56 protein-coding genes (2 of these 56 only partly in view) are annotated in these 57,671 nt (G+C 45.2%); 50 read left to right on the top strand and 6 right to left on the bottom strand.

The window, feature by feature from the left end; translation table 11 throughout:
- Both ligA and CL55_RS07140 read left to right on the top strand, forming a co-directional pair.
- Window positions 1–1,689, top strand: partial view of an NAD-dependent DNA ligase LigA gene (gene ligA / locus CL55_RS07145; RefSeq protein WP_046330466.1) — the 3' portion only. It extends 327 nt beyond the left edge of the window; only the last 1,689 of its 2,016 coding nucleotides appear in the window; its start codon lies beyond the left edge, outside the window; it ends in the stop codon at window positions 1,687–1,689.
- Window positions 1,690–1,886: 197 nt separating this feature from the next.
- The gene (locus CL55_RS07140; RefSeq protein ID WP_237150481.1) at window positions 1,887–2,318 is read left to right on the top strand and encodes an NUDIX hydrolase; all 432 of its coding nucleotides are present in this window, start codon (window positions 1,887–1,889) and stop codon (window positions 2,316–2,318) included.
- Here CL55_RS07140 and CL55_RS07135 read toward each other — a convergent pair.
- Window positions 2,315–4,918, bottom strand: a complete 2,604-nt coding sequence (locus CL55_RS07135) for a [protein-PII] uridylyltransferase (RefSeq protein ID WP_046330464.1) — start codon at window positions 4,916–4,918, stop codon at window positions 2,315–2,317. The two genes, CL55_RS07140 and CL55_RS07135, sit on opposite strands and share 4 nt — an antisense overlap.
- 22 nt (window positions 4,919–4,940) lie before the next feature.
- Window positions 4,941–5,777 (bottom strand): type I methionyl aminopeptidase, encoded by an 837-nt coding sequence (map, locus tag CL55_RS07130; RefSeq protein ID WP_046330463.1) that lies wholly within the window; start codon window positions 5,775–5,777, stop codon window positions 4,941–4,943.
- Between the two features lie 256 nt (window positions 5,778–6,033).
- Between map and rpsB the strand changes: the two genes are divergently transcribed.
- The 16 genes from rpsB (at window position 6,034) to CL55_RS07050 (ending at window position 21,000) form a co-directional block, all read left to right on the top strand.
- Window positions 6,034–6,783 (top strand): 30S ribosomal protein S2, encoded by a 750-nt coding sequence (gene rpsB / locus CL55_RS07125; RefSeq protein ID WP_015421433.1) that lies wholly within the window; start codon window positions 6,034–6,036, stop codon window positions 6,781–6,783.
- The gene (gene tsf / locus CL55_RS07120) at window positions 6,783–7,661 is read left to right on the top strand and encodes a translation elongation factor Ts (protein WP_046330462.1); all 879 of its coding nucleotides are present in this window, start codon (window positions 6,783–6,785) and stop codon (window positions 7,659–7,661) included. Before rpsB ends, tsf begins: the two co-directional genes overlap by 1 nt.
- Window positions 7,662–7,850: 189 nt before the next feature.
- Window positions 7,851–8,561 carry a UMP kinase gene (pyrH, locus tag CL55_RS07115; RefSeq protein WP_046330461.1) on the top strand — a complete coding sequence of 237 codons (711 nt, stop codon included), beginning with the start codon at window positions 7,851–7,853 and terminating at the stop codon, window positions 8,559–8,561.
- 11 nt (window positions 8,562–8,572) lie between these two features.
- Window positions 8,573–9,133: a ribosome recycling factor gene (gene frr / locus CL55_RS07110; RefSeq protein ID WP_046330460.1), complete on the top strand. Its 561-nt coding sequence runs from the start codon at window positions 8,573–8,575 to the stop codon at window positions 9,131–9,133.
- Between the two features lie 29 nt (window positions 9,134–9,162).
- Entirely contained in the window at window positions 9,163–9,936 is a 774-nt protein-coding gene (locus CL55_RS07105) for an isoprenyl transferase (RefSeq protein ID WP_046330459.1), read from the top strand.
- Window positions 9,937–9,952: 16 nt separating this feature from the next.
- A complete protein-coding gene (locus CL55_RS07100; protein ID WP_046330458.1) occupies window positions 9,953–10,780 on the top strand; it encodes a phosphatidate cytidylyltransferase in 828 nt (275 codons plus the stop codon).
- Window positions 10,780–11,970 carry a 1-deoxy-D-xylulose-5-phosphate reductoisomerase gene (gene ispC, locus CL55_RS07095; RefSeq protein WP_046330457.1) on the top strand — a complete coding sequence of 397 codons (1,191 nt, stop codon included), beginning with the start codon at window positions 10,780–10,782 and terminating at the stop codon, window positions 11,968–11,970. The genes CL55_RS07100 and ispC overlap by 1 nt, the downstream gene beginning before the upstream one ends.
- A 12-nt stretch (window positions 11,971–11,982) precedes the next feature.
- A complete protein-coding gene (locus CL55_RS07090; RefSeq protein ID WP_046330456.1) occupies window positions 11,983–13,116 on the top strand; it encodes a M50 family metallopeptidase in 1,134 nt (377 codons plus the stop codon).
- Between the two features lie 26 nt (window positions 13,117–13,142).
- Window positions 13,143–15,461, top strand: coding sequence for an outer membrane protein assembly factor BamA (bamA, locus tag CL55_RS07085; protein ID WP_418054925.1), 2,319 nt, complete (start codon window positions 13,143–13,145; stop codon window positions 15,459–15,461).
- Between the two features lie 18 nt (window positions 15,462–15,479).
- Window positions 15,480–16,007, top strand: a complete 528-nt coding sequence (locus tag CL55_RS07080; RefSeq protein WP_046330455.1) for an OmpH/Skp family outer membrane protein — start codon at window positions 15,480–15,482, stop codon at window positions 16,005–16,007.
- Window positions 16,008–16,012: 5 nt separating this feature from the next.
- Complete coding sequence (lpxD, locus tag CL55_RS07075) at window positions 16,013–17,068, top strand: UDP-3-O-(3-hydroxymyristoyl)glucosamine N-acyltransferase (RefSeq protein ID WP_046330454.1); 1,056 nt, start codon at window positions 16,013–16,015, stop codon at window positions 17,066–17,068.
- Between the two features lie 49 nt (window positions 17,069–17,117).
- Window positions 17,118–17,567, top strand: coding sequence for a 3-hydroxyacyl-ACP dehydratase FabZ (gene fabZ, locus CL55_RS07070; RefSeq protein ID WP_046330453.1), 450 nt, complete (start codon window positions 17,118–17,120; stop codon window positions 17,565–17,567).
- Window positions 17,567–18,364 (top strand): acyl-ACP--UDP-N-acetylglucosamine O-acyltransferase, encoded by a 798-nt coding sequence (gene lpxA / locus CL55_RS07065; protein ID WP_046330452.1) that lies wholly within the window; start codon window positions 17,567–17,569, stop codon window positions 18,362–18,364. The genes fabZ and lpxA overlap by 1 nt, the downstream gene beginning before the upstream one ends.
- Window positions 18,324–19,577, top strand: coding sequence for a lipid-A-disaccharide synthase (gene lpxB / locus CL55_RS07060; protein ID WP_046330451.1), 1,254 nt, complete (start codon window positions 18,324–18,326; stop codon window positions 19,575–19,577). The genes lpxA and lpxB overlap by 41 nt, the downstream gene beginning before the upstream one ends.
- Complete coding sequence (gene rnhB, locus CL55_RS07055; protein WP_046330450.1) at window positions 19,574–20,167, top strand: ribonuclease HII; 594 nt, start codon at window positions 19,574–19,576, stop codon at window positions 20,165–20,167. The genes lpxB and rnhB overlap by 4 nt, the downstream gene beginning before the upstream one ends.
- Before the next feature lie 8 nt (window positions 20,168–20,175).
- Window positions 20,176–21,000: a TrmH family RNA methyltransferase gene (locus CL55_RS07050; RefSeq protein ID WP_052728799.1), complete on the top strand. Its 825-nt coding sequence runs from the start codon at window positions 20,176–20,178 to the stop codon at window positions 20,998–21,000.
- A gap of 14 nt (window positions 21,001–21,014) precedes the next feature.
- On the opposite strand, the gene ppsR is transcribed toward CL55_RS07050, so the two are convergent.
- Window positions 21,015–21,842: a posphoenolpyruvate synthetase regulatory kinase/phosphorylase PpsR gene (gene ppsR / locus CL55_RS07045; RefSeq protein WP_046330449.1), complete on the bottom strand. Its 828-nt coding sequence runs from the start codon at window positions 21,840–21,842 to the stop codon at window positions 21,015–21,017.
- 106 nt (window positions 21,843–21,948) lie between these two features.
- Between ppsR and ppsA the strand changes: the two genes are divergently transcribed.
- Entirely contained in the window at window positions 21,949–24,351 is a 2,403-nt protein-coding gene (ppsA, locus tag CL55_RS07040; RefSeq protein WP_046330448.1) for a phosphoenolpyruvate synthase, read from the top strand.
- Between the two features lie 140 nt (window positions 24,352–24,491).
- Here the strand turns inward: ppsA and smpB are convergent, their stop codons facing one another.
- Window positions 24,492–24,944 (bottom strand): SsrA-binding protein SmpB, encoded by a 453-nt coding sequence (gene smpB, locus CL55_RS07035; RefSeq protein WP_046330447.1) that lies wholly within the window; start codon window positions 24,942–24,944, stop codon window positions 24,492–24,494.
- Between the two features lie 26 nt (window positions 24,945–24,970).
- On the opposite strand from smpB, the gene CL55_RS07030 reads away from it, so the two are divergent.
- From CL55_RS07030 to CL55_RS10660, 23 genes are all read left to right on the top strand, one after another.
- The gene (locus tag CL55_RS07030) at window positions 24,971–25,402 is read left to right on the top strand and encodes a type II toxin-antitoxin system RatA family toxin (protein WP_046330446.1); all 432 of its coding nucleotides are present in this window, start codon (window positions 24,971–24,973) and stop codon (window positions 25,400–25,402) included.
- Complete coding sequence (locus CL55_RS07025; protein ID WP_052728798.1) at window positions 25,395–25,745, top strand: RnfH family protein; 351 nt, start codon at window positions 25,395–25,397, stop codon at window positions 25,743–25,745. Before CL55_RS07030 ends, CL55_RS07025 begins: the two co-directional genes overlap by 8 nt.
- Window positions 25,746–25,771: 26 nt before the next feature.
- A complete protein-coding gene (gene guaB / locus CL55_RS07020) occupies window positions 25,772–27,238 on the top strand; it encodes an IMP dehydrogenase (RefSeq protein ID WP_046330445.1) in 1,467 nt (488 codons plus the stop codon).
- A gap of 36 nt (window positions 27,239–27,274) precedes the next feature.
- Window positions 27,275–28,882 (top strand): glutamine-hydrolyzing GMP synthase, encoded by a 1,608-nt coding sequence (guaA, locus tag CL55_RS07015; RefSeq protein ID WP_046330444.1) that lies wholly within the window; start codon window positions 27,275–27,277, stop codon window positions 28,880–28,882.
- A gap of 225 nt (window positions 28,883–29,107) precedes the next feature.
- Window positions 29,108–30,355: an FkbM family methyltransferase gene (locus CL55_RS07010; RefSeq protein WP_046330443.1), complete on the top strand. Its 1,248-nt coding sequence runs from the start codon at window positions 29,108–29,110 to the stop codon at window positions 30,353–30,355.
- A gap of 436 nt (window positions 30,356–30,791) precedes the next feature.
- Window positions 30,792–31,457, top strand: coding sequence for an AzlC family ABC transporter permease (locus CL55_RS07005; protein ID WP_052728797.1), 666 nt, complete (start codon window positions 30,792–30,794; stop codon window positions 31,455–31,457).
- On the top strand, window positions 31,454–31,789 hold the full coding sequence (locus CL55_RS07000; protein WP_046330441.1) for an AzlD domain-containing protein: 336 nt from the start codon (window positions 31,454–31,456) through the stop codon (window positions 31,787–31,789). The genes CL55_RS07005 and CL55_RS07000 overlap by 4 nt, the downstream gene beginning before the upstream one ends.
- A 138-nt stretch (window positions 31,790–31,927) precedes the next feature.
- Window positions 31,928–32,782: a putative selenate ABC transporter substrate-binding protein gene (locus tag CL55_RS06995; RefSeq protein ID WP_418054924.1), complete on the top strand. Its 855-nt coding sequence runs from the start codon at window positions 31,928–31,930 to the stop codon at window positions 32,780–32,782.
- A gap of 2 nt (window positions 32,783–32,784) precedes the next feature.
- Complete coding sequence (locus tag CL55_RS06990; RefSeq protein WP_046330439.1) at window positions 32,785–33,582, top strand: phosphonate ABC transporter ATP-binding protein; 798 nt, start codon at window positions 32,785–32,787, stop codon at window positions 33,580–33,582.
- 31 nt (window positions 33,583–33,613) lie between these two features.
- Window positions 33,614–34,447: a PhnE/PtxC family ABC transporter permease gene (locus CL55_RS06985; RefSeq protein WP_046330438.1), complete on the top strand. Its 834-nt coding sequence runs from the start codon at window positions 33,614–33,616 to the stop codon at window positions 34,445–34,447.
- A 1-nt stretch (window position 34,448) separates the two neighbouring features.
- Window positions 34,449–35,240 (top strand): phosphonate ABC transporter, permease protein PhnE, encoded by a 792-nt coding sequence (gene phnE, locus CL55_RS06980; RefSeq protein WP_046330437.1) that lies wholly within the window; start codon window positions 34,449–34,451, stop codon window positions 35,238–35,240.
- Between the two features lie 270 nt (window positions 35,241–35,510).
- Entirely contained in the window at window positions 35,511–37,121 is a 1,611-nt protein-coding gene (locus CL55_RS06975; RefSeq protein WP_046330436.1) for an FMN-binding glutamate synthase family protein, read from the top strand.
- 18 nt (window positions 37,122–37,139) lie between these two features.
- Window positions 37,140–37,964, top strand: coding sequence for a ferritin-like domain-containing protein (locus CL55_RS06970; RefSeq protein WP_046330435.1), 825 nt, complete (start codon window positions 37,140–37,142; stop codon window positions 37,962–37,964).
- Window positions 37,961–39,856 carry a B12-binding domain-containing radical SAM protein gene (locus tag CL55_RS06965; RefSeq protein WP_046330434.1) on the top strand — a complete coding sequence of 632 codons (1,896 nt, stop codon included), beginning with the start codon at window positions 37,961–37,963 and terminating at the stop codon, window positions 39,854–39,856. The genes CL55_RS06970 and CL55_RS06965 overlap by 4 nt, the downstream gene beginning before the upstream one ends.
- A 45-nt stretch (window positions 39,857–39,901) precedes the next feature.
- Window positions 39,902–40,600: a hypothetical protein gene (locus CL55_RS06960; RefSeq protein WP_046330433.1), complete on the top strand. Its 699-nt coding sequence runs from the start codon at window positions 39,902–39,904 to the stop codon at window positions 40,598–40,600.
- Entirely contained in the window at window positions 40,576–41,304 is a 729-nt protein-coding gene (locus CL55_RS06955) for a hypothetical protein (RefSeq protein WP_205621266.1), read from the top strand. Before CL55_RS06960 ends, CL55_RS06955 begins: the two co-directional genes overlap by 25 nt.
- 28 nt (window positions 41,305–41,332) lie before the next feature.
- Window positions 41,333–41,986, top strand: coding sequence for a 7-carboxy-7-deazaguanine synthase (gene queE, locus CL55_RS06950; RefSeq protein ID WP_046330432.1), 654 nt, complete (start codon window positions 41,333–41,335; stop codon window positions 41,984–41,986).
- A gap of 41 nt (window positions 41,987–42,027) precedes the next feature.
- Entirely contained in the window at window positions 42,028–42,492 is a 465-nt protein-coding gene (gene queD, locus CL55_RS06945) for a 6-carboxytetrahydropterin synthase QueD (RefSeq protein WP_046330431.1), read from the top strand.
- Between the two features lie 7 nt (window positions 42,493–42,499).
- Window positions 42,500–42,955 (top strand): tRNA adenosine(34) deaminase TadA, encoded by a 456-nt coding sequence (tadA, locus tag CL55_RS06940; protein ID WP_046330430.1) that lies wholly within the window; start codon window positions 42,500–42,502, stop codon window positions 42,953–42,955.
- A complete protein-coding gene (locus CL55_RS06935; protein ID WP_052728796.1) occupies window positions 42,952–43,896 on the top strand; it encodes an LD-carboxypeptidase in 945 nt (314 codons plus the stop codon). The genes tadA and CL55_RS06935 overlap by 4 nt, the downstream gene beginning before the upstream one ends.
- A 10-nt stretch (window positions 43,897–43,906) precedes the next feature.
- Entirely contained in the window at window positions 43,907–44,548 is a 642-nt protein-coding gene (locus tag CL55_RS06930) for an SOUL family heme-binding protein (protein ID WP_237150480.1), read from the top strand.
- Window positions 44,549–44,642: 94 nt separating this feature from the next.
- Complete coding sequence (locus CL55_RS06925; protein ID WP_046330428.1) at window positions 44,643–45,047, top strand: BLUF domain-containing protein; 405 nt, start codon at window positions 44,643–44,645, stop codon at window positions 45,045–45,047.
- A 65-nt stretch (window positions 45,048–45,112) separates the two neighbouring features.
- Window positions 45,113–45,277: a hypothetical protein gene (locus tag CL55_RS10660; RefSeq protein ID WP_156156281.1), complete on the top strand. Its 165-nt coding sequence runs from the start codon at window positions 45,113–45,115 to the stop codon at window positions 45,275–45,277.
- Window positions 45,278–45,308: 31 nt separating this feature from the next.
- Here CL55_RS10660 and CL55_RS06920 read toward each other — a convergent pair whose 3' ends face one another.
- Window positions 45,309–47,078 (bottom strand): ABC transporter transmembrane domain-containing protein, encoded by a 1,770-nt coding sequence (locus tag CL55_RS06920; RefSeq protein ID WP_052728795.1) that lies wholly within the window; start codon window positions 47,076–47,078, stop codon window positions 45,309–45,311.
- 230 nt (window positions 47,079–47,308) lie between these two features.
- On the opposite strand from CL55_RS06920, the gene bchI reads away from it, so the two are divergent.
- Both bchI and CL55_RS06910 read left to right on the top strand, forming a co-directional pair.
- Window positions 47,309–48,343, top strand: a complete 1,035-nt coding sequence (gene bchI / locus CL55_RS06915; RefSeq protein WP_046330426.1) for a magnesium chelatase ATPase subunit I — start codon at window positions 47,309–47,311, stop codon at window positions 48,341–48,343.
- Window positions 48,340–50,175, top strand: a complete 1,836-nt coding sequence (locus CL55_RS06910; RefSeq protein WP_046330425.1) for a magnesium chelatase subunit D — start codon at window positions 48,340–48,342, stop codon at window positions 50,173–50,175. The genes bchI and CL55_RS06910 overlap by 4 nt, the downstream gene beginning before the upstream one ends.
- A gap of 99 nt (window positions 50,176–50,274) precedes the next feature.
- Here CL55_RS06910 and CL55_RS06905 read toward each other — a convergent pair whose 3' ends face one another.
- The gene (locus CL55_RS06905; RefSeq protein ID WP_082091910.1) at window positions 50,275–51,159 is read right to left on the bottom strand and encodes an alpha/beta fold hydrolase; all 885 of its coding nucleotides are present in this window, start codon (window positions 51,157–51,159) and stop codon (window positions 50,275–50,277) included.
- A 141-nt stretch (window positions 51,160–51,300) separates the two neighbouring features.
- Between CL55_RS06905 and CL55_RS06900 the strand changes: the two genes are divergently transcribed.
- The 6 genes from CL55_RS06900 to bchZ form a co-directional block, all read left to right on the top strand.
- Entirely contained in the window at window positions 51,301–52,206 is a 906-nt protein-coding gene (locus tag CL55_RS06900; protein WP_046330423.1) for a polyprenyl synthetase family protein, read from the top strand.
- A gap of 194 nt (window positions 52,207–52,400) precedes the next feature.
- On the top strand, window positions 52,401–53,387 hold the full coding sequence (locus CL55_RS06895; protein ID WP_052728794.1) for a methyltransferase: 987 nt from the start codon (window positions 52,401–52,403) through the stop codon (window positions 53,385–53,387).
- Window positions 53,388–53,468: 81 nt separating this feature from the next.
- Entirely contained in the window at window positions 53,469–54,419 is a 951-nt protein-coding gene (bchC, locus tag CL55_RS06890) for a chlorophyll synthesis pathway protein BchC (protein ID WP_046330422.1), read from the top strand.
- A complete protein-coding gene (locus tag CL55_RS06885) occupies window positions 54,416–55,423 on the top strand; it encodes a chlorophyllide a reductase iron protein subunit X (RefSeq protein ID WP_046330421.1) in 1,008 nt (335 codons plus the stop codon). The genes bchC and CL55_RS06885 overlap by 4 nt, the downstream gene beginning before the upstream one ends.
- 14 nt (window positions 55,424–55,437) lie before the next feature.
- Entirely contained in the window at window positions 55,438–56,961 is a 1,524-nt protein-coding gene (gene bchY / locus CL55_RS06880; RefSeq protein ID WP_046330420.1) for a chlorophyllide a reductase subunit Y, read from the top strand.
- Window positions 56,961–57,671 carry the start of a chlorophyllide a reductase subunit Z gene (gene bchZ, locus CL55_RS06875; RefSeq protein WP_046330419.1) on the top strand. It continues 747 nt past the right edge of the window, so 711 of the gene's 1,458 nt are visible here — the first part of the coding sequence; the start codon lies at window positions 56,961–56,963; its stop codon lies beyond the right edge, outside the window. Before bchY ends, bchZ begins: the two co-directional genes overlap by 1 nt.

Genomic DNA, 57,671 nt, shown 5'->3' with positions numbered 1-57,671 from the left:
GATCAAGTAGATTACGCAGGCGAACTTAAATTTGATGGTCTAGCAATCTCCTTGCGCTACGAGCATGGCTCTTTGGTAAGAGCTGCTACCCGAGGCGATGGCGCCAGTGGTGAAGATGTCACTGCCAACATCAAAACTATTCGGGCTATTCCACTTAAGCTGATAGGTGACAATATCCCAGCAATATTGGAAGTGCGCGGTGAAGTCTTTATGTACCTGAAAGATTTCCAGAAAATGAATACACAAGCCGCTGCCCAGGGTGAGAAAGAGTTTGCTAACCCCCGTAATGCTGCAGCAGGAAGTTTGCGCCAACTAGATTCTAAGATTACTGCCAAAAGACCACTCTCGTTCTTTGCATACGGACTAGGAGCCCTAGAGCCACAGTCTTGGCTGCCAAAAACCCATGAAGAGCTTCTCAATGCTTACGTGAAATTGGGTTTGCCAGTCTGCGCTGAGCGTCGTGTGCTCAAGTCCGTTGAAGATATTTTGGTCTTTTATGGGGAGGTGGGAGCAAAGCGTGATTCTTTACCTTATGACATTGATGGCGTGGTCTATAAGGTCAACTCCTTTGCAGAGCAAGCTAAGCTGGGATTTGTATCTAGAGCTCCACGCTTTGCCTTAGCCCATAAATTCCCAGCGCAAGAAGCCTTAACTACCGTACTTGGAATTGATGTGCAAGTTGGGCGCACTGGTGCAATCACCCCTGTGGCAAGACTTGCTCCAGTTGAAGTGGGTGGCGTCACCGTTACGAATGCTACTTTGCACAATGAAGACGAGGTCAAGCGTAAAGATGTCCGCATTGGTGACACTGTTTCCGTCAGAAGGGCTGGGGATGTCATTCCGGAAGTGGTTTCGGTCCTTAAAGAACGTCGACCAAAAGGCGCAACAGAATTTGTAATGCCAAAAAATTGTCCGGTCTGTGATTCACATATTGAGCGCTTGGCTGACGAAGCCATTGCCCGTTGCAGTGGCGGCTTATTCTGCGGCGCACAGCGTAAGCAGGCATTAATTCATTTTGCACATAGAAGAGCCCTTGATATTGAAGGTCTGGGTGAGAAGATTGTTGATCAGTTAGTTGATCATAATTTAGTGAGAACACCCGCTGATCTTTATCGCCTTGGCTTTACAGCAATCGCTAATCTAGAGCGCATGGGTGAGAAGTCAGCTGACAATCTCATTGCCGCAATCAATCAATCTAGAAACACTACGCTAGCCAGATTCATCTTTGCGTTAGGCATTCGTCACGTGGGTGAGACTACCGCCAAAGACTTGGCCAATCACTACCAATCCATGCGCGCTTTGATGGATGCCAACCACGAAGACTTGCTGACAGTAAAAGATGTTGGCCCTGTAGTGGCAGACTCCATTACCAGCTTTATGGTAGAAGCTCATAATCGTGAAGTGATTGAGCAACTCTTAGCATCAGGAATGCAGCTTTCTGTAGAAGAAAAAGTTATCAGTGCAGCAGTCGCAGGAAAAACCTTTGTACTCACGGGTACATTCCCGACTATGACAAGAGACGAAGCTAAAGATTTGCTTGAAAAAGCAGGCGCCAAAGTAGCAGGCTCAGTCTCCAAAAAAACTGACTATGTAGTTGCAGGTACGGATGCTGGAAGCAAGCTCACAAAGGCAGAGGAGCTAGGCGTTCCAGTAATTGATGAAGCGGCTATGATGGATCTACTTAAGTAGGTCACTTCCTACACAAACATCAGGTAGGCATTTTTGTTTCCCCTCTATAAGCTTAAGGCTTTGAGAGGGAAGCATGCATCAAAATACGGTAAGCAAGCTCTAGATATGTTCTCAATCTTCAATTTTATTGGTCGCAGCACAAAGAGACTTTTGTAATGAATTCCCCTTTATCCTTCATTTCACTCTCTCGGAGAATATTGGATTCAGAAAATCCATTTTCAAGATCCAACCAGTTGGGCCACATTACTGGAAGTGGTCTGGTTATTAAGGATGGTAAAGCTCTCCTCATCTTTCATCCCTATATCAAGCAATGGTTCCAGCCTGGCGGCCACATTGAAGATGGTGAGTTTCCCATTGAGGCGGCAATAAGAGAAGTTTACGAGGAGACGGGGATTCTTTGCGAGTCTATCGAGGGTCAATTAGATCCAGTTGATATTGATCTGCATGAAATCCCTGCAAATCCAAAGAAAGGCGAGGGCGCACATTTGCATATTGATCTTTTATTTGTATTGCAGGTGATTGAGGAGCGAGATTCTCCTGAGGATATTCAAAAAGCATGGGTGCCTTTTGATCAAATTACTAGCCCGCGCATTAAACGAGCCTTGCAAAAGCTGCAAGATCACGCTTAAGCCCCTAAAGCCTCGAGTAAATCTGTCTCTAGCAAGATCTGTAGCTTAGGGTTCTTGCTCAAGTTTGCCGCATCCAATAGAAATACGTCTTCCACTCGCTCACCTAATGTATTGATGCGTGCAGTATGTAATGAGACTTGATGCTTGGCTAATATTCTGGAGATGACATAGAGTAAGCCAGTGCGATCACTCGCTGAGAGGGATAGAGCATAGTAATGACCGCGCTCATCTGGAGTCATATGTACGCGTGGCTGAATTGGGAATGTGCGTGATTGCCTCGATAGGCGACCCATACTGGGTGATGGTAATGGGTCATTATGTTGTAGTGCAGCTGTCAATTCGTATTCAACTAGTTGAATCAGATCACGGTAGCTACCACCTTCATCTACTAAGTTACTTCCTGAAATTTGGAAGGTATCGAGTGCATAGCCATGCTTTGTTGTATGAATACGGGCATCCCAAATTGAGAAACCATGCCGCTCAAAGTAGGCACAAATTCTGGCAAAGAGGTCTTCTTGGTCTTTGACATAGACGGCAATCTGTAATCCTTCGCCAACTGGGGAGAGGCGAGCACGTACAACGGGGATTTCGCTATTCACCTTATCCAGTAGATGGCGAGTTAACCAAGCAATATCAGCGGCATCTTGGCGCAAGAAGAAGGCAACATCCAATTGCTTCCAGAGATTTTCATAAGCAGAGTCTTCAATTGCGTAAAGGCGCAACTTGGCGCGGGATTCTTCTTGATGTTGTGCTAGCTCTGAGGAGGCATCTGGCTTTGCTCCGCCTAATACGCGTAGAGTGACACGATAAAGATCCTCTAATAGTTTGCCTTTCCAGGCATTCCATACTTTGGGGCTCGTTCCACGGACATCAGCAACAGTGAGCAGGTAAAGTGCAGTGAGATGGCGCTCATCACCCACCTTTTTAGCAAACGCTTGAACTACATCGGGATCGGTAATATCTTTTTTCTGAGCCACTTGACTCATGTTTAAGTGTTCTGCAACTAGCCAAATTAAGAGCTCAGTATCTGCTTTATCTAAACTATGATCTTTGGCAAACTTGCGCATGTCTGTCTTACCAAGTTCGGAGTGATCACCCCCACGCCCCTTGGCAATGTCATGAAAGAGTGCAGCAATGACTAATAGCCAAGGCTTTTCAAAATGGGCAATCAGGCTGCTACAAAAAGGAAACTCATGTGTATGCTCAACCACCATAAAGCGGCGCACATTCCGCAGCACCATCAGGATATGTTGATCCACTGTGTAGACATGAAACAAGTCATGCTGCATTTGGCCAACGATTCTTCTAAAGGCTGGCAGATAGCGACCAAGTACGCTGGTCCGATTCATGAGTTGGAAGGCGCGACTGACTCCCTCGGGCTCCTTAAGAATTTCAATAAATAGTGCGCGGTTGACCGGATCTTTGCGCCATTGGCTATCCATTTTTTGGCGAGCGTTAAACAAAGCTCTAAAGATCGTTGCCGATAAGCTCTTGACGTTGGATGTTTGCGCAAAAACTAAAAAGGTCCGCAGAATTTGTTCTGGATGCTTTTGAAATAACTGAGGGTCAGTAATGTCTAGGACTCCTTGACGCTCAATAAAGCATTCATTACCCTCGCCAGCAATAGCATGTGTTGTTTTAGATTCTTGAGGGAAAAGGAGCGCTTCAATATTTTGCAGTAATACATCGTTTAATTGACTGACTGCTTTTGCCGCCCAGTAGTAGCGACGCATGATGGCCTCACTAGCCAGTCTAGAGGACTCTTCTGTAATGCCCACGGCCGCTGCTAATGGTGTCTGTAAGTCAAATACCAAAACATCCTGCCTACGCTTCGCTAGTAAATGCAAGTTTGCGCGCAGAGTTTCTAAAAAACGCTGGTTGCGATTCAGCTCAGTTAGTTCACGTTGAGTTACCAAGCCTGCAAGACTGAGATCCTTGAAGGTATTACCAAAATGTGCAGCTTTGCTGACCCAAGAAATCACCTGTAAGTCACGCAAGCCACCAGGGCTCTCCTTGCAATTGGGCTCCAATGAGTAGGGCGTGTCTTGATATTTGTAATGACGCTGGATTTGCTCAGCCAGCTTTGCCTGGAAAAATGACTTTGGATCCAAAGTCTTTTCATAAACAGATTCAAACTCTTTGAAGAGAGCTTTCTTGCCGCAGATGAGTCGTGATTCAAGAAGGGAGGTGCGAACAGTAATGTCTTGTTCTGCCTCGGATATGCACTCGGCAACAGTTCTCACTGAGGAGCCAATTTCTAATCCGGTATCCCAGCATTGCGCTACAAACTTTTCAATCTTGCTGGCAAGAACATCTTCAAAGTATTGCTTATCTGCAGGCAGCAAAATCAGAATATCAATATCGGAATAGGGAAAGAGGGCGCCCCTGCCAAATCCACCCACTGCCACAAGTGCAGCATCCGAATTTAAATCACAGGAGTTCCATATACTAATGAGGAGTTGATCGCTGAGCTTGCTCAGTTGCTTGGTTAATCGCCCAACAACTTGATGCTCGCGAAAGTCATCATAGGCTAATTCTCGTGCAGCCCTTAAGCTGGAAATATCAACAATAGGTTTCATTGCTGCGAGAGTTTGACCCATTGCGCTTGAGCTAGTTTAGTAATTACGCGTTGGCTAGATTTGGTCTAAATGACAGACCTTTAACGCAATCAGGAATTGGATTACTGCCCTCTGACCAAGTTAACACTTCAACGCCAGTGGCTGTCACTAAAAGTGTGTGTTCCCATTGCGCTGAGAGGCTACGGTCTTTAGTCTTCACCGTCCATTGATCAGGCATTGTCCGAATATCGCGCTTACCAGCATTGATCATCGGCTCAATAGTGAAGGTCATGCCTTCTTTTAACTTTTCACCGGTGCCTGGACGGCCGTAGTGAAGAATCTGTGGATCTTGATGAAACACTTTGCCAATGCCATGACCGCAGTATTCACGAACAACTGAATAACCGGCTTTTTCAGCATGGGTCTGAATAACATGGCCAATGTCACCGAGCGATGCGCCAGGCTTCACTTGCGCAATACCAAGCCACATACATTCAAAAGTAATTTGGGTGAGGCGTTTAGCTAATACTGAAACTTCACCAACCATAAACATGCGGCTGGTATCGCCGTAGTAGCCATCAGGCGTAATCACAGTGATGTCGAGGTTGACAACATCCCCAGCTTTTAAAATCTTCTCACCAGGGATGCCATGGCAGATCACATCGTTAACCGAAGTACAGATCGATGCCGGGAAGGGTGGGTAGCCGGGTGGCTGGTAGTTCAGTGGGGCTGGAATCGTCTTTTGGACATCGCGCATATATTCATGGCAGATGCGATCTAGTTCAGCCGTACTGACACCAGCATTCACGTGCGGGGCAACGTGGTCAAGAACTTCACTGGCTAAGCGGCCAGCTTCGCGCATCCCTTGGATGTCTTTTTCGGCGGTAAATACACTGTTCATCCCTTGATTATCAACGACTTGAAGCTTTTTACTAGTGGGAAGATGCCTAAATAATAGGCAGATGCACCATTTAACGGTATTTCTGGGCAGGTTCTCTAGTAAGGCGCCAGGGGTGGGGCGTCTAGACCATTGATATTTAAGCTATAATTTCGTTCTCAGGTCAATTTTGATCTGAAATAGCGGGTTGAGCCTTCCAGGGTGGCGCTTTTTAGCGCAGCTAGGACTCAATCTCAGAAACCAACCCTTAGGAGAAGTTATGTCAGTAACTATGCGTCAAATGCTGGAAGCCGGTTGCCATTTTGGTCACCAAACCCGTTTCTGGTCCCCAAGAATGGCCCCTTACATTTTCGGCCATCGCAACAAAATTCACATCATCAACTTAGAAAAAACATTGCCAATGTTTCAGGACGCCCTGAAATTTGCAAAACAAGTTGCTGCTAACCGTGGAACTATCTTATTCGTTGGTACTAAGCGTCAATCACGCGAGATCATTGCTGAAGAAGCTGCTCGTGCTGGTATGCCATATATCGACAGCCGTTGGTTGGGCGGTACGCTCACGAACTTCAAAACTGTTAAAGGCTCCCTAAAGCGTTTGAAGGACATGGCTGTTGCTAAAGAAGCTGGTGATTGGGAAAAGCTTTCCAAGAAAGAAGCGTTGACTAATGATCGCGATCTCGACAAGTTGCAAAAAGCACTTGGTGGTATTCAAGACTTGAACGGCGTTCCTGATGCGATTTTCGTAGTGGACGTTGGCTATCACAAGATTGCTATTACTGAAGCTAACAAGCTTGGTATTCCTGTTATCGCTGTAGTGGATACCAACCACTCACCAGAAGGTGTTGATTACATCATTCCTGGTAACGATGACTCCAGCAAAGCTGTTCTGCTCTACGCTCGTGGGATTGCTGATGCAATCCTCGAAGGTAAATCAAATTCGGTTCAAGAAATCTTGACTGCTGTTAAAGAAGGCGAAGAAGAGTTTGTTGAAGAAGGGAAAGCTGAATAATGGCTGCTATTACCGCTGCAATGGTTGGCGAGTTACGCGCCAAGACTGATGCTCCGATGATGGAGTGCAAAAAAGCATTGACTGAGGCTGATGGTGATATGGCTCGTGCAGAAGAAATTCTGCGTGTAAAGCTCGGTAGCAAAGCTGGTAAAGCCGCATCCCGTGTTACTGCTGAAGGTATCGTTGCTTCAGCGATCAATGGCACTACAGGTACTTTGCTTGAAGTGAACTGCGAAACTGACTTCGTTTCAAAAAATGATGATTTCTTGGCATTTACACAAGCCTGCGCAAATTTGATTTCTGAAAAGAATCCAGCCGACGTTGCTGCCTTACTTGCATTACCCATGAATGGCCAAACTGTGGATGAAGTTCGTAGCGCCTTGATCGGTAAGATCGGCGAGAACATCATGCCGCGTCGCTTCAAGCGTTTTGCTGGCAGCAACAAGTTGGTTTCTTATCTCCACGGTACTCGTATTGGCGTTATGGTTGAGTTCGAGGGTGATGAGACTGCAGCTAAAGACGTAGCAATGCATATTGCTGCAATGAAGCCAGTGGCTTTGTCGATGGCTGATGTTCCTGCTGAAGCGATTGCTGTTGAGCGTAGTGTTGCGGTTCAAAAGGCTGCTGAATCTGGCAAACCACCAGAAATCGTTGAGAAGATGGTTGAAGGTTCTATTCAGAAGTACCTCAAAGAGGTTTCTTTGTTGAACCAAACTTTCGTTAAAAACGACAAGCAATCTGTTGAGCAAATGCTCAAAGCTGCTAACACCACGATCAAGGGTTTCACTATGTTTGTTGTGGGCGAGGGCATTGAGAAGCGTCAAGATGACTTTGCAGCTGAAGTTGCTGCTCAGGTTGCCGCTGCTAAAGGCGCTTAATTAGCTCCAAGCTTGCCGGGCTCTTCCGGTACGGCTGTAATACCCAAAAGGGCATATAAACCTCGGTTTCCATGCCCTTTTCTTTGATCTGTGCCAAGCCCTTTATAATTTGGGCAAGATATTAAAAAGTACTTAAAGATCAATAAGCTAAGCAGATAAATTGCCCAGCAAATTACGGAAAATAAAACGATGCCAGCCTACAAACGTGTTCTCTTAAAACTCTCTGGTGAAGCCCTCATGGGGGATGATGCTTTTGGAATTAATCCAATCACAATTGATTCCATGGTGAAAGAAATAGCTGACGTAGTAAACAGTGGCGTTCAATTGGCTATCGTGATTGGTGGCGGAAATATTTTCCGAGGTGTAGCGGGCGGTGCGGCCGGTATGGATCGTGCAACCGCTGACTACATGGGAATGCTGGCCACAATGATGAATTCTCTTGCGCTGCAAGATGCTTTGCGCCAAAAAGGTGTTGAAGCTCGTGTGCAGTCTGCTTTAAGAATGGATCAAGTGGTCGAGCCTTACATCCGTCCTCGTGCGATTCGTGCTCTGAGTGAGGGTAAGGTAGTGATCTTTGCTGCTGGCACGGGCAATCCATTCTTTACTACCGACACAGCAGCTGCTTTGCGCGGCGCAGAGATGGGCGTTGAAATCGTGCTTAAGGCTACTAAGGTAGATGGTATTTACAGCGCTGATCCAATGAAAGACCCAACAGCGACTTTGTATAAAACAATGACTTTTGACGAGGCAATCATCAAAAACTTGCAAGTAATGGATGCAACTGCTTTTGCATTGTGCCGTGATCGCAAATTACCAATCAAAGTATTTTCGATTCTCAAGCCAGGCGCATTGATGCGTGTGGTTCAGGGTGAGTCTGAAGGTACTTTAGTACACGTTTAATAGGAGGCTTGATGTCCGCAGCAGAAATTAAAACCACTACCGATCAAAAGATGCAGAAGTCTCTTGAGGCTCTGAAAACCAATTTGGCGAAGATTCGCTCTGGTCGTGCAAACCCTGGAATCTTGGAGCACATCCAGGTGGATTACTACGGCAATCCAACACCACTAAGCCAAGTGGCTAGCCTAGGTTTGGCTGATGCTAGAACGATTAACGTGCAACCATTTGAAAAAACGATGGTTGCCGTAATTGAAAAGGCGATTCGTGATTCGGATTTGGGTCTCAATCCAGCATCGCAAGGCACTGTGATTCGAGTGCCTATGCCTGCATTAACTGAAGAACGCCGCCGTGATTTGACTAAGGTTGTCAAAAACGAGGGTGAAGATACGAAGATTGCCGTACGTAATCTACGTCGCGATGCGAATGAGCATTTAAAGCGCCTTACCAAAGATAAAGAAATTTCCGAGGATGATGAGCGTCGTGCGACTGATGATATTCAGAAGATGACTGATCGCGCAGTGGTCGAGATCGACAAGATCGTTTCTGAAAAAGAAAAAGAGATCATGACGGTTTAATCGTCAGATTCATTCTCATTATTCGCCTTATGACACAGCACACTAGCTCAACCTTAGTTATTCCAGAGGTTAGTGCTATTCCACGTCATGTCGCCATCATCATGGACGGTAACGGACGTTGGGCAAGTAAGCGTTTCATGCCACGGGTAGCGGGTCACTCAGAGGGTTTAGGTGCGGTTCGTAAGATTGTTCAAGAGTGTCGCCAACTAGGCGTGGAATATCTCACTCTGTTTGCCTTCAGCTCTGAAAATTGGCGCCGCCCTCCAGAGGAAGTTAGCTTTTTAATGAAGCTATTCCTGAAATCCTTAAAGGGTGAAGTCTCTCGTTTGGCTGAAAACGACATCCGTCTTCGTCTCATTGGGGATTTAAGCCGCTTTGATTCTGGGATTCAGGAGATGGTGCAGTTCTCAGAAGAAAAAACAGCAGGCTGCAAAGGGCTTACGCTCACGATTGCCGCTAACTATGGTGGACGCTGGGATATCTTGCAGGCGATGCGCCAATCTTTGGTCGCCAACCCGAGTTTGGAACCAGAGCAAGTCTCTGAAGAATTAATACAACCCTATTTATCTATGGCCTATGCGCCAGAGCCAGATTTATTTATTCGAACTGGTGGCGAGCAGCGCGTCAGCAACTTTCTGCTTTGGCAACTGGCCTATACCGAGTTATATTTCACGGATACTCTTTGGCCTGATTTTGATGAAGCTCAATTACATATAGCTTTTGACTGGTTTAGTCAGCGCGAGCGTCGCTTTGGACGCACTAGCGCTCAGTTAGCGTCTGAGTCATTGAGCGACGCAGTCTAACCCTCCTTATTTCTCCATGCTAATCACTCGAATCATTACTGCCACCATCTTGATGGCAGTGCTATTACCTATTTTATTTTTCTTACCACCGATTTACTTGGGTATATTTTTCCTGATTGCCTTGGTTGCCGCTGCTTGGGAATGGAGTCGCATGATTGCCCCGGAAGCTAAAAAGGCTGCCTGGCTCTATGCTGTTTTTTGTTTAGTCATCATCTTATTGTTGCTGGGTATGCAAGCAATCACATGGCAATTTTCTTTGCTCATGATGGCGGTCTTGTTTTGGTTCTTTTTAGCGCCATTCATTTTAGCCAAAGGAATGAATCTCTCGCTTCAAAAATTCAAACCTTTCTACAGCATTACGGGCTTGATTATTCTGCCAGCAACCTGGTTTGCTTTGGTCTTCTTGCGTGAGTTGGGATTAGTCTTTTTATTAACAACAATGGCTTTAGTTTGGGTTGCTGATATCGGCGCTTATTTTGTCGGTAAAGCGTTTGGCAAACATAAGCTAGCTGTAAGTATTAGCCCGGGGAAATCGATTGAGGGCGCGCTAGGTGGTTTACTACTTTGCTATCTCTATGCATTCTTGTGCGTCACGTTTTTACCACTAGGTGATACTTTATTTGGCGCTTGGGCTATTCAATTCGGTTGGGTGCCGATGTTCCTGATGGTCACGGTATTGACAGCGTTCAGTGTCTTTGGGGATTTATTTGAATCTCAGTTAAAGCGTTTGGCTGGCGTCAAAGATAGTAGTCATCTATTACCAGGTCATGGTGGTGTACTAGACCGCGTTGATGCACTCATTCCGACAATGCCGATTGCTGCATTACTAGCAGGGTGGATTTAATGCCTCTTAAACAGCTTGCTATCTTAGGGTCAACTGGATCGATTGGTGTTAATACCTTAGACGTGATCCGCGCGCATCCTGATCGTTTTAAAGTGGTAGCCCTGACTGCCGCAAAACAAATTGAGCGTTTAGCCGAGCAATGTATTGAGTTCAAGCCTGCTATCGCAGTGGTGGCTGATGCTGATGGTGCCGCTCAACTGAGTCAACTGTTACAAGAGAAAAAGATTTCTACTCAAGTTCTCTATGGACCCGAGGCTTTAGTCAGCGCAGTAATAGAGTCGGGTTGCGATACCGTAATGGCAGCGATTGTAGGGGCCGCCGGCCTAGTCCCAACCTTGGCAGCAGCAAAAGCGGGTAAGCGAGTACTGCTCGCTAACAAAGAAGCGCTCGTGATGTCGGGTAATTTATTTATGCAGGCAATGAAAGCGGGCGGTGGCGAATTGCTCCCGATTGATAGCGAGCACAATGCAATCTTTCAATGTTTACCTGATCGCTTTACAAAAACTCCATCTGTTCATTTGGGCGTTGAAGAGCTTTGGTTAACTGCCTCTGGTGGACCATTTAGGGATAGACCCCTCACAGATTTAGCGGGCATTACGCCCGACCAAGCTTGCGCACATCCGAATTGGGTGATGGGTCGAAAGATTTCGGTTGATTCTGCGACGATGATGAATAAAGGTCTTGAGGTCATTGAGGCTTTTTGGTTGTTTGGCCTGCCATTAGAAAAAATTAAGGTTTTGATTCACCCGCAGAGCGTAGTGCACTCGATGGTGCGTTATCGCGATGGCTCGGTTTTAGCGCAAATGGGTCAACCTGATATGCGCACTCCGATTGCCTATGGACTGGCTTGGCCTGAACGTATTGATGCTGGTGTTGCTCCTTTGAATCTGACACAGTTGAGCAGCCTCAGTTTTACAGAGCCTAATTTTGATCAATTTCCTTGTTTAAGCTTGGCGTTTGCTGCTGCAAAGGCAGGGGGAACTGCGCCTGCCGTATTAAATGCCGCTAATGAAGTTGCCGTTGCCGCTTTCTTGGGCGATGGACTACCTTACTTAAGCATTCCGAAGGTAGTGGAGCACTGTTTAAATGCTTTGCCATCGGCCCCTGCGGATTCTTTAGAAGTAATCCTTGGGGTTGATGCTCAGGCTCGTCAAGCAGCCAATCAATTTATTCGCAACATTCAGAAATAGATTGATCTTTTAATGCAAGCCTTAATCACACTTGCTGCATTTTTAGTCACACTTGGTGTGCTGGTCAGTTTTCATGAGTATGGCCATTTCCTAGCAGCTCGTTTATGTGGAGTTAGAGTTCTTCGCTTTGCCTTAGGATTTGGTAAGCCGCTATTTACTTATCGCGCGAGTAACAGCACTGAGTGGGTTCTTGCTTCCATTCCTTTAGGTGGCTATGTCAAATTGTTGGACGGCCGCGATCGTGAACAAATAATTTCAGTAGAGGAGCGTCCTCAATCCTTTGATGTAAAGCCCCTATGGCAACGCTCCATGATTGTGGCTGCAGGGCCTTTCGCTAACTTCCTATTGGCAGTTATTTTGTTCTCAGTGATTTATGTTTCGGGTGTACCCCAGCTTCCTGCTCGACTTCAAGCTCCTCCTGAGCAATCGATTGCCGCAAAACTAGGGGTGGCGGCAGGTGATCAGGTACGAGGTTGGCAATCCCTTTCATCTGACTACAGTGGTGCCCCTATTCTTGATGAGTTTGACCCGGTCCCAAGTTGGAATGCATTGCGTTGGCTTCTCTTAAATGCACTTACTGGTGAGCAAGGCTTTGCCTTAGAAATTCAGGATACCGCTGGTGGCCGTCACGTTAAATTCTTCAAGCAGGACGATTTACCACTAATTGCACCTAATTCTGATCCATTTCAGGCTCTCGGCTTGTTTCCCCAGGTGACCCCACCCTCGGAGTGGATAGAGCTCAAGTTAGGGCCGATAGGTGCCTTAGGTTTTGCATACCAGCGCGTTTCTCTGATAACCAAGGTCTCTTTCCGGCTAATGCTGGGTTTATTTACGGGTAAAACGACCCTAAAGCAGCTCGGTGGGCCCTTAAGTATTGCTGATATGGCAGGTAAGTCGGCCCAGGTCGGCTGGCAGCCATTTGTAGCCTTTTTAGCTCTCATGAGTATCAGTATTGGACTCTTGAATTTAGTGCCTTTACCAATGCTCGATGGGGGTCAGCTCCTGTATGATGCATGGGAGTTGGTTGCTGGTAAGCGAATATCTTTATCACTGCAGGAAAAGCTCCAAAAAGTGGGTTTTTTGCTTCTGATATCCCTTTCCTTGCTAGCCTTGTTTAACGATTTGCAACGCTACCTTTCATTTTGAATTTTCTGATTCCCTCTATTCGCTCTGTGACTCGCTTTCTTGTTCAGTTAGTCCTGATTGTTGCTGCCAGTTTTTGTGTAAATGCACATGCTGCCGACTCCTTTGTGATCAAAGATATTCGAATTGAGGGCTTGCAAAGAGTCGAGCCAGGAACGGTATTTAGTTATTTGCCTGTTCAAGTGGGCGACACCTTGACTGATGAAAAGAGTGCTGAGGCAATTAAGGCTTTGTATAGCACTGGTTTTTTCCGAGATGTACAGATTCAGGCTCAAGGCAATGTTTTGATTGTGATCGTTGAGGAGCGTCCCACCATCTCCCGCATTGAATTTACCGGGATGAAAGAGTTTGACCAGGAAGTGGTGCGCAAATCTTTAAAAGCAGTTGGTGTTGCTGAAGCCCGCTTCTATGATAAAGCACTAATTGATAAAGCTGAGCAAGAGCTCAAGCGTCAATATATTGGAAAGGGGATGTACGCCGCTGAGGTAGTGGCAACTGTTACTCCAGTAGAGCGCAATCAAGTGGCGATTTACTTCAACGTTGATGAAGGTCCTGTAGCCAAGATTCAGGAGATTAATTTCATTGGCAACAAAGTCTTTAGCGAAAGCGCTCTCAAAAGCGAAATGCAGTTAAAGACGGGTGGATGGCTCTCGTGGTACAGCAAAGACAATTTGTATTCAAAGCAAAAGCTCACCGCCGACTTAGAGAATATTCGATCCTACTACCTTAATCGTGGTTATCTAGAGTTTGTGATTGAGTCGACTCAGGTTTCCATTACTCCGGACAAAAAAGGTATCTTTCTCACAGTTAGCATTCGCGAAGGTAATAAGTTCACGGTCAAGAATGTGCGTCTAGCTGGAGACTTATTAGGTAAAGAGGCTGAGTTAATCCAGCTGATCACTCTGAAGCCTGGCGATACTTTCTCATCTGCTAAGTTGACCGAGAGCACTAAGGCGATCGCAGAAATTCTGGGTTCATATGGCTACGCGTTTGCAACCATCAACCCACAGCCGGATATTCGTCGTGACTTAAGCGAAGTAGATCTGACATTGGTAGTTGATCCTGGTCGACGCGTTTATGTGCGCCAGGTCAACATTACTGGTAACGCCAAGACCCGCGACATGGTGGTTCGTCGTGAGATGCGCCAGTTTGAAAGCTCTTGGTTCGATAGCGAAAAGATTGATCTCTCAAAAAAACGTTTAGGTCGTTTGGGCTATTTCTCAGAGGCCGATATTTCTACTCAGGACGTTCCTGGTTCACCAGACCAAGTGGACGTCAATGTAAAAGTGGCTGAGAAGCCAACCGGTGCCGTCACGATTGGTGCGGGCTTCTCCTCAACTGAAAAATTAATACTCTCTGCCGGTATTAACCAAGAGAATGCATTTGGTACAGGTACTTCAGTAGGTTTGAATATGTCTCTGGGTAAGATTAATCAAAGCTTGGCTTTATCAAACTATGATCCTTATTTCACTGAGGATGGCATTAGCCGCTACACCGATTTGTACTATCGCTCATCCAAGCCCTTGTATTATGTTGGTGACCCTAATTATCAAATTAAGTCAGTTGGTAGCAATATCAAGTTCGGTGTTCCATACACAGAAGTTGATCGGATATTTTTTGGAACAGGCATTGAAGCTTTCAGGATCTCATCCACCTCGAATACGCCGGTACCTTTTTTAAATTACATGCAAGACTATGGTGTATCCGCACCAGGATATCCTAGTACGCTGACCACTTATAATGTGCCGGTTACGGTAGGTTGGTCACGTGATGGTCGCGATAGTGCGTTGATTCCCTCAACTGGATCACTGCAGCAGATGAGTGCCGAGGTGGGTACGCCAGCCGGCAACATGATGTTCTATCGTTTGTTTGGTCAATATCAGAAGTATCACTCCTTCTCAAAGGGTAATATCCTTTCCTATAATGGTGAAGTTGGTTATGGTGAGGCCTACGGTAAATATCCATTCCCGATTACTAAAAACTACTATGTTGGTGGCATTGGATCGGTTCGAGGCTACGCACCAGGATCCCTTGGTCCCACTTATTACAATGTAAATACAGGCCTTAACCAGCCAACTGGTGGCCAGTCCAAAATTGTTAATAATGTGGAGTACACCGTACCAGTCCCTGGTTCTGGTGTAGACAAAACCCTACGTGTATTTGGTTTCGTAGACGGCGGTAATGTCTATAACGAAAATATCAATCTCGTCTTGCGATATTCTTACGGCTTGGGTTTATCATGGATATCACCATTGGGCCCGCTCAAGTTCAGTTACGGTATTCCGGTCAAATCATTGCCAACGGATAACGTTCAACGTTTGCAGTTCCAAGTGGGTACAGCGTTTTAATTGTTTAAGGAAAGTTTTATGAAGCTTCATCAATCTTCCAAGTGGATACAGTTCGGACTAATTGCTGTTTCGTCATTCATTGCTTTGCCATCGGCATTAGCTCAAGATGCCGGAACCCGGGTTGCGGCTGTGAATGTTGAAAAAGTATTCAACGAATCGAACATGGCTAAAGCTAGTCAGACTAAATTGCAGAGTGAATTTACAAAACGCCAAAACGAAATTCGTGACAGCGCCCAAAAAATCAAATCTGCTGCAGAAAAGTTAGATCGTGATTCAGCAGTAATGTCTGAGGCTGAGCGTGCACGTCGTCAGCGTGAGTTGGCCGACCAGGATCGTGAATTGCAGCGCAAACAGCGTGAGTACACCGAGGATCTCAATCAGCGTAACTTCGAAGAGCGTGCCAAGATTGCTGAAAAAGCCAATCAAGCCCTGAAGCTAATTGCTGAACAAAGAAAAATTGATGTCATTATTCAAGATCCAGCCTATGCCAATCCCAAGGTTGATATTACTGATGATGTCATCAAGGCTTTGAATAGTCTTAAGTAAGTTTTATGCCCACCGCCATCGAGCTGGCCGAACAGTTTCAAGTAAGCTTGGTTGGGGATGGCCTCCTCTCGCTTCAAGGTCTTGCTCCTCTCGAGAGAGCTCAAGCAAGTCAAATCTCCTTTCTTTCAAATCCGCTGTATCGCCAACAAGCTGGTGATAGCGCTGCAGGTGGTTTGATTGTCAGTCAGGCGGATTTAGATTTTCTCCAGGCGAGCCCTGGAAGCAATACGGTAGGACGAGTATTTTTTGTCTCTAAAAATCCCTACGCCACTTTTGCCAGAATGGCGCAGCACTTTGCTAAAGCTTCTGCACCCATTTATACACCTGGAGTGCATCCCAGTGCCGCCATTGATCCTAGCGTGAGTATTCCAGCAACATGTCATATCGGACCATTTGTACAAATCGGCCCTGGCGTTAAATTAGGTGAGCGAGTTGTCTTGCTGGGAATTACTTCTGTTGCTAGAAATTCCAATATTGGCAGTGATACCTTGATTTATCCCAATGTTTCCATTTATTCAGAAACCAAGCTTGGTGAGCGCTGCATTATTCATAGTGGGGCGGTTATTGGCGCAGATGGTTTTGGTTTTGCCCCTGATTTTTCCGCTACGGGCGCTGAGTGGGTCAAGATCCCACAAACGGGTGCTGTTGTCATCGGCAATGATGTGGAGGTGGGCGCGTCAAGCACAATCGATCGTGGCGCTATGAGTGACACCATCATCGGTGATGGCACCAAGATTGATAACCAAGTTCAAATTGCGCATAACGTAGTAATAGGTAATTGCTGTGTGATTGCTGGTTGCGCTGCCATTTCTGGGAGTACCAAGATTGGTAACTTTTGCATTATTGGTGGCGCGGCGAATTTTGCCGGCCACCTCACGATTGCAGATAGAACAACCGTGTCGGGTAATACCTCAATTATTCGTTCAATTACTGAGCCAGGGCAGCATTACACGGGCGTGTATCCCTCAATGCTTCATAGTGCCTGGGAGAAAAATGCAGCTATTCTGCGAGGCCTCGATAAAATCCGTCAACGCTTACGTTTATTAGATAAATCCAAATAAATCATCACCATCTTACAAAATCTAAAAATTTTATTCAGCAGGTAAATACATGAGCAAACCTATCGCTATCGATATCAATCAAATTTTGAAGTTACTGCCACACCGTTATCCATTTCTATTGGTTGATCGGGTATTAGAGATTGAGCCTCGTCAAAGCATTACCGCGCTAAAAAATGTCACTATGAATGAGCCCTTCTTTCAGGGTCACTTCCCAGATTTTCCGGTAATGCCGGGGGTCTTAATTATTGAAGCGCTTGCCCAAACAGCAGCACTCTTAACCTTCTCCGAAGTGCGTGAAGAGAACGCGGTTTATTACTTCGCTGGTATTGATGGTGCGCGCTTTAAGAAGCCTGTATTGCCTGGCGATCAATTGATCATGACGGCTAAGTTAGAGCGCGAGCGTGCTGGTATCTATAAGTTCCAAGTGCAAGCTACGGTGGATGGTGAGTTAGCCGCTGAAGCGAATATCACTTGTGCCGTTCGTACGAAAGGTGCGTAATGACTCGGATTCATGCATCTGCTGTAGTTGATAGTAAAGCGGAGATCGCCAGCGACGTAGAGATTGGTCCGTATTCCGTCATTGGACCTAACGTCAAAATTGGTGCTGCTTGCAAGATTGGTTCCCACACTGTGATCGAGGGTTACACCACGATCGGCAAAGAAAACAACTTTGCTCACTTTGCCGCTATTGGTGGTGCTCCCCAGGATATGAAATACCGTGGCGAACCTACCCAGTTGATTATTGGAGATCGCAACACCATTCGTGAGTTCACGACCATTCATACTGGTACATCGCAGGATGAGGGTATCACTAGAATTGGTGATAATAACTGGATCATGGCTTATGTACACATTGCACATGACTGCCAAATTGGTGACCACACGATTTTTTCGAGTAATGCACAAATTGCTGGTCACGTAAAAGTGAGTGATTGGGCGATCATGGGTGGTATGTCTGGCGTGCATCAATTTGTTCGTATCGGCCAACATGCTATGTTGGGTGGTGCTTCTGCATTAGTTCAAGATATTCCACCGTTTGTCATTGCAGCTGGAGATAAAGCCTCTCCTCATGGCATTAATGTGGAGGGTCTGAAACGTCGTGGCTTCTCTAGCGAAACGATATCTGCACTACGTCAGGCATATAAGGTTCTCTATAAAGATGGTCTCAGCTTTGAAGAAGCTAAGGTGGAGATTCAGAAGATGGTTCTCGCTAGTGCATCCGATGCCCAAACTGCAGAAAAGCTGACCGAGTTCCATGACTTTATTGCCGCCTCTACGCGCGGCATTATTCGATAGAGAAGGTCTAGTGTCTAAACTTGCTTGTGTTGCCGGAGAGCCTTCGGGTGACTTGCTGGCAGCGCCAGTATTGAGTGCACTAAAGCAGATTCCCGACACCTCTAATCTGGAGGTCTATGGTATTGGTGGTCCTCGCATGCAGGCCGAGGGCCTGCGCTCAGATTGGCCAATGGAGACATTGAGTGTCCGTGGTTACGTTGAGGCAATTAAACAGTTACCTGCCATTCTGAAGTTGCGCAAAGAATTGATTGCCAATCTCTCGGGCGAAGGCCGCCCGGATGTGTATCTTGGTATTGATGCACCAGATTTCAATTTAGGTGTTGAGTTGGCTTTGCGCAAGGTAGGTATTCCGACTCTGCATTTTGTTTCCCCATCGATTTGGGCCTGGAGAGCAGGGCGCATTACCAAAATTAAGCAGGCAGTTGAACGCATGCTCTGCATCTTCCCGTTTGAGACGGAGATTTATGAGCGTGCAGGTATTAGCGCAACTTATGTCGGACACCCCCTTGCTAGTGAAATACCTCTAGAGCCAAATCCAGCAAGTGCTAAGCAAAGAATAGAAGAAATCTTAAATCTACCAAGTAATACATTAAGCGGAGTGCTTATCTCTGTACTGCCAGGCAGTCGCGGTTCCGAGATTGAACTGATTGCGCCAGTCTTTTTTGAGGCGATAGTAGAGCTTGCAAAGCGCATGTCAGCACAGCCTCTCCATTTTGTAATCCCAGTGGCAACACCACGCCTGCGTGAACCGCTAGAAGCATTGCTTAAAAATATGCTTGATAATAATCCTGACCTTCATATTCATCTGATTGATGGTGAGGCCGATGTAGTACTTGAGGCTGCCGATGTTGTACTGATTGCTAGTGGTACAGCGACATTACAGGCAGCGCTCTGGAAAAAGCCGATGGTGATTTCTTATAAAGTACCTTGGTTGACTGCGCAGATTATGAAGCGACAGGGCTATCTACCGTATGTTGGTTTGCCCAACATTCTGTGCGGTGAGTTTGTTGTTCCTGAACTTCTACAAGATGACGCTACTCCGAATAAATTGGCCGATGCCTTGTTAGCCTGGTTAAACAACCCAAGTAAGGTTGCTCAACTGAAAACCCGTTTTGCAGCAATGCATGAGACCTTACGTAGACCAACTGGTTTATTGGTTGCACAGGCCGTCGCGCAAACCATTGCCGCCACAAAACATCGGACTACTGTGTGAGCCTGATTTGGGTATGTGGCGTTGATGAGGCGGGTCGTGGTCCACTGGCGGGATCGGTGGTTGCTGGTGCTGTCGTGCTCGATCCTGAGAATCCTATTGCTGGTTTAAAAGATTCCAAAAAGTTATCTGCAGCAAGGCGTGAGTTTTTATTTGAGCAAATTTTGCTGAAGGCCAAAGCCTGGGGCATTGGCGAGGCGAGCCCAGCCGAGATTGATGAGATCAATATTTTGCAAGCGACGATGTTGGCCATGCGCCGTGCCATTGAAGATCTCAGCACACGTTTAGGCGGCTGGCCAGATAAAGCTTTGATTGATGGCAACCGCTGTCCCGAGCTTCCCATCTCAGCCGAGGCTATCATCAAGGGCGATACTAAAGAGCCAGCAATCTCAGCCGCCTCTATCTTGGCAAAGGTCACACGTGATCGTCAAATGATGGCCTTGCATGAACTGCATCCCCAATATGGCTTTGCTCAGCATATGGGATATCCAACTGAAGTCCATTTCGCTGCACTAAAGGAATACGGCGCATGCGATCAACACCGCCGTAGCTTTTCTCCCGTGCGCAATGTATTGGCGCTGCATAGTCGATAATCCCAACTATGAAAATTGAATTTATCAGCTCAAAAGACAATTCCTTGTTTAAGGAGATTCGTCAATTGCAGGCTACTGGGCCAAAAGGACAAAAGGCGAGATTTGCTTGCGGCCAAGCTTTGTTGGAAGGTATTCATTTAGTACAAACTTGGGTAGGTGATCCAGCACTCAAGATATTGATTACCTCCGAGTTGGGTTTGCAAAACCCAGAAATTGCTCAGGCTGTATATGACCATGTAGAGATCTGTCCAGAGACACGAGTCTATCAATTGGATAAAGGCTTATGGGATTTGCTTAGTGATCTGGTCAATGCGCCACAGCTTGCTGGCTTGCTGGACCTTCCGCCATCTGCATTGAACCCCCAAAAGTCAGTTGCTACGCTTGAGGGAGATGTCATTATTTTGGATCGTATTCAGGATGCTGGGAATGTGGGTTCTATTTTGCGCACTGCCGCGGCAGCAGGCTTTACTCAGGTAATTGCAATATCCGGTTGTGCCCACCTATGGTCAAGTAAAGTATTGCGGGCTGGCATGGGCGCCCATCGCTTGCTCGATCTTTATGAAGGCTGGTCATCTCAGCAAGTGCTCAGTGCAGTCACTGCGCCTTTGTTAGCCGCTACTGCCGATGGCGAGCTCGATCTATTTAATATGCCCAAGGTATTGATTCATCCGGTTGCTTGGGTAATGGGAAGTGAGGGCCAGGGTGTCTCTGAGGATTTGATGGCTCAAGCCAAAGGCGTCTCCATTCTGATTGATCCAAGAGTCGAATCGCTCAATGTTTCTACAGCAGCGGCAATCTGTCTATTTGAAACGGTACGAATTCGCCGCAATTAACACGCGTTAATGTGCTAACCTAAAATTGTTTTATCTGACTTCATGGATTGTAAGACGGTAGTTGCAATCTCCTCAATTGATTTACTAGTCGTAGTCACCCAAGGAATGGATTCCTTTTTCATCATGGCGGTGGCTTCATTGATTTCGTAGCGGCAGTTTTCTAGCTTAGCGTAATTGCTGCCTGGACGTCGCTCATTACGAATCTCTGACAAGCGTTCAGCATCAATCATCAAGCCAAAAATCTTACTGCGATACGGAATTAAATCTTTGGGTAACTGCCCACGCTCAAAATCTTCTGGAATCAGAGGGTAGTTTGCTGCCTTCATACCATATTGCATTGCTAAGTAGAGACTAGTTGGTGTTTTGCCCACCCGCGATATACCCACCAGAATGACATCAGCCTCAGCTAGATTTTTATTAGATTGGCCGTCATCGTGGGCCAAGGAATAGTTGATGGCCTCAATCCGGTTTTTGTAGGCCTCAGTATCCGCATTGTGATGCAGGCGGTTCATAGCATGGGTTGATTTAACCCCGAGAGCCTGCTCCAAGGGAGCCACAAAGGTCTGGAACATATCCAAAATCAGGCCATTGGCTTTACCAACAATGGTATTCAATTCGGGATTCACCAAAGTAGTGAAAACAATCGGCTGGACTTCATATTTGGAGGCTGCCTGATTGATGCTAGAGACTGCATCGTGGGCTTTTTCAGGGCTATCCACAAAAGGTACCCGAATATGCTTAAAAGTGGCCTCAAATTGGGCCAAAATCGATTGGCTGAAGTTCTCGGCGGTAATGCCGGTGCCATCAGAAACAATAAAAACAATACGCGCTTGGGTAGACATGAGATTGGCCTGGAGGTCTTGGTCAGCACTACAATATGCAGTTGATGAAGTATGCCGTATTTTATCCGGCCGCTCGACCAGTTTCCTTATCCTTAGAGAGTACTTTATGTCCAACCAACAGCAACAAAGTAACGATGTAGCAAATGCCTATGTTTTGCCTTTTGAGCAACTCCGGATGACCGATGTTGAGTCAGTCGGCGGTAAAAATGCCTCGCTTGGTGAAATGATTTCTCAGTTGTCCTCCACGGGTGTACGTGTGCCTACTGGTTTTGCAACTACCTCCCTGGCGTTCCGTGATTTCTTGGAACACAACAACTTGACCGAGCGCATTCAACAGCGTTTGGAAAATCTGAACATTGATGATGTTCGTGCTCTGGCTGAAGCTGGAAAAGAAATTCGCGGTTGGATTGAGACTGCCCCATTTCAGGCGCGTCTTGATGAAGAGATTCGTATCGCATTTAAAACATTGGATGACTCTGGCAAGGGCTCATTCGCCGTTCGCTCTTCGGCAACTGCAGAAGACTTGCCTGATGCTTCATTTGCAGGGCAGCAAGAAACTTTCTTGAACATTGAAGGTATTGATGATGTTCTGAAGAAGATTCGCGAAGTATTTGCCTCTTTATATAACGACCGTGCGATTTCTTATCGCGTTCACAAGGGTTTTGCCCACGCTGAAGTAGCGCTATCAGCTGGTATCCAGCGTATGGTGCGCTCTGACTTAGGTGCTGCTGGTGTGATGTTTACCTTGGACACAGAGTCTGGCTTTGAAGATGTGGTGTTCATCACCTCCAGCTATGGCTTAGGCGAGACAGTAGTTCAGGGCGCAGTGAACCCAGATGAGTTCTATGTATTCAAAACTACCTTGGCAAAAGATAAGAAGGCGATTATTCGTCGCTCTTTAGGCTCCAAGTTGATTCAAATGCAATTTGCCCCAGCGGGCTCTGCTGAGAAGGTAATGACTGTGGATGTTGCTCCTGAAAAGCGTAATCGTTTTTCATTAGAAGATGCTGACATCACCGAATTAGCAAAATACGCAGTCATCATTGAAAAGCATTACGGCCGTCCAATGGATATCGAGTGGGGTAAAGATGGTCAGGATGGCCGTATCTACATTCTGCAAGCTCGCCCAGAGACAGTGAAGAGCCAAGTTGCCGGTCAGGTAGAGATGCGCTACAAGTTAAAAGGTAGTTCAAAGGTGCTGGCCAAGGGTCGTGCAATTGGTCAAAAGATTGGCGCAGGCCCGGTTCGTATTATTCGTGACCCAAGTGAGATGGATCGTGTGCAGCCTGGTGATGTATTAGTTGCCGACATGACTGATCCCAACTGGGAGCCAGTGATGAAGCGCGCTTCTGCGATCGTCACTAACCGTGGAGGTCGTACTTGTCACGCTGCGATTATTGCTCGTGAATTAGGTGTTCCTGCGGTAGTAGGCTGCGGTGATGCGACTGAGCATTTGCAAGACGGCATGATGGTGACTGTCTCTTGTGCGGAAGGTGATGAAGGTCATATTTATGATGGCTTGATTGAAACTGAAGTGACTGAAGTTTCTCGTGGCGTATTGCCAGAGATCCCAGTCAAGATCACCATGAATATCGGTAATCCTCAGTTGGCCTTTGATTTCTGCCAAATCCCCAATGCCGGCGTTGGTCTGGCTCGCCTCGAGTTCATCATCAACAACTACATTGGTGTTCATCCCCGCGCTGTGTTGGAGTACCCAAACATTGACCCTGATCTCAAGCGCGCAGTAGAGAGTGTTGCTCGTGGCTATGCAAGTCCACGCCAGTTCTATGAAGATAAATTGGTTGAGGGTGTAGCAACGATTGCTGCTGCTTTTTATCCAAAGCCCGTGATCGTGCGTTTGTCTGACTTTAAGTCAAACGAGTACAAGAAGCTCATTGGCGGTTCACGCTATGAGCCGGACGAAGAGAATCCAATGCTTGGTTTCCGTGGTGCATCCCGCTACGTATCAGCCGATTTCGGTGAAGCCTTTGCTTTGGAGTGTGCTGCAATGAAGCGCGTTCGTGAAGATATGGGCCTAGATAACGTCGAGATCATGGTGCCCTTTGTCCGCACCATCAAACAAGCTGAGCGTGTCATCGACATGATGGCGAAGTTAGGTCTTAAGCGTGGTGAGAATGGCCTGCGCTTGATCATGATGTGCGAGATTCCTTCTAATGCGATCTTGGCTGACCAATTCCTTGAGCATTTCGATGGTTTCTCAATCGGCTCAAACGATATGACTCAGTTAACCTTGGGTCTAGATCGTGACTCCGGTATGGAGTTGTTGGCAATTGACTTTGATGAGCGCGACCCTGCTGTAGAGTTCATGATTGCTCGCTCTATTGAGGCCTGCCTCAAGCAAAACAAGTATGTCGGTATTTGCGGTCAAGGTCCTTCAGACCACCCAGACTTTGCACGTTGGTTGGTTGCTAAGGGCATTACTTCGATCTCACTCAATCCGGATAGCGTAGTGGCTACCTGGGAGATGTTGGGCAAGAAGGAAGCTTAACTCCCAACCGGCTAATCACTAGCGAGATGAAAAAAATGCCTAGATACAAATCTAGGCATTTTATTTTTCGCTGAACCTTTCACATTACTTGTATGATGCACTTTATTGGTGCATATATAGATCCTTATTGCCGTAGAAAATTAAGCGTTGAGATCGCCCCGAGCAATACGACCCTTTTGAACTTCCCATTCACGCTCTTTGGTAGCAGCTCGTTTGTCATGCTGTTTCTTGCCGCGGGCAAGCCCAATCTCACACTTCACATTCCCTTTTGAGAAATGCAGGTTCAATGGGACCAAAGTGTAGCCTTTTTGCTCCACTTTGCCGATGAGTTTTTTGATCTCAATGGCATTGAGAAGGAGTTTACGGGTGCGGGTACTGTCTGGGACTATATGAGTGGAAGCTGATAGCAGGGGGGTAATGTGGCAGCCGATCAGGAACAGCTCCGCCTGACGGATGACAACATACGCTTCTTTGACGTGCACGCGACCGGCGCGAATGGCTTTTACTTCCCAGCCTTCCAGAACCAGCCCTGCCTCGAACCGTTCCTCGATAAAATAATCGAAGAAGGCTTTTTTGTTATCGACGATACTCATATTTATTTAGCTTCTCAAGATCGATTATGGCAGACGTCAACAAGACCGTTTTAATTGGCCAATCCGCGGACCGTATGTATGGTTTGGTAACTGATGTTGCGCGCTACCCAGAGTTCTTGCCTTGGTGCGGTGGAGTGGAAATTTTTGAGCAATCCGAGACTGTTTTGGATGCCAAAATCAATATCCACTTTAAGGGCATTAATCAGTATTTTCATACCCGAAACACCAATCGTCGCCCCGAAAGCATTGATATGGTCTTTGTGGATGGCCCATTCAAGCACTTTTCTGGGAAGTGGAACTTTATCCCCCTTAAGGATGATGCCTGTAAGGTGGAGTTTAAGCTCCACTGGGAGTTTAAGAGCGTCATCCTGGATAAGATCATTGGCCCAGTATTCGGGCATATTGCGGGTACCTTTGTGGACTGCTTTGTCAAGCGAGCTGAAGACCTCTATGGCTAGTCAGTCTATGGAGATTCTGATTTGTGATGCCCGCTTGGGTGAGCCTGAGTTAAGCCCTTTCACGCTGCACTTATCGCCCTCCGAGACTCCCACCGTAGGACTTGCCCTCATTAAGGCTGGAATTGCCCAAGGCCCTAATGATTCCGCCTTGGCCAGAAAAGGCTGTTTTGGCGTCTTTGGTAAGCGCAAGGATTGGGGTAGCCCTATTTACGAGGGCGATCGTTTGGAGCTGTATTCGCCACTCCTAGTTGACCCCAAGGCTGTCCGTCGTAAGAAGGCTAATCAGAATCAAGATGCCAAATTCCAGGCTGCCGCAGCTAAAAGAAAGGCTAGGAGGCTATAATCGGTTTTTGCGACTAGGGGTTTTGCATGCGACTCATTCAAAAAGCACTCACTTTTGACGATGTGCTCCTCGTACCGGCTTATTCTTCGGTACTCCCTCGAGATGCCAGCTTGGCAAGTAAGTTAACTCGAGAAATTTCACTCAATACACCGTTGGTGTCGGCAGCGATGGATACCGTCACGGAAGGCCGCTTGGCGATTGCCATGGCTAGCGAAGGTGGCATTGGTATTGTTCATAAAAATCTCAAGCCTGCTGAACAGGCTAGGGAAGTAGCCAAGGTTAAACGTTACGAGTCTGGCATTTTGCGTGACCCTATTACGGTAGATCCAAATGCAACACTCCGCCAAGTGATGCAACTTTCTCGTGAGCATGGTTTCTCGGGATTCCCGGTGCTGACTGGCAAAGAGGTGGTGGGCATTATTACTAACCGCGACTTACGCTTTGAAGAAGACCTAGATGCGCCAGTGAAATCCAAAATGACTCCACGTGAGCGCTTGATTACAGTGAAAGAAGGCTGCTCTCTAGAAGAGGCAAAGCGCTTGATGAGTCAGCATCGTTTAGAGCGTGTACTGGTGGTCAATGACAAGTTTGAATTACGTGGCCTGATCACCGTTAAAGATATCTTGAAAGCAACTGAACATCCAAATGCTTGTAAAGATAGCGAAGGTAAATTGCGCGTTGGAGCCGCCGTTGGTGTAGGTCCTGATAACGATGAGCGCATTGAACTTCTAGTTCGTGCAGGCGTCGATGTGATTGTGGTGGATACCGCACACGGTCATAGCCAAGGTGTTTTGGATCGTGTGAAGTGGGTTAAGAAAAATTACCCACACGTACAAGTGATTGGTGGAAACATTGCCACTGGCGAGGCTGCTAAAGCTTTGGCTGATCATGGTGCTGATGGCGTGAAGGTGGGTATTGGCCCCGGCTCTATTTGCACCACCCGGATTGTTGCGGGTGTTGGTGTTCCTCAGATTAGCGCCATTGTGAATGTCGCTGCTGCACTTAAGGGTACAGGCATTCCTCTCATTGCTGATGGTGGTGTCCGTTACTCCGGTGACGTTGCAAAAGCCTTGGCTGCTGGAGCAAGCTCAGTCATGATGGGTGGTATGTTTGCTGGTACTGAAGAAGCTCCAGGTGAAGTGTTCCTGTATCAAGGTCGTTCATATAAGAGTTATCGCGGCATGGGCTCTTTGGGCGCGATGGCAGATGGCTCTGCAGATCGTTACTTCCAAAGTGATATCAGTGCTGCAAATGCTGAGAAGCTAGTGCCTGAAGGTATTGAAGGACAAGTGCCTTACAAAGGCAGTGTCCTGGCCATCTTGCATCAACTGACTGGTGGTATTCGTTCTTCAATGGGCTATCTTGGATGCAAAACGATTGACGAGCTTCATGAGAAAGCGAATTTTGTGGAAATCACTTCAGCGGGTGTGCGCGAGTCACACGTTCATGATGTGAAGATCACCAAGGAAGCGCCAAATTACCATATTGATTAAGAAGTAACAGCAGGCTGAATTTAAGGTAATCCTTTCGTGCACGACAAAATACTGATTCTTGACTTTGGTTCACAAGTCACCCAATTGATTGCTCGGCGTGTGCGTGATGCGCGCGTCTATTCTGAAATCCACCCCTATGATTGCGATCCAGAATTCATTCGTAAGTTTATTCAAGAGCAGGGCGGTAAAGGCATCATTCTTTCTGGTGGACCAAGCTCGGTAACAGAAGAGGGTAGCCCTCGTGCACCGCAAATCGTTTTTGAACTGGGCGTTCCTGTTTTAGGTATTTGCTACGGCATGCAAACCATGGCAACCCAATTGGGTGGAGCGGTTGCTTCCGCTGAATCTCTTGGTAAAGCCCGTGAGTTTGGTTATTCAGAAGTACGTGCCCATGGCCATACCAATTTGTTAAAAGGTATCCAGGACTTTTCTACTAGTGAAGGCCACGGCATTCTGAAGGTATGGATGAGTCATGGTGACTCCGTAACTACAATGCCTCCAGCTTTCAAGCTCATGGCTTCAACAGAGTCCTGCCCGATTGCAGGTATGGCTGATGAAGAGCGTCGTTTCTATGCATTCCAATTCCATCCCGAAGTAACGCACACCTTGCAAGGCGAAGCTATCTTGGCTCGCTTTGTGCATGAGATCTGCCAGTGCAAGGCTGACTGGGTCATGGGCGACTACATTAGCGAAGCGGTTGAGCATATTCGCAAGCAAGTTGGCGATGAGGAAGTAATTCTTGGTTTATCTGGTGGCGTTGACTCTAGTGTTGCAGCAGCATTAATTCATCGTGCGATTGGAGAGCAGCTCACTTGCGTATTTGTCGATCATGGCTTGCTTCGCTTAAACGAGGGCGACATGGTGATGGAAATGTTTGCCCGCAATCTTGGTGTCAAAGTGATTCGCGTCGATGCCAAAGAGAAATTTATGTCCGAGCTTGCTGGTGTTGCAGATCCTGAAGCCAAGCGCAAGATCATCGGTAAAGAATTCGTAGAGATTTTCCAGGCTGAGTCTGGCAAGATCGAAAATGCCAAGTGGCTTGCTCAAGGAACGATTTACCCGGACGTCATTGAGTCTGCCGGTAAAGGTAAGAAGGGCGCGCATACGATTAAGAGTCATCACAATGTAGGCGGCTTGCCAGAAGATATGCATCTCAAGCTGCTTGAGCCATTACGCGAATTGTTTAAAGATGAAGTGCGTGAGCTCGGGGTTGCTTTAGGTTTACCCCGTGAGATGGTCTATCGCCATCCATTCCCAGGACCCGGTCTTGGTGTTCGTATCTTAGGTGAAGTCAAAGCTGAGTTTGCAAGGCTTTTGCAATGTGCTGACGCTATTTTCATTGAAGAGTTACGCAATACGATCGATGAAGCTACTCAAAAATCTTGGTATGAACTCACTAGCCAAGCCTTCGCTGTGTTCTTGCCGGTGAAATCGGTGGGTGTCATGGGTGACGGTAGAACCTACGAATATGTTGTTGCTCTCAGAGCAGTGCAAACACAAGACTTTATGACTGCGCACTGGGCCCACTTGCCACATGATCTGCTTGGTAAAGTATCGAACCGCATCATTAATGAAGTGCGTGGCATTAATCGTGTGGTCTACGATATCAGCGGAAAACCACCAGCAACTATCGAGTGGGAATGATGAAAATTTTTAAGTGGTTGATTGGTAACGACTTTTATTTTTTAAGTGTCAGTCTAAGAAATCACTAAGTCATTGATTTTATTGATTGTGAGATTTTGAAGTTACACATAAACTTACACACTTGTAACACTATTCGAAATTATAGTTACGTAGAAGGAAAATTCGTTTGATCGCTTTATGCAGGGAATTATTTGATACTTCTGTTTTTTAACAAAAAAGATACCAATGAGCATTCTAGAAATAATTAAAGAAAACTATATTTCTCAGGAGAAATCTGACTTCGTAACAACACTATTTGGGGAAAATAAAGAGCTTCTGAAAACAAATGAAGAAGTTATAGTGTATGGTGCCGGCTCAGGTGGTCGTGAAGTATCTGAATGCTTGTTACTCCATGGGGTTACAACTGAATTCTTTTGCGATTCCAATCCCGATTTAATTGGAAAGACTTTATTAGGAAAACCGATAATATCGTTTGAGCAGTTGTTTAAGAGTTATAAAAATAGATTTATTGTTGTTGGCGTTCAGAAACCCAAAAAAATAGTTTATGAATCGTTAGTAAGTAAAGGGTTTAACCGAGTTGGTATTATCCAAAATGATGAGCAATTTTATTATTATCTGCAATTTCCTAGATGGAAAATTGAAATCTTAGAATTAACTCCTCATGCTAATAAGATTAGCCAAGTGTATGAAATGCTAGCTGATCAAAAATCAAAAGATATTTTTATAAATCGTTTATCAACATTAACTTCGTATGCGGATTTTGCTTCCTATAAAAATTATTGCAAATTAAGTAATTACCCTAGTGCTTACCCAGAAAGCAAAAAAATATTTTCCGCAAATTTTGAAAATCAAATGTATTTTGATAATGACTTAATAACGCTCAAACCTGGTGAAGTAAATCTTGTTGATTGCGGCGCTTATGATGGTGACTCGTTTATTGAGTTTCAAAAAAGTCTTGAAAAGTTACAAATAAAAGATTCTTTTGTTTATTGTTTTGAGCCTGATTTATTGAATTTCCAAAAATTACGAACGAACCTCAGTGGCTATAAAAATGTTGATTTTTTTCAACTTGGGGTTTGGAATGAAAAAACAACGCTGAAGTTCGCTAGTTCAAATTTAATGTATCAAACCGAATCTTGTGTAGTACGAACTGAAGAGCGATTGAGTAAAGTTATTCAAGCCACTGAAAGTGATTCCTCAATAGAAGTTGATTCGATTGATAATTTACTTTATCCCAATCGAGTGAATATCATAAAAATGGATGTTGAAGGCAGTGAATCTGAAGCATTACTCGGAGCGCAGAAAACTATTAAAAAACACCATCCACAGCTTATTATTAGCACTTATCACAAGAAAGATGACTTGTGGAATTTACCTTTACTAATTAAAAATATGTCCCCTGACTATAAATTTTATATTAGACATTTCAGTTTTAGTTGGAGCGAAACAGTCCTTATTGCAATTCCAAAATGAATAAAATTTTCAAAGTCGCCTTATCTAATGGTTCAAATATTGCTAATTGAAATTCTTAATTCAACAGGTATTTAACTTTTTTGCTTTTTGCCAAAACTTTATTTAAGAATAGACCTTTTAAGAAAAATGATAACGACTCATTAGTTTTAAGTCTTAATTAACCTCTGCAAAGCGTGTAACGGCATTAAAACTAATTGTTAAAAATGAATAGGATTTTACTTTGTTAAAAACAGTTCTAACTAAATCAAGTTACACAAAAGTTACACGCACTCGTTCTGTTGACTTTAACTATATGATTTATATATGTTTTTTAACCGAGTAACTATTGAGTGGGAATAGAAATTCACGATTGAGTTGCTACCCAATTCGCTAAATAAAGCATTTAAATTTCTTGAAATTCTTCCGGCGACCGCCTTTTATCCAAGGTTTAAAAGTGATGCTCGAGTCATCTCCGGGGATAATTGCTTGGTCCTTAGTGACGAGTATTAGCTTACTGGGCGCGGGACTTAGTCCAGTTGATACATTTTGGTTCAATATCTTGGTCTATGCCGGCTCTTCGCAATTGGCGGTGATGCCATTGATCGCTGGAGATTATCCCTTTTGGACTGTTTGGCTGACGGCATTAATTGTGATGTCCCGTTTTGTCATTTTTAGTGCAGTCATTCAGCCTCACTTCAAACATTATTCTTTTTGGCAAAGAATGGGTATCGGGGGTTTAAACACCGATATGAGTTTTGCAAAATTTATAGAAAAATTCCCGTCTCCAGATAACTCTCAAGGAAGTCAGATTGAACTGCTGTATTTCATGGGAATGGTATTAGCGCATTGGTTTTTTTGGCAGATAGGCGCATTAATTGCCATTTTTTTTGGATCCTATATTCCGATCTCATGGGGCCTTGGATTTGCTGGCCCGCTCGCATTGATAGCTTTGATTATTCCTGCTATTAAACATAAAACTGCTGTTATCTCAGCGTTAGTGGCTGCCTGCACTTGTGTCTTAACAATCAATCTACCTTATCGCTTAACAATTGTTTGCTCAGTGATTACTGGTGTGATGGCTGCGGTATTGGTTGATAAACAATCTCAAAAGAAGAATATATGAATACAGTCGATTTGTGGATTGCTTTTTTTGGCTTAATGCTGGTTAGCTTACTTAGCAGAGGCTCTTTTCTTTTAGTGGGATCAAAATTCCCGATTCCCAGAAGCGTTCATGAGTTCTTGCGCTATGCACCTACTGCCGCTCTCATTGCTATCGTCCTTCCAGATGTGCTGTTTGTAAAAGATCCGACGACGCAACTATTTGAATTAAACCTGTATTCACCTCAACTATTTGGAGCAATTGGCGGAGTGATTGGGTTTTTAGTGACCAATAGTATCTTGGCGACCATATTATTGGGAATGGCCTTTTTTACTCTAGCCAGATTTTTGATTTAACGAGTGACTCACGATATCAGCAGAAAACCACCAGTAAGGATTGAGTGGGAATGAGATAATTGATTTTTGCGATTACGTATTGAGATAGCTTACTTTGGTGTTACATAATCACATTATTAATAAAGGAACATGATGAAAATGCTTCAATTGATACGATCATTAGTGGTATTGGCTTGTTTGCTACACATCCCTCTGGGTTACTCGCAGCAGGTTCTTCGGGTAACAACTATTCCAGAAGAGGCAGCTACTGAGCAAATGAGAAAGTTTGGACCTCTCAGTAATTATCTCGAAAAGAATCTTGGTATGAAGGTGGAGTTCACTCCGGTCAATGACTATCCGGCTGCAGTAGAGGCCATGGTTAATAAGCAAGTAGATTTGGTATGGTTTGGTGGATTTACCTATGTACAGGCAAACATTCGTTCCGGTGGAAAAGTAGTCCCATTTGCACAGCGTGAAGAAGATACTAAATTTCGTTCTGTTTTTATTACGCAGAAAAATTCAGGAATTACTAAGTTAACGGATTTAAAGGGCAAGCAAGTCAGTTTTGGTTCTCAATCTAGTACATCTGGGCATCTGATGCCACGTACCTTCCTCCTAGAGGCTGGAATCAACCCAGAAACTGATTTCAAGCGTGTAGCTTATTCAGGTGCGCATGATGCGACGATTGCCTCAGTTGTAAGTGGTCGAGTGGATGCAGCAGCTTTAGATATTACCGTTTGGAATAAGTTTGTTAATGAAGGTAAGGTAGACACAAGCAAGGTAGATGTTTTCTACACCACACCCCCTTACTTTAATTACAACTGGTCGGTTCATGCAGACATGCCTGCCGCCCAACGTGAGAAGATTGCCAAGGCTCTATTTGCATTGGATATGAACACTACCGAAGGCAAGGAAATATTGACTTTAAATCGTGCCACTAAATATATTCCCACGAAAGCAGATAACTATAAAAATCTGGAGCTTGCTGGCCGCAGTGCAGGCTTAATCAAATAGTTGTGGACGTACATTTAGAAAATATTACTGCCTATCATCCTGCTCGTGAGCAGGATGAAGTCTTTGCCTTAAAGAATGTTTCTTTTCAAGTAAAAACCGGTGAGCATGTAGCGATCATAGGGCCTTCAGGTTCTGGTAAGACCACCTTGTTACAAATTGTTGCAGCCGCAATGAAACCTCAGTCCGGGGTGCTGTCTCTAGGCGGAATCAATCCTTGGTCAATTTCTGGTGGGGCATTACGTCAACTACGCCAGCACCTTTTTTATGCGCCACAAATTCCGCCACTGCCCCCACGACAACGTGTGGTTACCTCCTTGTCCGCCAGTCGGCTCGGAGAAATGGGATTGAGTAAGAGCATATTGAATTTAATTTACCCACAATATTCTCAAGATGCTCTTAATACGCTGTCACTATTTGATCTCAATGAAAAATTATGGAGTAGGGTAGATCGTTTATCTGGTGGGGAGCGTCAGCGGGTTGGTTTAGCAAAAATCCTAATGAGCCGAGCTGATCTTTGGTTGGTCGATGAGCCTTTGTCTGCCTTAGATCCCAAAAGATCTAGGCAAGCTATTCAGGTGTTGATTGCAGAGGCAAAGAAACGGGGTGTTACTCTAATTGTGACATTGCATCAAGTCGATGTTGCAACCAAGGAATTTGCTAGAGTGATTGGATTGCAAGCGGGTGAACTAGCATTTGATTTGCCGTCCGCTGATATTACGAAAAATATCCTGCAGGATTTATATGCACAAAATGAGCATGAAATTACTCAGCTAGAAACTCAGCTCTTCCATGCTGAGTGAAGTCTAATCAAACGCTTCCTGAATATTGCAAATGATTTCAGTTTCCACGCCTTTATATTTAAAAGATCCTGCATGGCATTCGCGTCTTACCCTTGCTATTTTGGCTATCATTTTATTAGTACCAGCATTAATCTCAACAGAATTTAAGCCTTGGGTTTTTTTTGAGGCAGAGAATCTAAAAGTTACCCTTAAATTTTTGGCAGACTTTGTTCCGCCTAATACTAAGCCCGACTTTCTGAAGTTAGTTGCTATTGAGGCTTGGCGCACTATTGCGATTGCAACTGCCGGGATGGTTTTGGCTCTCGTATTGGCAATCCCGCTTACCTTATTGAGCACCCGCGTACTATCCATTTCTGCATTAACGGGTCGCATGTCAACCTTCCCATTCGTGATTCGACAAGCTATTCGAATCATGTTGATCTTGATGCGGAGTATTCCTGAAATAGTGTGGGCTCTAGTCTTTGTCAGAGTAGTGGGTCTTGGTCCTGCCGCAGGAGTGTTGGCAATCGCACTAACCTATTCAGGCATGCTTGGGAAGATCTATGCTGAAATCTTAGAGAGTGGGAGCAATGAGTCAAGTCAAGCACTTCTCCGCAATGGAGCGAGTCGCCTGCAAACTTTCTTTTATGCTGTCCTTCCTCAAAATTCGAATGAGTTAACAAGTTATACCGTTTATCGCTGGGAGTGCGCCGTTCGCTCTTCTGCAGTGCTCGGGTTTGTTGGTGCAGGTGGTTTAGGTCAGCAAATGGATAACTCCATGAAAATGTTTAATGGTTCTGAAGTTGCGACTATTCTGATAGCGTTCATGATCTTAGTTGCTTTGGCAGACTGGTTTAGTGCCCAACTCAGAAAATTAATCAGCTGATATGCAATTAAAGCCTCCCCATCTTTCATTCCATCCTTATATCGTACTGATGGGTATGGGCTTGCTCATCATCGCTAGCTTCTGGTCCCTAGATATACAGTTGTCAAAATTACTGTCATTTCGTAGTTGGGAGTTAATGGGTAAATTTTTTGGAGAGTTGCTCGTACCTAATCTCAGCGGGAACTTTCTGAATAAGGTTTTTCAAGCCTCGATAGAAACTTTAGCAATGTCAGCCTTAGGCACTCTTATTGCAGCCTTATTCGGCATAGTTTTAGCTCTTCCCGCTAGTAAAACGTATGCCAATGATCCAATTTACACTCGCACTATTACTCGATGGATATTGAATGCACTACGATCCATTCCAGAGCTAGTATGGGCGGCATTAATATTAATATCGGTTGGTCTCGGACCATTTGCAGGAACATTAGCCTTAGCTTTGCACACTACAGGTGTGTTGGGAAGATTGTTTGCAGATGCAATTGAAAATGCGCCAACCGAGCCTGGAGATGCTTTGCGCATTATGGGAGTTGGCGAGTTAAAAATTTTCCTATACGCCACATTACCAAGCATTCTGCCGCAATTGATTTCGTATAGCTTATATCGCTGGGAAAATAATATTCGGGCTGCGACTGTTCTTGGGGTAGTTGGCGGTGGCGGCTTGGGGCAGATGCTCGCTTTTCATATGAGCCTGTTTCAAATGCAAGACACCAGCACGATTTTAATGACTATGATTGGTTTGGTATTGCTGGTAGATAGTCTTTCGTATTTCTTGAGAAGATATCTCGATAATTAAAGTGAATCGATAGATCTTAAGTTATCAATAGTGCTAGCTATATCCTTGTTAGAATCAGCTTCAGTCAAAGCCTAAAAAGGGGCCATAACTTTGGATAGCCTCCCGTTCTGAGCTGAATAAGCTTACATTTTCATTTAAATGTCACATATCAGTCGATATTACATAAAAGTTATACTCAGATAATTCATCATTCTGTATATTTTGCTGTAGATATAGAAGGTATTATTTTTTAATTTTCGTTTATCAAAAATTGAGGTGAGGGATCTTCGAATGCATTATTCCAGATATTTCTTTTGGCTTTCCACGGTGGTGTTTGCAGCTCTGTCTTTTCCCTATAACCCATACCTTTCTATTATTTTCGCAGCATTATTTTTAATTGGCTTAAGAGATGTAATGCAAAAACATCACTCAATCTTGCGAAACTATCCCCTGATAGGACATTTACGTTTTTTGCTTGAATATATTCGCCCAGAAATTCGGCAATATTTTCTAGAAGATGACGAGGAAAAACTTCCTTTTTCAAGAAATCAAAGAGCTATGGTTTATAGCCGCTCTAAAAAGGACAACGATAAGAGAGGGTTTGGATCCATCAAGTTGATGTATGGTTCTGATAGTGAGTGGTTAGGACACTCCAATTCGCCATGCCATCCTGACCCAAGCACCTTTCGTATTCAAGTTGGCGGCCCAAGCTGTCTTCAGCCTTACTCTTTATCTATATTTAATATTTCTGCGATGAGTTTTGGGTCGCTTTCGCCAAATGCTATTAGAGCGCTGAATAGAGGTGCAAAGCTGGGTGGATTTGCTCACGACACTGGCGAAGGCTCAATCTCTTCGTATCATCGGGAGTTTGGTGGCGACATTATTTGGGAAATTGGATCTGGATATTTTGGCTGTCGCACCGAGGATGGTCTATTTTCAGAGGAGAAATTTACTGCTCAAGTAGTTGATCCTCAAATTAAGATGGTGGAAATTAAGCTATCTCAGGGTGCAAAGCCAGGCCATGGAGGAGTCTTACCTGGCCCTAAGGTCACTGCTGAAATTGCTGCCACTAGAGGTGTACCTATTGGTGAGGATTGTGTCTCTCCAGCCCATCATGCAGAGTTTTCATCTCCCTTAGAATTAATGAACTTTATTGCTCGTTTACGTAAGCTAAGTGGCGGTAAGCCTGTTGGTTTCAAATTATGCGTTGGACAGCCATGGGAGTTTTTTGGTATTGCTAAGGCGATGCTAGAGACAGGTATTTGTCCCGACTTCATTGTGGTTGACGGCAGCGAGGGTGGTACTGGTGCCGCCCCTGTTGAATTTACAGATCATGTGGGGATGCCGCTTCGTGATGGCCTTAGATTAGTGCACAACACCTTAGTCGGAATCAATAAACGCAGGGAGATTAAGATCGGAGCGTCTGGAAAAATTATTTCCGGCTATGACATTATTCGTGCTCTTGCTTTGGGAGCAGATTGGTGTAATTCTGCAAGAGGATTTATGTTTGCATTAGGCTGCATTCAGTCACGAACTTGTCATACAGATAAGTGTCCTACCGGTGTTGCAACTCAGGATTTGGGTCGTCAAAGAGCATTGGTGGTCCCCGATAAGGCTGAGCGAGTATTTGCCTTTCATCAAAATACGATTGCATCATTGGCTGATCTAATTGGATCTGCGGGCCTCAGACATCCTCAGGAAATTACTCCTGACTACGTGATGCGTAGGGATGGTTCTGGCAAGATAGTCACCCTAGCTTCGCAGCTAGCCACGCTTAATCCTGGGGTGCTACTACAAGGCGTTGATACTTCCAAGGAAAATGATTTTCCTCAAGAGTTTGATCTTTACTGGAACAGAGCTCAAACTAATCAATTTGGTTTAGCCCCGGCATCAAATCTATGAGAGCCCACCTCTATCTTTATGCTTGAGTTACGAGGTGAAGCTCTCGCAATCTTGGTAAGTACCGATCCCCAGATCAAGGTCAGTCGGCTAGGGCATTTGTTTGATGAGTATCAAGGTGGGCGCATTGCCTTAAATCTTTCTGAAGTATTTGACTCTGCAAATCTTAATCTTCCTGGACGACCGGCTAAGCCCGATTTAGTGGCGCCAAAGTGGGTTCCCAAAAGAAAAATGGATACGGTTGAAGGTAGGGCTATTCTTTGGCACTCCCTAGCGCATATCGAATTTAATGCCATGAATTTGGCTTTAGATGCCATTTGGCGCTTTCCAAATATGCCCAAGGCTTATTACGAGGACTGGCTAAAGGTTGCCAAGGAAGAGTCATATCACTTCAGTTTGATCAATGCCCATTTACATTCCTTTGGATTTAGCTATGGCGATTTCCCGGCTCACAATAGCCTGTGGGAGATGGTGGAGAGAACTTCGGATTCAGTGATTGCCAGGATGGCGCTGGTTCCTAGAACCATGGAGGCAAGAGGTCTTGATGCTGTTCCAGAGATTCGGGATCGGTTTAGGCAAATTCAAGATGATCGTGCAGTTGAAATCTTAGAGATTATTCTTCATGATGAAATCAGCCATGTACTGATCGGCAATCGTTGGTTTAATTTCCTTTGTACTAAAGAGAGCTTATCCCCGATTACGACTTATCGAGAATTAGCTGAGAAATACCGTGCTCCTACTTTGAGGGGGCCGTTTAATTTTGAGGCGCGTGAGCAAGCTGGCTTTAGCTCCGATGAATTAGAGATACTGGAATCTCTTAGTGAGAAGCGGACGCAAGCAGCATGAAGATCTTGAGTCTGATTCCGCCGATGACGCAGCTCAATACGCCGTATCCATCAACGGCTTATCTCACTGGTTTTTTGCGCTCTCGTGGCTTTGATGCTGTTCAGGATGATTTAGCTTTAGCCCTAGTCCTAGGCTTCTTCACCCCACAGGGTTTGTGGGAGATCAAAGATCAAGCCTTAAATCTCCCCGAAGAAAATCGCAGTGCGAGTGTCAATTTTTTTCTCGATTACTTTGCCGATTACAAAAGTACGATCGCTTTAGCAATTGCATTCTTACAAGGACGAGATAGCACTCTTGCCCATCGCATCAACAGTCGCACTTTATTGCCTGAAGGCCCTCGCTTCACATCTTTAGATTCTTATGATGAAGTGGACGGTGGTGATTCATTGGCATGGGCATTTGGCGCATTAGGCTCTCAAGATCGAGCACGTCATTTGGCTACCCTCTATCTCAACGATTTATCTGACGTTTTGCGGGATGCAGTGGATGAGCGTTTTGAATTTGTTCGTTATGCAGAAGCCTTGGCAGGTAGTCAGCCTACTTTTACCCCCTTAGCAGATGCCTTAGCAGCCAGCCCTACATTAATGGATTTGTATCTACAGGAGCTCACAAAGTCCTCAATAGAAAAGCATCAGCCCACTTTAGTATTGTTATCAGTGCCATTTCCAGGAGCAATGTATGCTGCATTGCGAATTGCTCAAACTATCAAACAGCATTACCCCAGCATCAAAATTGTTCTTGGTGGTGGCTACGTTAATACTGAGTTGCGTGAGCTCACTGACCCACGCCTGTTTGATTTTGTTGACTACATTACCCTTGACTCTGGTGAGCGACCTTTGCTTGCACTCTTAGAATATTTACATGGCAAGCGTTCTGCAGAAAGATTGGTTCGTACCTTTATCCGAACTACTGCTAATGAAGTGCGTTATATCAACTGGAAAGAGCCTGATGTGCCTTTTGAAGAGGTAGGCATTGCCACGTGGGATGGTCTACCACTCAATTCTTATTTATCTTTATTGGATATGCTTAACCCCATGCATCGCTTATGGAGTGATGGGCGTTGGAATAAGCTCACGGTTGCGCATGGCTGCTATTGGAAGAAATGCAGCTTTTGTGATGTCAGTCTAGATTACATTTCTCGTTATGAAACAGCTTCAGCAAGTCTATTGGTCGATCGTATCGAAGCGATTGTTGCGGAGACTGGTCAGACGGGATTTCATTTTGTAGATGAGGCTGCGCCACCGAAGATCTTGAAAGCCCTTGCTGAAGAACTCATTCGGCGTAAGGTGGTAATTTCTTGGTGGGGCAATATTCGTTTTGAAAAGACCTTTACTCTAGAGCTATCTGAGTTGTTAGCACAAAGTGGTTGTATTGCGATGTCCGGCGGCTTGGAAGTTGCTTCCGACAGACTTCTCGATCTCATGAAAAAAGGGGTCTCAGTTGAGCAGGTGGCGCAAGTGACAAAAGGCTTTTCAGATGCAGGTATTTTGGTGCACGCCTATCTAATGTATGGTTTCCCAACGCAAACCGTTCAAGAAACTGTCGACTCGCTAGAGTATGTTCGTCAGCTTTTTGAGAATGGCTGTATTCAGAGTGGCTTTTTCCATCGATTTACTTGCACAGTCCATTCCCCAGTAGGGCTTGATCCAGCAGCCTATGGAATCGAACTCGTCCCATTGCCGCCTATTAGTTTTGCTAAGAATGATGTTGCCTTTATCGATCCCACAGGTGTAGATCACGATCATCTTGGTATGGGCCTCAAAAAGGCGATCTATAACTTTATGCATGGCGTAGGTTTTGAGGCGGAAACCCATCAGTGGTTTGATATGCCTGGTACTCCAAAAACCTCGCTGGGACGCAATAAAATAGCTAAAGCTTTGAGGCATGTATAAACTTTAGTAGGTCACTTATTTCGTTCAATTACCTTAGGTAAAAACATGAATTTATCTCGCCGTACTTTTATCGTATCAGCCGCTCTGGCTCCCGTGGCTTGTGGAAGCCTTTCCTATGAGCATGGTATTCCAGTTGCTCAGCCAAAGCCACTACCTATAGTTCGTCCTCCGCAAGTTGGTCAAGAGTGGACCTATATCAAGAAAAACATTTTTGACGGTAAAACGCTAGATGTGATTACTGAGCGTGTTGCTAACATTGGTTCAACTATTGTGCTTGATCGATCCACAGCTGATGGCGCTCGCTTACCTAGTGAAATCCAAACTTCATGGGGAATGGTTGCTACTGATTCACAGTGGTCACGCTTGCTCAACTTCAGTCCATCCTTGCCGCTTTGGCCTGAACAGTTATCTACCACTTGGGCGAAGCAGTTCAATACTAAGTACAGCATCGCTGGCTACTCAGACTCGAGAATGGATTGGCGGGAATATATGACTGTTCAGGGCTGGGAAAAAATTACTGTTCCTGCTGGAGAGTTCGTGGCGCTCCGTTTTCAGTCTCTGATTAATTATGAGAGTGAAGATCCAAACAAGGTTGATTGCATCCGTAAGGAAACGGTTTGGTTTGCACCTCAGATTGGTCGCTGGGTTGCGCGTGAGGCATCTGGTTCCTATCAAATTCAGGGGCAGATTGGTGGAGTGATTTTAGAAGGTAGCTATCAATGGCAGTTGAGCTCTTACAAGTAAACGCCATACGGAGGCTTTTTTTATCGCTGTCGCCAGCACTGCTGGTGGCTTGCATTGCTTCACAGCCTTATCCAGCTTCAACACCTTTACCGCAACCCATTAACCCTCCAAAAGTGAGGGCGCCGCAAGTCGGTCAGCAATGGGTCTACAACGTACGCAATGTATTCAATCAAGAGCTGGTAGATATTGTTACGGAGAGGGTGGTTTCTGTTGGACCTCAGGTTCGAATTGAGCGTAGCGGACTAAAAGCAGGGCCACTTCCCGATGAAATTCAGCAACCTTGGGGTTACATTGTTCAAGATCCCCATTGGAATCCTTCCCAACGGTTTTTACAGCCCATCCCCTTATGGCCTGAGCAGCTGGCTCCAGGATGGTCTGGGTTTTATCGTAATCGTTATCAGGTGCTTGGTTATCCAGACAATGATTACTACTGGGGCTTGAATATTACCGCAGTAGGCTGGGAGGGTGTCAGCACTCCCGCAGGTCAATTCCCGGTCCTGAAGTATCAAAGTGAGGCGCCTTATTTCACCAGCAATGATTTTTCTCGAGTGGCTAACTATCGCCAAGAAGATATCTGGTTTTCCCCGGAAATCGGACGGTGGGTTATTCGGCGCGGTTATGGACGCTATCTATGGGCTGATATGTTTTGGAGTAATGCCCTTTGGGAAGACTATTTAGAGTGGGAGCTTGTGTCCTGGAAGTAAGCAAAGAGCTTAAAATCAGGTCATAGCTATGTATACCGTAAAAGAACTCTTTCCAACCCTTCAGGGTGAGGGCGCCCACGCTGGTCGTGCGGCTGTATTTTGCCGATTTTCTGGTTGCAATCTATGGAGCGGTCGCGAAGAAGATCGTGCTGCTGCAGTTTGTCAATTTTGCGATACCGACTTTGTTGGGAGTGATGGCGCTGGCGGTGGAAAGTTTGAAACTGCCTCTCTATTGGCCGACACCATTGAAGACGTATGGAGCAGCACCTCTGCGGGACCACAACAACGTTACGTTGTCTTTACTGGTGGCGAGCCACTACTACAGCTTGATACTGCCTTGATTGATGCTTTGCATGCCAAGGGCTTTGCCATTGCCATTGAGACGAATGGAACAATCAAGGTGCCCAAGGGAGTTGATTGGGTATGCGTTAGTCCTAAGGCTGGCTCTGAACTCATTGTGTTGCAAGCCGATGAGATGAAGTTGGTAATACCTCAGGCTGGACACGCCTCTATCGAAACCTTATTAGCTCGGTTTGAGAAGATGGATTATCGCAATCGCTTCTTGCAAGCTATGGATGGTCCAAATCTCCAAGAAAACCTCGCATTAGCAGTTCGCCTCTGTCAGAAACGTCCCTTGTGGCGCTTAAGTGTTCAGACCCATAAGATCATTGGTATCCGATAAGAGTCTGATCAAGTAAATTTTAAGTATTTAGAAAACATAAAATGACCGCAAAGCAAGAAGCTATTTCTATCACTCGTCGACTTGAGTTTGATTCAGGTCATCGCATTCCGAATCATGATGGTCAGTGTCGTCACCTACATGGCCATCGCTATGCAATTGAAGTCACGCTAACCGGTGTGATTGCAGATCATCCTGGCAAGGCGGATGATGGCATGGTCTTGGACTTTGGAGATATCAAGCGCCTTACCAATCAATATGTAGTTGAGCCCTGGGATCATGCGTTTCTGGTGGCTAAAGAAGATGCTGGATTGGTAGATTATTTAAATTCTATCCCTAACCATAAGACGGTGGTGATGGAGCATGTACCCACTGTTGAGAATTTGGCCAGTGCTGCCTTTAGAGTATTGCAGCCAGTTTTTGAAAAAGCTTTTGATGGTCGACTTAAGTTAGCATCTATTCGTCTTTATGAAACTCCCAATTGTTGGGCTGACGTTTCTCACTCATAAAAGTAATATGCAAGCAGAGCTTGATCGTCAATTTATGCAACAAGCTTTGGATCAAGCCAAGCTCGCAGGCGCGGCCGGTGAGGTGCCTGTAGGTGCCGTCTTGGTTCGGGATGGTCTGGTAATCTCAACAGGCTTTAATCAGCCGATTAGTAATAGCGATCCAAGCGCCCATGCAGAAATGATGGCATTACGTACCGCAGCTCGAGACGAATCAAACTATCGTCTGCCTGGTACAACGCTTTACGTCACCCTAGAACCTTGCACCATGTGTGCTGGAGCGATGCTACATGCCAGAGTGGAGCGCGTGGTATTTGGCGCTGCGGATCCTAAAACTGGTGCCGCAGGAAGTGTGCTCAATATATTCTCGGAAAAACAGATTAACCACCAGACCCAGGTTGAAGGTGGCATCATGAGTGAAGAGTGCGGGCAAATACTGCGTAATTTTTTTAAGGAGCGGCGTTGAAGTCCATTCATTTAATTGCTCCATCTGGAGCTAGCCTAGATACACGCAGCCCAATAGCTGGAATCGAGTGGCTTCAGAAGCAGGGTATTGAAGTTCTCAATGTCGCTTGTGTAGATCGAGTTGATCAACGTTTTGCTGGCTCGGATGCTGAGCGTTTAGCTGAAATCAATCAACTTGCCACGCTCTCTCCCGATAGCGTTGCTGTAGCTATGCGTGGCGGTTACGGATTGCATCGCTTGCTCCCGGATATTGAGTGGAGCTCCATTAGTAAGGCTATTAAGAGTGGCTTACAAATTTGCGGACACAGTGATTTCACAGTTTTCCAGTTGGGCTTGTTAGCTAAAACTGGTGCAGTCACTCTGGCTGGACCTATGCTCAATTTTGATTTTGCTTGCCAGGGCGAGCAGGGTGAGGGCGTTACTCCTAATGCATTTATGTGGGCGCATTTTCAGAAAGCAATTGAAGATCGTAAATTAGATTGCACTATCCAAGCCGCGCAACCCTTTTTAAGAAAGCCTGCCTCAGGCCAAGCGTCAGGAATGCTCTGGGGTGGAAACTTAACAGTGCTGGCAGGTTTGGTTGGAACGCCTTACTTGCCAAATCAGCAGCAAACTCAAGGCGGGATTTTATTTCTGGAGGATGTCAATGAACATCCATATCGGATTGAGCGGATGCTGATGCAATTATTAGATGCAGGCATATTAACTAATCAAAGTGGCATCCTCTTGGGTGGATTCTCGGCCTATCGTCTTTATGACAATGATCGTGGTTACGCACTAGAAACTGCCATTGAAGTAATTAGTAAGCGTCTTCCTGAGAATATTCCCGTATTAACAGGATTACCGTTTGGGCATCAAGCTGAGAAGCTCACTTTGCCAGTGGGTGCGCAAGCCCACATTCAATATGATGTATCGGGATTTACTATTCACTCAACCTGGTAAGTAATTGATTATGAAAATTTCCCCCTCCCGAATCTTAGTATTCCTAACTAGCGTATTGATTGCGAGTACTGTAATGGCCACTGAAGAACCTAAATTTTCTATTATTGAAAAATCAGAACCTTTCGAGCTTCGTGCTTACGCTCCTCAATTGATTGCTGAGGTCAAAGTAGAGGGTGATTTGGATACTGCCTCTAGCCAAGGATTTCGTTTGATAGCCGCTTTCATTTTTGGGCAAAATCAAGTCAGTGAAAAAATTTCTATGACTGTTCCGGTCGGAATAGAAACAGCACAAAGCACTAAGATTGCAATGACTGTCCCGGTGGGTATTGAGGCCAGCAAAGATTCTGCGAAAGGTGTAAATCAGTGGGTATTTTCTTTCGTAATGCCTTCTGAGTACACCATGGCCACGCTGCCAAAACCAATCAATCCCTTGGTGACCATTCGGGAGTTACCTGCGCAAAAACGTGCGGCAATTACCTTCTCTGGGTTTTATAACGAAGCTAAAGTCCTTGAAAAAACTAAGGCTTTAGAAGAGTGGGTCAAAAGTAAGCAATGGCAGACAATCGGAAGCCCCCAATTTGCACGCTATAACCCTCCTTGGTCTATACCCTTCATGCGCCGTAATGAAATTCTGATAACACTTCGGGATTAATTGAAGATAGTATTCGAAGGTACAAATCTTTCAGGCACTTACTTTAGGGTATATGCCTACAGAAACTATCAATATTCCTCCATAGTATGTAGCAATGTCAAAACTGATTGAATTAACCTATGTAAGTGAACCCGTTCAAGGGATGTCCTTTTTAGGTCTCATGCGCCTTCTCTATCACTCCTATTTGAGAAACCTCAGATTAGAAATTACTGGCGCACTCATCTTTGAAAATAATCAATTTGGGCAAGTGATTGAGGGACCCGAGGATGTGATTGATGCATTGTGGGAAAAAATTCAAAAAGATGATCGCCATAAAAATATTCGATTAGTAGAGAGAAAAAGTATTAGCGCTAGGAGCTTTGAAAAGTGGACTATGGTTTTTCAGGGTGATAAGGAATTATTTAAAGGCTTACCCGAGGTAAGCGCTGCTATCGAGGAAGTGAATTTTCCAGTTGGTCACCCCCTGTTGGCGGCTTTACGGGGTGAGGGAAAAAACTAAATCAGTAAGCGCTTTTCAATGGGCATAGTTTAGGCGCCATACGCCCTTGGCTCAAATGTATTAACATGCATCAGTTAAACGAGTTTATGGGCGCAAAAATGGAACAAAATCGCATTATTTCAATACGTGATAAATCAAAAAATATTTACCTTACGGGCATCTTGATCTTTACAGGCATCTTCTCAACGATCGCTGCTTGCGTCTGGTTCGTATCTAAACTCAATTTCTAAGTGTGCAGGGCGCTCCCTTAGGGAGTAGACATTATATATCCGTAAATTGTAATTTTGCTAGTTGCGAATACAGTCCTGATTGAGCTAACAGGCTTGCGTGGTTACCAGTCTCAATAATTCGACCATGCTCCATCACAATGATCCGATCTGCCTTTTTGACGGTAGAGAGTCTATGCGCAATGACAATGGTAGTTCTGCCGTTCATGGCCACTTCAAGAGCTTGCTGAACTAGCCTTTCTGATTCTGCATCTAGAGAGCTCGTTGCTTCATCCAAAAGTAGTAACGGGGGATTTTTAAGTAGTGCTCTTGCTATTGCAATGCGCTGTTTTTGTCCGCCAGATAATCTGACTCCCCGATCCCCCAAAAAAGATTCGTAGCGCTCTGGAAGTCTGGAAATAAACTCATCGACAGCAGCTTGCACAGCCGCCTCATGTACTTCAGCATCGGTCGCATCTTCCCTTCCATAGCGAATATTTTCTAAGGCATTTTCAGAGAATATGCTGATGTCCTGTGGCACAAGACCAATTAATCTTCTCAAGTCATCTAACTTAAATTCTCTAATATCAACGTCATTAAATTTGATGCAACCAAATTGGGGGTCATAGAAGCGTTGTATTAATTTAAAGAGCGTTGTTTTGCCAGATCCCGAAGGGCCCACTAGAGCAATTTTCTCGCCTGCCTGAATCGATAGATTGATGTCAGACAGGACGAGATTGGGATTAGATGAGTAAGCAAAGCTAAGATTCTCAATCTGAACATGAATTGCTTTATCTGCACTTTGAGTCCTGATATGTGGTGATAGTGGACTCACCACTTTGGGCTGAGAGTTCAAAAGCTCTAGCAGTCGTTCCCCGGCACCCATTGCTCTTTGCGCATCTCCAAGAACTTCAGATAGTGCCGCTATAGCACCAGCAACAATGACCGCATAAAGAAAAAACTGGGTGAGTTGACCACCAGATATTTCCTGATTACTCACGGCATAAGCGCCAAGCCATAGGACCAAGATGATGCTAGTAAAACCTAAAAGGATGGCAACAAAAGTCAGTTTTCCTCGTGCAGCACTACGATTGATTGATGCTGAGAATGATTTTTCAATCGATTGATTAAAGACTTTGATTTCTTTTTCTTCATTTGCAAAGGATTGCACCGTAAAAATTGCATTAATCTTTTCTCCAGCTATTGCGGATGTAAGGGCAATTTTGTCTTGAGAGTTTCTAGAAAGCTGTCGAACTTTCTTTCCCATGAAGACGACGGGAATGACTGTAATCAAGAGGGTGAATAAAATCAGTAAGGATAGTTGAATGCTGGTAATGAACATCATTGCCATGCCGCCAAGCAATAAAAATAGATTCCTGACCGCCATTGAAATGCTAGTACCTAAGAGGATCTGAATGATGGTGGTGTCATTGTTGATGCGAGAGAGTATCTCTCCGCTTTGCTGAGTCTCAAAAAACTCAGGGCTTTGAGAAATGATATGGGAGTAGACTTTTTTCCGGATGTCGCAAGTGATTCTTTCGCCAAGCCATGACACGAGGTAATAACGCAAGGAGCTAGCAAAAGCCAATACGACTGCCGCGCCGAACAAATTAATAAAAGTACGGTTTATTTGAGCTTGGCTTGCCTCACTAAAGCCTTGGTCAATGATGGTTCTAAAACAAAGTGGAATTACTAGGGTTGCACCGGCGGCAAGAATGAGGCTGATGGTTGCTAATAAAAGCTGTCTTTTGTAGGGTCTTATAAAAGGTAAAAGTGTTTTTAAGGCTTTTAGCTTATTGCTTGCTGGCATTTTGTTTTCAGGCATTGATGGTTTTTCTATGGGTACGGTGTGCTGGAGGGACGCTTTAAAGCCTCGACATCAGGAAGCTTGGGTCCCCACAGGCTAGGCTTTCACTTGCCCAAATGGGCTAATCAAACTTTTATTTTGAATGTCGTAACAGGTCAATTCTAGGAATATTAAGGGGTTTTACGTACTTTTAGTTACACTAATCTAAGTAAAATTGAAACTACATATTAATCTGCCTTAGGATAGCGATGGCCCTTAATTTTCCGTTCACAGCAATAGTCTCACAAGCTGAAATGAAGCTTGCCATCATACTCTGTACAATCGATCCTTCTATTGGTGGGGTGCTGATTTTTGGTGATCGCGGTACAGGAAAATCTACCACCATTCGCTCCTTAGCTTCCTTGTTGCCCGAGATGAAGTCGGTTGCCGCTTGCCACTATCACTGTGATCCAGACTCTACTAATCTTTGTACAGACTGCTTGGCCAAAAAAGCGAGCGGGCAAAAACTGTCATCACAGCTAATTCCTGTACCTGTCGTTGACTTGCCCTTGGGAGCAACTGAAGATAGGGTGGTTGGTGCCTTAGATATTGAGAAAGCGCTGACACAGGGGATTAAGTCATTTGAGCCAGGGCTGCTAGCTAAAGCAAATCGTGGTTACCTGTATATCGATGAAGTCAATTTGCTTGAGGATCACTTAGTAGATCTCCTGATTGATGTTGCCGCCTCTGGCGAAAATATTATTGAGCGCGAGGGCTTAAGTATTCGGCACCCGGCACGATTTGTTTTGATTGGAAGCGGTAATCCTGAAGAGGGCGAGCTTCGCCCACAAATGCTGGATCGCTTTGGACTATCCATCGAAGTACGAACTCCTTCGGACTTTAAAGAGCGGGTATCGATCATCAAAAAGCGTGATGAATTTGAGCGCAATCCCGAACAATTTATTGCTCAATGCCAAGAGGAAGAATTAGAGCTGAAGAAAAAAATTAGTAAGTCGAAAAAAATGCTGGATAAAGTTGAGGTTGATGACAGTCTACTGGAGCTGGCAACCAAGCTTTGCGCACACTTGGGCACAGATGGCTTAAGGGGTGAGCTTACTGTATTGAGAGCAGTAAGGGCCCTTGCTGCATTTGAGGGTAAGAAAAAAGCAAACTTAGAGCACTTAAAGAAAATTGCCCCTATTGCACTAGGCCATCGTCTACGCCGTAACCCCCTAGATGACAGTAGCTCCAATGTGCGCATTGAGCGCGCGATGCAAGAATTCTTTGCTGATACATCGAAGTGAATTCAGATCAAGTAGCGTGGTTTGATGCAAATATAGTTGCTGCGCTAGTAGCAATTAATCCTCGGGGACTTAAAGGCGTTTGTCTCAGAGGTCAGTTTGGCCCTGTTAGAGATTCATGGCTCAGTTATTTCTCGGATCTGTGTGCCCCCACAGCTCGCCTGCTCAAGGCGCCTGCTAACCTAGTGGCAGAGCAACTCATGGGCTCCTTAGATATTGAGGCGACTCTCAATCAAGGTTCCTTAGTGCTGAGTAAAGGGCTTTTAGAGAAGGCTCAAGGTAACTTCTTATTGTTATCGATGGCTGAGCGCATGGATACCCAGGTGCTGGCATTAATCTCGCAAGCATTAGATAACAGCATTACGCATGGCGCTGAATTTGGAGTAATAGCCCTAGATGAGTCAGAGACTGCGGGTGATAGCTTTAGCCCCAGGATGATGGATAGATTGGCCTTTGAAGTCTATCTGGATCAATTTTCTCTCGCGGACACAAAAGAAAATTTAGCAATTCATGCAGAAGATATTCAGAGCGCAAAAAAATTATTACCTCGAGTAGTTTGTAGTATTGATTTCATTGAAGTGCTGACCAAATCCGCCCTGAAGATTGGCATTGGTTCTTTTAGAGCCAACCAGTTTGCAGTGGAAACTGCTAAGACATTAGCAGCATTACGGGGCTTGCAAGAGGTGGGTCAAGATGAAGTGCTTGATGCAGCGCGTTTGGTGTATACCTATTCCAAAATACTACATGCACCACCAGAAGTAGAGCAGCCAAACCGAGATGATGGAGAAAACTCTCAGGATGAAAAGGGTAATGATCAGAACCCAGATCAGAACCCAGATCAGAACCCAGAAAACAATCATCCTGAAGAGAATTTAGACAATGACCAAGAAGATGGGGATCAGCAATCTAATCCTCAGCCACCATCTCAGGAAGAGCTAGAGGATATCGTCGTTGCAGCGGCTAAGGCATCTGTCCCTAAGGATTTTTTTGCGCAATCTAAACAAGGTGCTCGCTCGATTCATGCGGCATCACATACCTCTGGAAAATCTGGCGAGTCTCAAAATAGTTTTGTCAGTGGAAGACCCATGAGTTCGCGCAAGGGTCAGCCAGGAGGTGGCCGGCGCTTAGATGTTTTAAAAAGTATTCGGGCTGCGATTCCTTGGCAGCGTTTGCGTGAGAGACAGGCTGGCTCACAGCAATACAGTTCTGGAAAAAGTAAGATTGATTTTCGGTCTGAAGATTTGCATATAAAACAGTATTTAAAAAGACGCGGCACGGTCACTATTTTTTTAGTGGATGCATCAGGATCCTCTGCAACACAGCGCTTAGCTGAGGCAAAGGGGGCATTGGAGCAATTACTAGCCCAGTGCTATATCCGTCGTGATGAAGTGGCCATGCTATCGATGAGAGGCTCTAAAGCTGAGCTCATTCTGCCTCCGACGCGATCGCTTGTTAGGGCAAAAAGAAATCTAGCAACACTCCCGGGTGGCGGCGGCACTCCGTTAGCAGCGGGCTTTAGAGCCGCAAATGAAATGGCTGTAGTACTCAAGAGAAAAGGCTTAACTCCCATCATCGTCATCCTTAGTGATGGCAAGGCCAACGTCAATCTGAAAGGAGTGGGGGGTAGATCAGAGGCTCACAGCGATGCCCTGTTGGCAGCTAAAGAGCTGAGATTAAAAAATCACTGTGTTTTGTTTGTTGATACTTCGCCTCAGCCCGAAGTATTAGCGCAAGAGCTTTCTGATATGATGGCTGCGCAATATTTAGCTTTGCCCTATAGCGGCTCAGGCAAGATGATCTCGCATGCCGCTATACAACTTGCTAGCGTTCAATAAGGCTTCTTTTGAGAAAGCTTGCTTAAGACTTTCTTACCCTTCAGGTAGGCATTCATAAAAAGTCCTAGACCAAGTACAAGGCCTAGACATAGTGCGACATTAGTTAGTGTGAACATGCTTTGCCTCTTCTTCTGTTAATGCACTCATAATGAATTCAAGTGCTAGTTTTTCTGATTCCTCATGGAATAAATGACCACCTTTGATCTCTATGATTCGAGGATTTACAAAGTCTTTTCTAATCACTTCACAGAGTGGTTTTATTGGAATCCACCCGTCATCTTCTGTAACAATAAATGTCAATCGAGAGCTAATTTTCTTGCACCGACTGAGCAGGCTAGGTATATCCGCTCCAGCCATGAAGCTCATAGAACCATTGAGGTGATCAGCACTTTTGAAGAGTGTTTTATAACGATCTCTTTTTTCAGGTGTCAGAACTGATTTAGTTGAATCTAGTAGGCTATTAATCATGTTTGTCCGTGGCAGTAAGTCGGACAGCACGGCCGTAAAAAATGATGAAGTCACAATCGGATTGAGAAAGGGCGCTACAAACTTATTGTAAAAATTAGGCAAGCTAATGAGTGAGGGATTTAGTCCAATAATCATCTTTGGCTGCTTATTTTTTAGTGCGTAACTTAAGGCTAGCGTTGCTCCTGCAGAGTGCCCAACAATGCTGTCGAAATAATCAATCTTTAAAGCTTTCCTAAGGTCGGTAAGTGTGTCAGCCAATTGATCTAGGCTCAGTGTTTTATTACCTAAGTTTTTTGTAAAGCCATGACCAGGTAAGTCAACTGCAATCACCGTGTAATGCTTGGAGAGCTCTGTAAAGATTGCCCCCCAAGTATGTGCCGATGATCCAGTACCGTGAAGCAGAAGTAGGTGACTTGGTGAGGTTCCAGAAACTTGAACGTGCCAAAACAAATCCCCAACCTGAATTTCCTGGCTAAAGGCGCTATTGGGCCAATCTTTTGGAATTCTTTTCATCATCTGTAACAACTTACATTTCAAAATTAAGGGTTTACCCGAATAAATTGGTTTGACAGCTTTCCAAATAGTGTCTATATTTTTTTACATATTAAATCGTATTCTTATTTTGACAAAGTAATTTATTCCTTTAGGGGCAAGAACATGTCACCAATCAAGCATTTGGATAGAGCCTTAGAGCAAGCCTTGAAGTCCCATGAGTCAGCAAAAGGCCCGGCTTTATTGAGTAAGGCAATCAGACATGCTGTGTTTCCTGGAGGTGCGCGCATTAGACCGCAACTTACTCTGGCAGTTGCTCATGCTTGCGGTAACGATGATCCACAGTTATCGATGGCAAGTGCAATCGCGATTGAGATGATTCACTGCGGATCCCTGGTGCATGATGATTTGCCCTGCTTTGACGATGCGGAAATGCGCCGCGGTCAAACCTCGGTTCATAAAGAGTTTGGAGAGCGACTTGCGGTACTGGCGGGCGATGCTCTGATTGTGATGGCCTACCAAACGGTTGCTGCGGCTTCGAGAAGATCAGCACAACGTTTAGCCCCCATTATCAAAACAATTTCTGAGGGAGTAGGGGCACCCTTCGGAATTATTGCAGGGCAATCCTGGGAGTGTGAATCGCAAGCAGTTCTCAGTGACTACCAAAGATCAAAGACGGGCGCACTGTTTGCTGCAGCAACAGCTAGCGGTGCACAAGCTGCTGGTGCCGATGCACAAACCTGGATGGGCTTGGGCGAATGGCTAGGTGAGGCCTATCAAATTGCCGACGATATTCGTGATGTATTAGGGGATGCCCAGTTTCTTGGTAAGCCATCAGGCCAGGATGAAGAGCATCATCGTCCAAGTTCTGCAAAAGAATTGGGACTCAATGGCGCTGTTGAGCATTTTGATACTCTGGTTGGAAAAGCCATCTCCTCAATACCGAGTTGCAAAGGAGACGTTGCTTTAAAAAGGCTGGTGGCATTTGAGGCAGAGAGACTTCTCCCATCTTCATGGTTTCAGGATGATGAAAGACATATTGCCGTTGTTGCTCAAAGGCAATTTGCTTAGACTGAATCGATACTGAGCATGTCATCCCTAGAGTCAGCCGTGATCAATGTAAGCCAGAGCGAATATAGTCTTTGGGAAAAGCTCTGTATCTATCGAGATCAACTCATTGCAAATAGTCGCTTTCAAAACGCAGTTTCAAAAATTCCTTTTATCAATCGAATTGCAAAAAAAGAGCCAATCAACTTTTTGATTTGATGGCTGGCTTTGTCTACACACAGATACTGCTTGCTTGTGTTCGAATCAATTTATTTAACCTGTTGAAAAATGGCCCATTAGAAATCGGGTTCATAAAAAATAACTGCGGTCTTGAGTTGGATGCATTACAGAAGTTACTCGATGGCGCAGTATCGATTGATCTCCTAGAGATGCGCTCTCATCAGAGATATGGCTTAGGTACACTCGGCGCCCCCATGGTTGGCAACACTGCATTGTCTGCGATGATCGAGCATCACACCGTACTGTATGAAGATCTTAAAGACCCTTTGTTGTTGTTATCGGGTGGTATTAAAAATAAAAATCTAGAAAAATTTTGGCCTTATGTTTCTGAAGATGAAAAGGAACAAGAATCTTTATTAGATAAAGAGCGCGTTAAAAATTATTCAGATTTAATGTCAGCATCACTACCACTAGTCGCCGATCAAGTAGTCGATGCATACGATTTTTCTAGGCACCAATGTCTTCTGGATGTTGGTGGTGGTCAAGGAACTTTTTTAAAACGGGTTCATTTGAATGCGCCTCAATTACAGAGAAAATTATTTGATCTTCCAGGCGTAGCGCAGCTTGCACAAGATGGTTTTTTGAAAGACCAAAAACAAAAAGATATTCAGGTATACGGCGGTGATTTTTTTAAAGATCCTCTGCCTCATGGTGCCGATTTGATTACATTGATTCGGGTGATCTTTGATCATGACGATGCGCGCGTCAAAATTCTTTTGCGTTCGATTTTTGAAGCGCTCCCGCCCAATGGAAAGCTATTAATCGCTGAGCCGATGGCTGATACACCGGGTCACCCTGCGATGGGACGGGCTTATTTTGGTTTTTATCTATTGGCAATGGGTCGCGGTAAACCAAGGAGTATTTCCGAGATTTCGGCCCTGGCAATCGACTCAGGCTTTAAAAAAGTGGAGGTTTTACCATCCAACATGCCAATTAATGCCCAAGTTTTACTAATTAGTCGTTAATTTAGGGGTAAATACTAATGTGCATATCCTTTAATGTGTATAAATTAGTTTACATACAGTAAAGTAAATAAAAATATACAAATGCCTAGTCAACTTCATTCAACAGCAGTCTTACTCGAATCTCCAGGAGAGCTTCGGTTGAAGCGTCTTTTGCTTGATGAGCCAAGGGATGAGGATGTTGTTGTGCAGATTGAGTGGAGCGGAATTAGCACTGGTACAGAAAAATTACTCTGGAATGGAACCATGCCTGATTTCCCTGGTATGGGCTATCCATTAGTGCCTGGATATGAATCTGTTGGCCGCATTACTAAAGTCGGTAAAAAATCGAAATTTAGCTTGAATCAACGGGTGTTCGTACCTGGCGCTAAATGCTTTGGTGATGTGAAAGGATTATTTGGCGGAGCCTCTTCTCATGTTGTGGTGCCAAGCGATCGAATTATTGCCTTGCCTGAAACAATTGGTGAGGAAGGTGTATTGCTTGCACTAGCAGCTACTGCATATCACGTGACTCAGGGTAAGAAGGCTTTGCAACCAGACCTGATTGTTGGGCATGGCGTACTGGGCCGCTTGATCGCCAGAATCGCAGTGATGTTAGGTGGCCATCCCGTTGTTTGGGAAATTGATTCAGATCGGATGGGTAAGGCTGATGGTTATACCGTCGTTCATCCTAGCGAGGACCAAGAGAGCAAGTACAAAAACATTTGTGATGCCAGTGGTCAAGTGGACGTCTTAAATTCTTTAGTTGGACAGCTCTTGCCAGGCGGCGAAATTACCTTGGCTGGCTTTTATAACAAGGACATTCAATTCAACTTTCCTAAAGCTTTCATGAAAGAGGCGAGATTTCGAATTGCCGCTCAGTGGGCGCCGCAGGATTTAGCTGATGTGAAGCAAATGATCTCAAGCGGACATTTAAATCTTCAAGGATTGATTACGCATCACAGAACCCCAAGCTCAATTGGTGAGGCTTATCACACCGCATTTGAGGATCCAAACTGTCTCAAAATGATTGTTGACTGGAGAGAAGCATCATGAATGCACCAAGCGTCCCAAAAGAAATTACGATTCAATTCGCAGCATTGAAAAAAGAGGCTGCTATTGAGCCTGATCAGGTGCATACCGGCGAGATCAAAAAGGAAACCCAAATCATTGCCATTTATGGCAAGGGTGGCATCGGTAAAAGTTTTACCTTAGCCAATCTGTCTTACATGATGGCGCAACAAGGTAAAAAGGTGCTACTGATTGGTTGTGATCCTAAAAGTGACACAACATCATTGCTCTTTGGTGGCAAAGCATGCCCAACCATCATCGAAACATCTTCTAAGAAAAAATTAGCTGGTGAAGAAGTCAAGATTGGCGATGTCTGCTTTAAGCGCGATGGCGTATACGCCATGGAGTTGGGTGGACCTGAGGTTGGCCGTGGCTGCGGTGGACGCGGAATCATTCATGGCTTTGAAACCTTAGAAAAGCTTGGCTTTCATGATTGGGGCTTTGACTATGTGCTGCTCGATTTCTTGGGTGACGTAGTTTGCGGTGGCTTTGGTCTTCCAATTGCTCGCGATATGTGCCAAAAAGTGATTGTGGTAGCAAGTAACGATTTGCAGTCTCTCTATGTAGCAAACAATGTTTGCTCTGCAGTGGAGTATTTCAGGAAGTTGGGTGGCAATGTGGGTGTGGCAGGTATGGTCATCAACCGCGATGATGGTACTGGTGAAGCCACCGCCTTCGCTGAACAAGTTGGGATTCCCGTCCTGTCTGTTATTCCTGCCAATGACGATATTAGAAGAAAGAGTGCTAGTTACGAAATCATCGGTCGACCAGATTCACAATGGGGCCCACTCTTTGAAGAGTTAGCTAGCAATGTTGCAGGGGCGCCACCTGTAAGACCAAAACCAATGGCTCCAGATGATTTGCTAGGACTATTTTCTGCAAGCCAAGTCGGTAGAGATGTCGTACTAGAGCCTGCAACTATTTTTGACATGGTTGGCAAAAATGAAGTGATTAAGCCAACTCTCGAAGTAATTTATGACAAAGCATAGAGACTGAGAGCCAAATGAAATCATCTAAAGTAATTCCTATTCAAAATGCATCTGCCGATGTATCGGGGATTGCTTGCCACTCTGGCGCAGAAGGATTACTCGCTGCAGCAAAAAATGCTAGTAAGAGCGAGATCTTGGGGCAGTACGCTCAAGATTACCCAAAGGGACCTCATGACCAACCGCAGAGCATGTGTCCTGCATTTGGATCCCTGCGGGTTGGCTTAAGAATGCGTCGCACATCCACCATTCTGTCGGGTTCTGCTTGTTGCGTTTATGGCTTAACTTTTACCTCGCATTTTTATGGTGCCCGTCGCAGCGTAGGTTATGTGCCATTTAATTCGGAATCCTTAGTAACCGGCAAGTTATTCGAAGATATCCGTGAAGCAGTTTACAAAGAGGCTAACCCTGAGCTCTACGATGCGATTGTCATCATTAACTTATGTGTACCAACTGCTAGCGGTGTACCACTCCAATTACTGCCAAAAGAAATTAATGGTGTACGCATCATTGGTATCGATGTTCCTGGCTTTGGAGTTCCTACCCATGCCGAAGCGAAAGATGTTTTAGCTAGCGCAATGTTACGTTATGCACGTAATGAAATTGAGAGTGGCCCAGTTCAAGCGCCTCGTAATGGCGTATCAGAGAAGCCAACCATCACCTTGCTTGGAGAAATGTTCCCAGTAGATCCTATCAGTATCGGGATGATGATTGAACCCATGGGCTTAGCTGTTGGAACTGTTGTTCCCACCAGAGAATGGCGTGAACTGTATCAAGCAATGGATTCTAAAGTAGTTGCGGCTATTCATCCTTTTTATACAGCGAGTATTCGTGAGTTTCAGACTGCCGGTAGACAAATTGTCGGATCTGCACCAATCGGCTATGACGGTACAGCGGACTGGCTAGACGAGATTGGCCAAGCTTGCGGTGTTAGTGCCGAAAAAATTGGCAATGCAAAAACCAAGTTTTTGCCCATGATCAAGGCGGCCCTAAGCGCCAAGCCTATTAAAGGTCGTATCACTGTGAGTGGTTACGAGGGTTCCGAGTTGTTAGTTGCCAGACTACTGGTTGAGAGTGGAGCAGATGTTCGCTACGTTGGAACAGCTTGTCCAAAAACAGTATGGAGCAGCAAGGACTTGGATTGGCTTGAATCTAGAGGCATACATGTGCAATACCGCGCTTCTCTTGAGCAAGACCTTGCTGCAATGAAAGAGTTTTCACCAGATTTAGTGATTGGTACTACGCCAGTGGTCCAAAAAGCAAAAGAATTGGCTATACCGTCCTTATATTTCACGAATTTAATATCTGCACGGCCGCTGATGGGTGCTGCAGGCGCGGGTTCATTGGCCCAGGTTGTGAATGCAGCTCTGGCTAATAAAGAGCGATTCAACAACATGACTGAATTCTTTGAAGGTGTCGGTACTGAGCATGCAACTGGAGTTTGGGAAGACATGCCGGTAGATCGTCCTGAATTTAAGGCCGAAGTTCGCCGTAAGCTTGAGAAAGCAATTGCCAAGCAAAAAGCGGAGGAGATGGGCTAATGTTAGTCATTGATCACGATCGCGCTGGCGGCTATTGGGGAGCCGTGTATGTTTTCACAGCTATCAAGGGGCTGCAGGTTGTCATTGATGGACCTGTCGGTTGTGAAAATTTACCAGTGACTTCAGTCTTGCATTACACCGATGCATTGCCTCCGCATGAGTTGCCGATTGTGGTTACTGGATTAGCAGAAGAGCAGCTCGGTAGAGAAGGTACAGAAGAATCGATGAAGCGGGCCCACAAGGTGCTCGATCCCAATTTACCAGCAGTAGTAGTTACAGGCTCTATTGCTGAAATGATTGGCGGAGGTGTGACACCAGAAGGAACTGGAATTAAGCGTTTCTTGCCACGAACCATCGATGAAGATCAATGGCAGTGCGCAAATCGTGCCATGAATTGGTTATGGACAGAGTATGGCCTCAAAAAGATTCCAAAGCGTGAAAGAGTAGAAGGCGAAAAGCCAAGAGTCAATATTATTGGGCCAGCCTATGGCAGCTTTAATTTATATAGTGACCTTGCAGAAATTCGACGCCTGGTAGAGGGTGTAGGGGCAGAGGTCAATATGGTGTTCCCATTGAGCTCCCATCTTGCCGACGTTGCAAAGTTAGTTAATGCAGATGTCAATATTTGTATGTATCGCGAATACGGACGCTTATTGTGTGAGACCCTCGAGCGCCCTTATTTACAGGCACCGATTGGTATGCAATCGACC

This window comes from Polynucleobacter duraquae (genome assembly GCF_000973625.1).
In the GTDB taxonomy this organism is placed as follows: Bacteria; Pseudomonadota; Gammaproteobacteria; order Burkholderiales; family Burkholderiaceae; genus Polynucleobacter; species Polynucleobacter duraquae.
The sequence above is the reverse complement of the archived record's forward strand: the minus strand, read 5'-3'. Positions and strand labels throughout refer to the sequence as shown.

Excerpts from the sequence above, each read along its gene's own strand:
- CL55_RS06885 (WP_046330421.1), top strand. The coding sequence starts at position 54,416 with ATGAATGCACCAAGCGTCCCAAAAGAAATTACGATTCAATTCGCAGCA.
- CL55_RS06995 (WP_418054924.1), top strand. The coding sequence starts at position 31,928 with ATGCTTCAATTGATACGATCATTAGTGGTATTGGCTTGTTTGCTACAC.
- CL55_RS06905 (WP_082091910.1), bottom strand. The coding sequence starts at position 51,159 with ATGATGAAAAGAATTCCAAAAGATTGGCCCAATAGCGCCTTTAGCCAG.
- CL55_RS07090 (WP_046330456.1), top strand. The coding sequence starts at position 11,983 with ATGCAAGCCTTAATCACACTTGCTGCATTTTTAGTCACACTTGGTGTG.
- CL55_RS07005 (WP_052728797.1), top strand. The coding sequence starts at position 30,792 with ATGCTCGAGTCATCTCCGGGGATAATTGCTTGGTCCTTAGTGACGAGT.
- bchI (WP_046330426.1), top strand. The coding sequence starts at position 47,309 with ATGGCCCTTAATTTTCCGTTCACAGCAATAGTCTCACAAGCTGAAATG.
- map (WP_046330463.1), bottom strand. The coding sequence starts at position 5,777 with ATGAACAGTGTATTTACCGCCGAAAAAGACATCCAAGGGATGCGCGAA.
- CL55_RS06900 (WP_046330423.1), top strand. The coding sequence starts at position 51,301 with ATGTCACCAATCAAGCATTTGGATAGAGCCTTAGAGCAAGCCTTGAAG.
- ppsR (WP_046330449.1), bottom strand. The coding sequence starts at position 21,842 with ATGTCTACCCAAGCGCGTATTGTTTTTATTGTTTCTGATGGCACCGGC.
- CL55_RS07000 (WP_046330441.1), top strand. The coding sequence starts at position 31,454 with ATGAATACAGTCGATTTGTGGATTGCTTTTTTTGGCTTAATGCTGGTT.
- pyrH (WP_046330461.1), top strand. The coding sequence starts at position 7,851 with ATGCCAGCCTACAAACGTGTTCTCTTAAAACTCTCTGGTGAAGCCCTC.
- fabZ (WP_046330453.1), top strand. The coding sequence starts at position 17,118 with ATGAGCAAACCTATCGCTATCGATATCAATCAAATTTTGAAGTTACTG.
- frr (WP_046330460.1), top strand. The coding sequence starts at position 8,573 with ATGTCCGCAGCAGAAATTAAAACCACTACCGATCAAAAGATGCAGAAG.
- CL55_RS07025 (WP_052728798.1), top strand. The coding sequence starts at position 25,395 with ATGGCTAGTCAGTCTATGGAGATTCTGATTTGTGATGCCCGCTTGGGT.
- bchY (WP_046330420.1), top strand. The coding sequence starts at position 55,438 with ATGAAATCATCTAAAGTAATTCCTATTCAAAATGCATCTGCCGATGTA.
- CL55_RS06895 (WP_052728794.1), top strand. The coding sequence starts at position 52,401 with ATGGCTGGCTTTGTCTACACACAGATACTGCTTGCTTGTGTTCGAATC.
- CL55_RS10660 (WP_156156281.1), top strand. The coding sequence starts at position 45,113 with ATGCATCAGTTAAACGAGTTTATGGGCGCAAAAATGGAACAAAATCGC.
- rpsB (WP_015421433.1), top strand. The coding sequence starts at position 6,034 with ATGTCAGTAACTATGCGTCAAATGCTGGAAGCCGGTTGCCATTTTGGT.
- CL55_RS07135 (WP_046330464.1), bottom strand. The coding sequence starts at position 4,918 with ATGGGTCAAACTCTCGCAGCAATGAAACCTATTGTTGATATTTCCAGC.
- CL55_RS06975 (WP_046330436.1), top strand. The coding sequence starts at position 35,511 with ATGCATTATTCCAGATATTTCTTTTGGCTTTCCACGGTGGTGTTTGCA.
- guaB (WP_046330445.1), top strand. The coding sequence starts at position 25,772 with ATGCGACTCATTCAAAAAGCACTCACTTTTGACGATGTGCTCCTCGTA.
- phnE (WP_046330437.1), top strand. The coding sequence starts at position 34,449 with ATGCAATTAAAGCCTCCCCATCTTTCATTCCATCCTTATATCGTACTG.
- queE (WP_046330432.1), top strand. The coding sequence starts at position 41,333 with ATGTATACCGTAAAAGAACTCTTTCCAACCCTTCAGGGTGAGGGCGCC.
- lpxB (WP_046330451.1), top strand. The coding sequence starts at position 18,324 with ATGACTTTATTGCCGCCTCTACGCGCGGCATTATTCGATAGAGAAGGT.
- tadA (WP_046330430.1), top strand. The coding sequence starts at position 42,500 with ATGCAAGCAGAGCTTGATCGTCAATTTATGCAACAAGCTTTGGATCAA.
- CL55_RS07105 (WP_046330459.1), top strand. The coding sequence starts at position 9,163 with ATGACACAGCACACTAGCTCAACCTTAGTTATTCCAGAGGTTAGTGCT.
- CL55_RS07030 (WP_046330446.1), top strand. The coding sequence starts at position 24,971 with ATGGCAGACGTCAACAAGACCGTTTTAATTGGCCAATCCGCGGACCGT.
- CL55_RS07080 (WP_046330455.1), top strand. The coding sequence starts at position 15,480 with ATGAAGCTTCATCAATCTTCCAAGTGGATACAGTTCGGACTAATTGCT.
- CL55_RS06920 (WP_052728795.1), bottom strand. The coding sequence starts at position 47,078 with ATGCCTGAAAACAAAATGCCAGCAAGCAATAAGCTAAAAGCCTTAAAA.
- CL55_RS06970 (WP_046330435.1), top strand. The coding sequence starts at position 37,140 with ATGCTTGAGTTACGAGGTGAAGCTCTCGCAATCTTGGTAAGTACCGAT.
- CL55_RS07010 (WP_046330443.1), top strand. The coding sequence starts at position 29,108 with ATGAGCATTCTAGAAATAATTAAAGAAAACTATATTTCTCAGGAGAAA.
- lpxA (WP_046330452.1), top strand. The coding sequence starts at position 17,567 with ATGACTCGGATTCATGCATCTGCTGTAGTTGATAGTAAAGCGGAGATC.
- CL55_RS07050 (WP_052728799.1), top strand. The coding sequence starts at position 20,176 with ATGAAAATTGAATTTATCAGCTCAAAAGACAATTCCTTGTTTAAGGAG.
- ppsA (WP_046330448.1), top strand. The coding sequence starts at position 21,949 with ATGTCCAACCAACAGCAACAAAGTAACGATGTAGCAAATGCCTATGTT.
- CL55_RS06965 (WP_046330434.1), top strand. The coding sequence starts at position 37,961 with ATGAAGATCTTGAGTCTGATTCCGCCGATGACGCAGCTCAATACGCCG.
- CL55_RS06985 (WP_046330438.1), top strand. The coding sequence starts at position 33,614 with ATGATTTCAGTTTCCACGCCTTTATATTTAAAAGATCCTGCATGGCAT.
- CL55_RS06955 (WP_205621266.1), top strand. The coding sequence starts at position 40,576 with ATGGCAGTTGAGCTCTTACAAGTAAACGCCATACGGAGGCTTTTTTTA.
- CL55_RS06960 (WP_046330433.1), top strand. The coding sequence starts at position 39,902 with ATGAATTTATCTCGCCGTACTTTTATCGTATCAGCCGCTCTGGCTCCC.
- CL55_RS06930 (WP_237150480.1), top strand. The coding sequence starts at position 43,907 with ATGAAAATTTCCCCCTCCCGAATCTTAGTATTCCTAACTAGCGTATTG.
- ispC (WP_046330457.1), top strand. The coding sequence starts at position 10,780 with ATGCCTCTTAAACAGCTTGCTATCTTAGGGTCAACTGGATCGATTGGT.
- CL55_RS06925 (WP_046330428.1), top strand. The coding sequence starts at position 44,643 with ATGTCAAAACTGATTGAATTAACCTATGTAAGTGAACCCGTTCAAGGG.
- queD (WP_046330431.1), top strand. The coding sequence starts at position 42,028 with ATGACCGCAAAGCAAGAAGCTATTTCTATCACTCGTCGACTTGAGTTT.
- tsf (WP_046330462.1), top strand. The coding sequence starts at position 6,783 with ATGGCTGCTATTACCGCTGCAATGGTTGGCGAGTTACGCGCCAAGACT.
- CL55_RS07100 (WP_046330458.1), top strand. The coding sequence starts at position 9,953 with ATGCTAATCACTCGAATCATTACTGCCACCATCTTGATGGCAGTGCTA.
- lpxD (WP_046330454.1), top strand. The coding sequence starts at position 16,013 with ATGCCCACCGCCATCGAGCTGGCCGAACAGTTTCAAGTAAGCTTGGTT.
- bchC (WP_046330422.1), top strand. The coding sequence starts at position 53,469 with ATGCCTAGTCAACTTCATTCAACAGCAGTCTTACTCGAATCTCCAGGA.
- smpB (WP_046330447.1), bottom strand. The coding sequence starts at position 24,944 with ATGAGTATCGTCGATAACAAAAAAGCCTTCTTCGATTATTTTATCGAG.